This window comes from Actinomadura rugatobispora (genome assembly GCF_055379765.1).
The window spans coordinates 3,308,197-3,365,155 of record NZ_AP029191.1 but is presented as its reverse complement, the minus strand read 5'-3'; the positions used below and the strand labels follow the sequence as shown (position 1 = coordinate 3,365,155).

Genomic DNA, 56,959 nt, shown 5'->3' with positions numbered 1-56,959 from the left:
TGGCCGAGGTGCACCCCCCCGGATCTAGGGGGTTTCGTGGATGCCGCCTCCTAGGTCGAGGACGGTTTGGAGGGTGTCGGCTTCGGAGGCGGGCTTGTCTTCGCGGTAGCGGAGGACGCGGGCGAAGCGGAGGGCTATTCCGGCGGGGTAGCGGGGGCTGCGCTGGATGCCGTCGAAGGCGATCTCGACGACCAGTTCGGGCTTGACGTGGACGGTCCAGCCGTCGTCCTTGACGGCCAGGGCGCGCAGCTTCTCGGTCTGCCAGGCCAGGAGCTTGTCGGTGAGGCCCTTGAAGGTCTTGCCGAGCATGACGAACTCGCCGGTGCCGGGGTCGCGGGCGCCGAGGTGGAGGTTGGACAGGAGGCCGCGGCGGCGGCCGTGGCCCCATTCGACGGCCAGGACGACCAGGTCGAGGGTGTGGCGGGGCTTGACCTTGATCCAGCCGGCGCCGCGGCGGCCGGCGGTGTACGGGGTGCCGGGGGACTTGACCAGGACGCCCTCGTGGCCGCGGGCGACGGCGTCGGTGAAGAAGGCGGCGGCCTCGGCGGGGTCGGCGGTGACGATGCGGGGCATGCGCAGCTCTTCGGGGACGGCGCGGGCGAGGGCCGCGTGCCGTTCGGCGCCGGGACGGTCGAGGAGGTCCTCCCCGTCGAGGTGCAGGACGTCGAAGAGGAAGAGCGAGAGCGGGACGGTGTTTGTACGCGCCGTGCGGGTGGCGGTGCGGGCGGAGGTGACCTGGAAGGGGTGCGGGGAGCCGTCGAAGCGCAGGGCGATCAGCTCGCCGTCGAGGACGGCGTCGCGGACGGGAAGGCCGCGCAGGGCCTCGACGACCTCGGGGAGGCGGGCGGTGATGTCGTCGAGCGTGCGGGTGAACACCGAGATGCCCGAGGGGCGGATGTGGATCTGGGCGCGGATGCCGTCGAGCTTCCATTCCACGGCGGCCTCGCCGTCGAGTTTGGCGTACGCCTCGTCGATGGAGGGGGCGGAGGCGGCGAGCATCGGCTTGATCGGGCGGCCGACCTCGAGGGTGAAGGCGCTCAGGCCGGCGGCGCCGTCGGTGAGGGCGGCGGTGGCGACGGGGCCGAGGGAGCCGCGGAGCATGACGGCGCGGCGGACGTCGGCGGCGGGGACGCCGGCGGCCTTGGCGGTGGCCTCGGCCATGACGCCGTCGAGGGCGCCCTGCCGCAGTTCGCCGGACAGCAGGCGGATGAGGAAGTCCTGTTCGGCGTGGGTGGCGCGGGCCATGAGGGCGGTGAGGAGGTCGCGGCGGCGGGCGACGGAGCCCTTGCCGGACACGGCGCCGATCTCGCTGAACGCGGTGTGCACCTCGGGGACGGTGAGGGCGGGCTCGGCGGCGGGCGGGGGGAGGTCGCGGAAGGAGGCGTAGCCCACGCCGATCTGCCGCTGCGGGAGCTCGCCGGAGAGGTAGGCGACGACGATGGCGGCCTCGCCGGGGCCGGCGTCGCGGAGGCAGTCGGCGAGCAGGCCGGTCTTGGCCTTGCGGGACGTGGTCGCGGCCACCGCGGCCGAGGTGCGGGCGATCTCCGTGAGCAGCACAGTATCCATTGTGTTCCCCGGGTCGGACAGTTGATGTTCGCGGGCGGGGAAGTCAAGATCTCTGTCTTCGGGGATGACCTTTGATCCCCTTGGGGGCCCTGGCCAGGTGGCGCCCGGGCCGATTACCTTGCCTGTGGTAGTGGGCGAACAGGGGAGTCAGGAGTGGGCCTTCCGCGTGCGCCGGAACCCTTCCAGAGGGAGTATTCGGCTCCGGAGCCGCCGGCGCCGGTCCGCAGGCCGAGGGTGGTGGTGGCGGCGCTGGTGGCGGTGGTCGCGTTCGCGCTGGCCGCCGGTGCGGTGTTCCTGTTCTTCCCCGGTGGCGAGGGGGAGCGTACGCAGCGGGCCGCCGTCCCGCCGGCGGAGGAGCCGGAGCGGCCGGAGACGATCTCGACGCTGCCGCCGCCGTGCGGAGGCGTCCAGGCGGGGACGGTGCGGAGCCTGATTCCCGGGGCGCAGCGCCGGGAGAGTTCCAACCAGACCCTCACGAGCTGCACGTATACGGCGGGAGGCGGGTTCCGCTGGCTGAGGGTGGAGGCGCACCTGTACGCGCCGGCCAACACCTCGACCCCGGTGGAGGACGCCCAGCGCTACTTCGGGGCGCAGTGGACGCAGGCCCACAACTCGACGTTGGAGCGGACGGTGAGCCTGGCCCGGCATCCGGGGCTGGGCGACGAGGCGTACCGGTGGTTCACGGCCACCCGGGGCCAGCCGACGGTGGTGGGTCAGGTGACCGTGCGGGTGCGGAACGTGGTGGTCACCGTGAGCTACAGCGAGGAGACCCGCGGCGCCGCGGAGAAGCGCGAGCAGGACTGCCTCGGGCGGGCGACCCGGGTGGCGGGAGAAGTGTTGCGCGCCTTCCGCTAAAGCAATTCTGACCTGATTTGGCCGATCAGTACATGGTGGAAGTCAATCGATCCTAGGCTGTTTCGGTAAAGGGGAGGGACGCGCCGGTTCCCGGGTCGGGATCGTGATGGGGTCCGGCGTGTGCGTCAGGGGAGGAGGAGGTCGACGACGTGGCCGCACAGCCGGTAGGAGTGTCCTGGGTCTAGTGACTTCCGAGGTGAGGGCCGCGGGGTGGACTGCCATCCCGCGGCCTTTTCGTTGTCCGCGGGGGTCCATTGCCGGTTCTGTCGGGGTGTCCGATTCGATGTCCGAAGCCTCCTTAATTGGCGCGCCATTGGCGCTCGCCAGAATAATGCCGAACATGTCATCGGCTAATGTGACGGTCGGGGTCGTCGTCGAATGGAGCGAAAAGTGGAACCGGTTACCGTGTGGTGGGCCTCGCTCGGCCGGTGGGCGGCCCGGGACGCGGCGCGGGCGGGCCTCGCGGAACTGCTGGACCCGTCCGAACGCACCCGCCGCGCCCGGTATCTGCGGGACGCCGACCGCGACCGCTTCACCCTCGGGGTCGCGATCACCAGGGTGGTCGCCGGGCGGCGGTCCGGGCTGCCCCCGGAACGGGTTCCCATCACCCGCCGGTGCCGCGACTGCGACGAGCCGCACGGCCCGCCCGCCATCGCCGGGGGCCCGCACCTGTCGGTCTCGCACTCGGGCGACCTGGTCGCCGTCGCGGTGTCGCCGTACGGCCCGCTCGGCGTGGACGTGGAGGAGGACAGCGGCCGCATCGGCGACGACATCGCCCGCCACCTGCTCGCCGGCGACGAGCCGCGCGCCGCCGGCGGCGCCGGGCTCCTCGCCTACTGGACGCGCAAGGAGGCCCTCCTGAAGGCCACCGGGGACGGCCTGCGGGTGCCGCTCGCCGACCTGCACGTCTCCGCGCCGCACGAGCCGCCGAGCCTGCGCGCCTGGGACGGCCGCCCGGACCTCCCCGCCCGCATGGCCATGCGCGTTCTCGACGCCGCGCCCGGCCACGCCGCCTGCCTCGCGCTGCTCGACCACCCCGAAGGGGTGCCCGTGCGGGAGCGCGACGCCGACGAGATCCTCAGGCAGGCGGCGGACCGGATCTGATCGCTCCGGCCCGGCGTCAGCGCAGCGGGGCGGGGACCCGGGCGAGCAGCCGCAGCGAACCGGGGGAGATCCGCGACATCGCGTGGATCAGGTGGCCCTCGAGATTGACGGGAACGACCGGCTTGTTCTTGACGATGGCCGCGACGACGCGTTCGGCGACCTTCTCCGGCGGGTAGCGGCGGGCCTGGAGCGCCCGGTCGCCGCGCTCGCGCAGCCGCCGCGCCTCGTCCCCGGACACGCCGACGAGCGTGGCGTTCCGCACGATGGAGGTGCCGACGAACCCCGGGCAGACGGCGGTGACGCCGATCCGCGACCCGGCCAGCTCGGCGCGCAGGCACGCGCTGAGCATCACCACCGCCGCCTTGGTGGTGCTGTAGGCGGGCAGCTCGCGGGACGGGGCGAACCCGGCGGCCGAGGCGATGTTCACGATGTGCCCGCCGAAGTTGGGCTTGTCGGGCTTGGTGGGCAGGGCGCGCACCCGGTCGACCATCTGCTTCCCGAACAGCCGGGAGCCGTGCACGACGCCCCACAGGTTGACGCCGATGATGCGCTCCCAGTCCTCGACGCCGGTGTCGAGGAACGGTCCGGCGACGGCGATGCCCGCGTTGTTGACGACGATGTCGGGCACCCGGCGGGACTCGCGCACCTCGGCCGCGAAGGACTCCATCGCGGCGGCGTCGGACACGTCGACCTCGAAGGCGGCGGCGCCGTCCGAGCCCAGCGTCCTGGCGAGCTCGGCGGTGCGCTCGGCGGCGGGCAGGTCGATGTCGGCGGCGACGACGGTCGCGCCGCGCTCGGCCAGGGCCAGCGTGATGGCGCGGCCCAGCCCGCTGCCGGCTCCGGTGATGACGGCGAGCGCGCCGTCGAAGTGCGCGAGGGGCATGGCTGCCTCCGGGGGGACGGGGACGTCACGGGGGCGGCTCGGGCGAGCGTCCCCGGTCGGGCGTGCCTCCAGATCGTGGGGGGCGGGGGCGCCGCGCGTCAACGAGGCGCCCCGGTGCGGGCCGAGGCCCGCGGCCGGAACAGGACGCCCGCCGGGTCCCCTAGGCGGACGCGGTGCCGGCCTCGGCGGCGATGACCGCGTCCACCTCGGCCTTGCGCGCGGCCTCCTCGACCGCGAACCGCTCGGCGTCCAGCTTCTCGGCGATCTCCTCGTCCTGTCCCATCAGCGCGTCCAGGTCGCCCTTGGACGCCTCCAGCACGCCCATCTCGTCGAAGGTCGCGCGGATGCGGTCGCTCCACAGGCCGATGTCCTTGACGCACGGGACGATCCGGCTGAACAGCAGGCCCTGGAACATCCGCATGTAGGGGGAGTTCTCCACCATCTCGTCGACCTCGGCCGGGTCGATGCCGAAGTTGGTCCAGATCTCCCGGCCGCGGATGCGGTCGCGCATCAGGTGGCAGCCCTCGATGACGAACTCCTCGCGCTCCTTGAGTTCGGGCGCCGACAGCTGGGCGTAGTAGTCGCGCAGCGCCATCCGCCCGAACGCGACGTGCCTGGCCTCGTCCTGCATCACGTACGCCAGGATCTGCTTGGGCAGCGGCTTGGTGGTGATGTCGCGGATGACGCCGAACGCTGCCAGCGCCAGGCCCTCGATGAGGACCTGCATGCCGAGGTAGGGCATGTCCCAGCGGGTGTCGGAGAGCGTCTCGTTCAGCAGGTCCTGCAGCTTGGTGTTGATCGGGTAGACCATGCCGATCTTCTCCTGGAGGAACCTGGAGAACAGTTCGACGTGGCGGGCCTCGTCCATGGTCTGGGTGGCGGAGTAGAACTTGGCGTCCAGGTCGGGCACCGACTCCACGATCCGGGCGGCGGTGATCATGGCGCCCTGCTCGCCGTGCACGAACTGGGAGAACTGCCAGGAAGCGGAGTGCCGGCGCAGCTCGCCGCGCTCGCGGACGCTCATCCGGTCCCAGTGGCGGGTGCCGTAGACGGCGAGGGACTGGTCGGGGACGCCCAGCACGTCGTGCGGGTCCACCTCCAGGTCCCAGTCGATGCGCTTGGCCGAGTCCCACTGCCGGTCCTTGCCCTTCTGGTAGAGGGCCAGCAGCCGGTCGCGGCCGTCGTCGTACTCCCAGGTGAACCGGGCGTCCCCGGTCAGGGGGATGTCGTAGGTGGACGCGGGGACGGGCTCGGTGTAGAGGTCATGGGTCGACACGAGCACCCCTTCGGCGGGTCGACGTACGTTGTACGTCTTACGTACACTGTACGTACCGTGTCACGCGCCACTGATCGGTGTCAACGGTGTGAGGAAGGGGCCCGATGGCCGACGAGAAGCGCCCCGTCCCGGAGGTGCGCCCGGCCCTGACGCGCGACCGGATCGTGCAGGCGGCGGTCGGGCTCATCGAGCGCGACGGCGCCGACGCCCTGTCCATGCGGGCGGTCGCGGCCGGCCTGGGCGTGGCGGTGATGTCCCTCTACAACCACGTGCCCAACAAGGCGGCGCTGCTGGAGGGCGTGGCCGAGCACGTGGTCGCGGGCATGGACCTGGACGCCGGTCCCGGCGAGGACTGGCAGGCGTCCGCCCGGACGCTGGTGCGCGCCTTCCGCAAGGTCGCGCACGACTACCCGCGCTGCATGACGATCGTGCTCACCCACAAGATCGACACCCCGGTGGCGGTGCGGCCCGCCGAGCGGGCGCTGGCGCTGGCCGACGCCGCCGGGTTCGACGGCCCCACCGCGGTCCGGATCATGCGGGCGCTGCTGGCGTACGCGCTGGGCGCGCAGATGCGCGAGGTCGGCGCGGTGAAGCTGCTGGACCGGCTGTCGCAGGCGTCCGCCGACTACTACGCCGGGCTCGACCCGGAGCGGTTCCCGCGCGTGATCGCGCTGGCGCCGGAGCTGGCCCGGCTGGACCCGGAGGCCGACTTCGAGTTCGGCCTCGACCTGCTCATCCAGGCGCTGGACGGCCTTCCCCGTCGCCCGGCCCCGGATCCGGGGCCGGGGTGTGGGTCAGGTACGGGCTGAGGCCGCTCCAGCAGAAGTCGGTCATGTAGCGGGCCGCGTCCTCCACGGTCACGCCGGGCCGCCGGGTGCGCCACAGCGACAGCCGCTCGGACGCGCCGATGATGATCTCGGTGTGGGCCTCCAGCACGTCGGCCGGGACCCCGGCGGCGAACGTGGCGAGCACCCCGGCGATCAGCGTGCTCTGCTGCCGCCGGATGTCCTCGATCGCCTGGGCGGTCTCCGGCGGGCCGGCCACCGGCTCGCTCACCAGCATCGCGAACGAGCGGCTGTGGGAGTCGATGAAGGAGAAGTAGGCGACCATGCCGCGCCACAGCACGTCGCGCGGGTCGGTGGCCCCGGCGACCGCCTTCTGCGTGACCTCGTGCAACTCGGCCTGCGAGCGGGCGACGCACGCCAGCAGCAGGCCGTCCTTGGAGCCGAAGTACTCGTACAGCATCGGCTTGGAGACCCCGCAGCGCTCGGCGATCTCGTCCATGGACGTGGCGCGGTAGCCGCGCTCGCCGAAGACCTGCTCGGCCACGTCCAGCATCTGGCGCTCGCGCTCGGCGCGCGACATGCGGCGGCGGCGCGGTGTGGCGGCGCTCACAGGGGTTTCTCCCTTGTTGGACCTATCGTCAGTAGCCTACTGCTAGTAACTTACTACGAGTAGCTTACGTGGAAGGGACGCCATGAGCGAGAGTTCCCCCAGGATCGCCATCGTCGGCTCCGGCTTCGCCGGGCTGGGCATGGGCATCCAGCTGAAGCGCAACGGCTTCGACGACTTCGTCATCCTGGAGAAGAGCCAGGCCCTCGGCGGCACGTGGCACGACAACACCTACCCCGGGTGCGCGTGCGACGTCCCCTCCCACATGTACTCCTTCTCCTTCGAGCTCAACCCCGGCTGGACGCGGATGTTCGCCCCGCAGCCGGAGATCCGCGACTACCTGGAGCGCACCGCCGACAAGTACGGCGTCCGCGACCACATCCGCTTCGGCGCCGCCGTCGAGTCCATGGAGTACGACGAGGACGCGGCCGTGTGGGTCGTGACGCTGGCCGGCGGCGGCGTGCTGAGGCCCAGGGCCGTCGTCTCCGGGGTCGGCGCGCTGCACATCCCCTCCTACCCCGACCTGCCCGGCATTGAGCGCTTCCAGGGCACCGCCTTCCACTCGGCCGAGTGGGACCACTCCTACGACTTCACCGGCAAGCGCGTCGCCGTCATCGGCACCGGCGCGTCGGCGATCCAGTTCGTCCCGAAACTGGCCGACCAGGTCGACCGCATGGTGGTGTTCCAGCGCACCCCGCCGTGGATCCAGCCCAAGCCCGACGTCGCCATCCCCAAGGCGGTGCGCGGCACGTTCGCGAAGGTCCCGGGCACGACCCGCGCGTTCCGCGACCTCATCTACTGGGGCCTGGAGGCCCGCGCGGTCGGCTTCACCATCGACCCGCGCCTGTCCGGCCCCCAGGACAGGCTGGCCCGCGGGCACATCGCCCGGCAGATCAAGGACCCCGAGCTGCGCGCCAAGGTGACGCCCGACTACACCATCGGCTGCAAGCGCGTCCTGCTGTCCAACGACTACTACCCGGCCCTCGCCCGTCCCCACGTCGAGGTCGAGACCACCGGGATCACCGAGGTCCGCGAGCACTCCGTCGTCACCGCCGACGGCCGCGAGCACGAGGTCGACGCCATCGTCTACGGCACCGGCTTCAAGGTCGTCGACGCCATGGCCGACTGGCGGATCACCGGCCGCGGCGGCGTCAAGATCCAGGAGGCGTGGGCGGACGGCATCGAGGCCCACCACGGCACCACCCTGCCCGGCTTCCCGAACCTCTTCATGATGCTGGGCCCCAACACCGGGCTCGGCCACAACTCCGTCGTCTTCATGATCGAGATCCAGATCCAGCACGTGCTGAGCCTGCTCCGGCAGATGCAGCGGCGGAACGCGCGGACCGTCGAGCCCAGGCCGGAGGCGGTGCGCGCCTACAACGACCGGATGCACCGCAGGCTGCGCCGGGCGGTGTGGACCGAGGGCGGCTGCGACAGCTGGTACCTGGACGAGAACGGCGTCAACCGCAGCCTGTGGCCCGGCCACACCTTCGAGTTCTGGGCGGGCAGCCGCAAGGCCAGGCCCGGCGACTACATCTTCGCCTGACCGCTCCGCGGCACTAGGACTTGACCGGCGCGAACATCGGGCGGATGCCCGCGATCAGCTGCCGGATCACCGGCCGCTGCTCGGCCGGCGTGCGGCCCCGCAGGTTCAGCACCGGGTCGAGACCGTCGTAGTACGGCGCCAGCGCCAGGAACGGCAGCGTCACCAGCAGCAGCGTCGCCAGCACGTCCAGGTCGGCGTCCGCGCGGATGTCGCCGCGCTCCTGCCACAGCTGCAGCGACGGGTGGATGACCTGCAGGTAGTGCTGGTTCGCGGTGTCGCGCACCACCGACCGCACGTTGTTGTCGAGCTCGAAGTTCGTCGCCGCCGTCACCGCGCGCTCCAGCGGGTGCTCGGCCATGTACTCCGTCCACTCGCAGAACACGTCGAACAGCCAGCCCTCGAAGGACTGCTCGAAGTCCAGGACGGCGATCCGCCGCTCCATGTCCTCGCGGATCCGGCGCGAGGCCTCGTCGCAGACGAACGCGAAGAACTCCAGCTTGTCGCTGAAGTACTGGAACAGCGATCCCTTGGCGATGCCTGCCTCGCGGGCGATGGTGTTCAGGCTGCCGGTGGAGTAACCGTGCTCGCCGAACTCGCGCATCGCCACCTCGAGCACGCGCTCGCGCTTACCGACGTTGAGCCGGAACCACGTGGAGGTTGGCATGGGACGTCTGCTCTGCTTCCTATTCCTTGAGCATTGCTGCTCGGATCGGATATTTCGCTCTCCGCGCCGGGGCGCTGGAGTCCTGGACCGGCAGTCTGGTCCGGAGGCGATCACGTTCCTGGAGGAGTTCCCTGACCCGTTCGTACCGGGTGTGGAGGGTGATGGCGGGATCCCCGTCTCGTTCCAGGATGTTGACCGCAGCCGCATGGTCGGCGTGCCACACCTTCCCGCACTGGGGGCAGTGAAGCCGGTCCCCTTTGCGGTCACCAAGGACGGTGCAGCACGGGGCGACTTGTGAGGTGTAGGCCGCGTTGACCAGCGTCAGCGCAGAACCTCTGCGCTCCGCCACGCTCGACAGCGCCTCGGCCGTGACGCCCTTGGTCCAGGCGGCGAGGCGGCGATTGGTGTTCCTGCCCAGCTTCTTGCGGGACACGAAAGGCCGGGTGAGGTCTTCGGCCACCACGTGGTCGGCCTTGTCCACGACGGCGTGGACGGCGGTGAAGGTGACCGTGCGGACACGGGACTCGAACCGGCGGCGGCGCCTGTCCCGCTTGACCGTGCCGAGGTTGCCGGCCCAGATCCGGTCGGCCTTGGCGTGGTTTCCGGCCTTGCGGGCCTTGTCGGCGATGGCCCGGATCTGGGCCCGCCGGGCGTTGGTGACCTTGAGGTGGTCGGACTCGCCGCGCAGCAGGGCGCCCAGCTCGGCGCCGTGATGGGTGCCGTCGGAATCGGTGAGGGCTTCGGTGTAGCCCTTGTCCACCCCGACCTTGCCGGTCCCGCATGGGCGATCCTCGCGCAGGTCGGGGGCGTGGATGGCGTAATGCACCTCGACCAGGCCGCCGCGCAGGATCAGCCGCAGCGTGCCGGTGGGGGCGACCGAGGTGTTCAGCGGGATCGCGATCTTCTGACGGCGCTGCAGGCCGGGCACGTCGATCCACACGTTCCCGTCGGCCATGGTCCAGACGTTGTACTGGTCGGAGCGCACCACGATCTGGTTCGCGGTCCGGCTGACCCCGTGACGCACGTGCCGGCGCATCTGCCGGGCCAGGAATGCCTCGTCCTGCCAGCGGCCGTGCCTGAGGGCGGCGTATGCCTTCTTTCGGGTGGCTTCGTCCCGGTAGCGGCGGTGCACGGCCTTGCGGACCTTGACCTTCCCGGCCTCGCGGCAGGCGGCGATGTCGGCCATCGCGTCGCGGACGGTTTCCTTCCACGCGTTGGCCGGCACACCGAAACCGCTGGCGGTGCCGTCCCGCATCCACTCATCGCGGACCTCCCGGTCCTTGACCCCGTCACGCACCGGCGACCCGTACCGGGCCCACACCATCGCCCGCACACGACCCAGACGCCTGGCCTGCTCGACCAGGCGGGCGTATTTGGATGCGTTGAGGTTCCGGCTGTAGGCGATACGGGTGACCTTCATCGGCCACTGCCGGTCAGTTTCAGGGCGTCTCGGTCCATGGGTGTCGTCCGGGGTGTCAGGTGGGAGGTCAGAGACCTGCGGATCAACGGTCAGAGAGTAGCGGTAGCGGCGGCGGGCGGGGGCGGAATCAGCGGGCCAGGCGGATCAGGATGCGGCACACCTCGTCGATGATCTCATGCGCCCCGTCCGCGTCCGGGGCCAGTGCGATCTCCCGGCCCGCCTCGCCGATCACGGTGGTGAGCACCAGCGACAGCACCTCGGTCGCGCGCTCGCCGTCATGGCCGCGCAGCAGCCTGGTGTTCTGCCCGATCCACTGGCGCGCCCGGGTGCGGCGCATCAGCGAGAACCCGGACGGGCCCTCGCCGCCGTGGAACAGCCGCGCCGCCGTCCGGCGCTCCCAGCAGACCTCCAGGTACGCGCGCGCCCCCGCGATGAACAGCCCGATCGGCTCGCCCTCCCCTGCCTTGCGGGCGGCGGCGACCGCGCTGGCGGCCCGCGCCTCCTGCTCGTCGCTGAGTTCCTCCCACAGCGCCAGGTAGAGGCCCGCCTTGCCGCCGTAGTGGTGGTAGAGGCTGCCGACGCTGATCCCGGAGCGCTCGACGATCTCGGCGATGCCCGCGTCGCCGTACCCGCGGTCGGCGAAGACCTCCTGGGCCGCGCCCAGCAGCGCCTGCCGGGTCGCGTCCGCCCTCGCCCACTGGCGGCTGCCGCCCGCCTCTCCCACGCCGCCGGCCTGGCGGTCTCTGCTCGTTCGCACCCCAACATGGTGCCCGATCCCCGGCGGGGACGAGCCGACCGGCACGTCCCGTCGCGCCGGCCCTAGTACCAGTTGTGGGACTGCCAGAAGGCCCAGGCGCGGCACGGGTCCTTGTAGCGGGCCTTGATGTAGCTCAGCCCCCACGCGATCTGGGTCGGGGAACTGGTGCGCCAGTCCGACCCCGCGGTCGCCAGCTTGGACGCCGGCAGCGCCTGCGGAATGCCGTAGGCGCCACTGGAGGGGTTCTCGGCGCGCTCGTTCCAGTCGCTCTCGTGGTCCCACAGCGTCTCCAGGGACGGCCAGCAGCGGCCCCATCCCTTGAGCTCGTTCATCTTCTTGCCGTACGCCTTGTTCTGCTTGGCGGTGGGGTTGGACTTGGCGAGGCGCTCGCGCTCCTGCTCGGCCTTCAGCTTCGCCCGCGCCTGCGCGTCCCGCTCCGCCTTCTTCTTCAGCTCGGCGAGGTCGCGCTGGTGCTGCTCGTACGCCCGCTTCTTGGCGGCCGCGATCGCCCCGGCGGAGACGGCGTCCATGTCGGAGCCGCTCATCATCGCCAGCATGTCGTTGGCCGACAGACCCGCGGCGGCGCCGGGGGGCTCGCTCTTCTCCCCGGTCAGCTCCTCCAGGTCGATCAGCACCACACCGGCCATGATCACGCCGAGGGCGACCACGGTGATGGTGACGTTGCTGGTGAGGATCCGGCGCAGCCTGCGGGGACGGCGCTCGTCCCGCCGGGGCGGGGGCCCGGGGTCACGCGGCCGCCGGCCGCGGCGGGAATCCCCGTCGTCGCCGTACGGCTCGTACGGCTCGTCTAGGCCGTAGGGGTCGTCGTACGCCCCGTGGGTGTCTCGGGGGGACGGCGCGGGCCTGGGCGCGCGTCTGTCACGCCGACGTGAGCCGCCGCGCTTCTGCGACGCGGAGGACCTTCTGCGCGTGCCGTGACTCTGGGGCATGGAAGTAGAGTGCCTTATCACCGGTGAACTGTCGCCGTCCATCACGGTGTACGCGGGCGGGGTCACGCTCGGTTCAACAAACCCCCGGCGGCCCCGCCGCTCACAGGTCCATGTCGCCGGCCGCGTGGCGGGCGGGCTGCAGCGCCTCGAACACGTCCTGGTGGAACTCGGCGAACACCCCCATGGGCCCGTCGGGGGATTCCAGCGCCCGGTTGGTCTCGGCGGCGAGGTCCCGTCCCGCGTCGGTGATCTCCACCAGCGTGGCGCGGCGGTCGCGCGGGTGCGGGTGGCGGTGGACGAGACCGGCCGCCTCCAGCTGGTCGACGGTCAGCTTCACCGACGTGGGGTGCATCATCACCAGCCGGCTCAGCACGCTGAGCGGCGCGCGGCCGTCGCTCTTCAGCGCCAGCGTGGTCAGGAGGAAGTAGCCGGTCCTGGTGAGGCCGAGCCGTTTCAGCTCGGCGTCCAGGGCCTTCTTGAGGAGCTGGTCGAAGCGGCTGACCGCGCACAGGGTCATGAACGGCCACGGATTTCCGGGCAGCCCCCGGTCCTCCCAGCGGTCATGGACGCCGGCCACGAGCGGGTCTACGCAGTCACGCGCGGAAGTGGGCACGCACAAATCGTAACTTCGGACGAATCCCCATGTAAGTACTCGCTTCTTAGAGCTTTGTCCCATAGAGTGCTCCAGATCACAGGCGCTGCCGGGTGTTCGAGAGATCCGTGGCACCGCGTGTGGTCCCGGTCGCAGCCGGTACGCGGGTGCGCGACGTGAGACGCGCCACCGGAGCGGCGGCGGTGACCGGGGTATCGGATGAGCGCCGACGTCCGACTGTGAGGAGGCTGGAATGTCCCGTGCCCCCGCCCCAGGGGAGGGCTCCGGCTGATGGCCCTGAGCCTGACCAAGGCCCCGGACCTTGCCCTCCGGCGCATCGAGCGGACCCTCGACGAGACCGGTCTGCTGTGCGTCACCCTCCTCGAAGGACTGCGCCGCACCTGGGACCTGCGCCAGTGGTGGGGCGAGTTCATCGAGCAGTGCTGGTTCCTGGCCAGGGTGACCAGCGTCCCCGTCATGCTGATCGCCGTCCCGCTGGGCGCCACCATCTCGCTGCAGGTCGGCGACATCGCCCGCCAGCTCGGCGCGCAGTCCGGCACCGGCGCGCTGCTGGTCGCCGCGATGATCCAGCAGGTCGCCCCGCTGGCCGCGGCGCTGCTGGTCTCCGGCGTCGGCGGCTCGGCCATCACCTCCGACATGGGCGCCCGCAACATCCGCGACGAGCTCGCCGCGATGGAGGTCATGGGGATCAACCCCGTGCACCGCCTGGTGACCCCGCGGCTGTGGGCGGCCAGCACCGTCTCGATGCTGCTGTGCTCGGTGGTGATCCTCGCCGGAGTGGTCGGCGGCTACTACTTCAACGTCATCCAGCAGGGCGTCAGCCCGGGCGCCTTCTTCGACGGCGCCACCACCCTGCTGCAGCTGCCGGACCTGCTGATCACGCTGTTCAAGGCGTGGGTCTTCGGCTTCATCGCCGCCGCGGTCGCCTGCCACATGGGCATGAACTGCGACTACGGTCCGGTCGGCGTGGGCCGCGCGGTCAACCGCGCGGTGGTGGTCACCTCGATCGTGGTGTTCACGGCCAACTACGTGCTCACCATGATCTACCAGGTCCTCTTCCCCCCGAGGTTCTGATGGTCGCGATCTCCCCCGTACGCAGGCTCGGCCGCGCGGTCCAGGGCCGCACCGCGGACCTGTCCGCCTCGCTCAACCTGCCGGTCTTCCTCGGCCGCGTCCTCTACCACCTGCTGTTCGACATCGTCATCCGGCGCAAGTACGGGCGGACGCTGGCCAAGCAGGTCAGCGACATCACCGTCGGCGTCGGCGCGCTGGTGATCGGCGGCGGCATGATCTTCGTGATCTCCACCATGTCGCTGGCCACCGGCGCCATGGTCGGCCTCCAGGGCTACCCGGGGCTGGAACGGATCGGCGCGGAGGCCTTCACCGGCCTGGTCGCCAGCTACTCCAACGTCCGCGAGGTCACCCCGATCATCGCCGGGGTGGCGCTGGTGGCGCAGGTCGGCACCGGCTTCACCGCCGAGATCGGCGCGATGCGGATCTCCGAGGAGATCGACGCGCTGGAGGTCATGGGCATCAACTCGCTGGCCTACCTGGTGTGCACCCGGGTCGCGGCCGGCGTCATCGCGCTGGTGCCGCTCTACCTGGTGTCGCTGTTCATGGCGTTCTTCGCCACCCGGTTCATCACCATCGAGTACTTCGGGCTCTCGCCCGGCATCTACGACTACTACTTCCACCTCTACCTGCCGCCGATCGACGTGTTCTACAGCGTCGTCAAGGTGGCCGTGTTCGCCTTCATCGTGATGTTCATCCACTGCTACCGCGGCTACTACGCGGCGGGCGGGCCGGTGGGCGTGGGCGTCGCCGCGGGACGGGCGATCCGCGAGTCCACCATCCTCATGATCCTGATGAACCTGGTCCTGTCGTACATCTTCTGGGGCCACGGCAGCACGGTGAGGTTGACCGGATGAGCGACGAACCCCTGTCCCGGCGCTCCCGCGGCATGTTCGGCCTGGTGGGCGCGGGCGTCATCGCGGGCGCGGCCGTCCTGGTGGCGCTCGGCTCCACCCAGTCGCACGCCGGCTCGACCTACTACACCGCCTCGTTCGGCCGGGCCGGGCAGGGCCTGGACCCGGGCAAGTCGGACGTCAAGATCCGCGGCATCCAGGTCGGCACGGTCGACTCGGTGTCGCTGGAGCGCACCGGCCGGGTGGCGGTACGGCTGCGGGTGGACGAGGGCGTCCGGATCCCCCGCACCACGCAGGCCACGGTCGAACCGGTCTCGGTGTTCGGCCCCAAGGACCTCGCGCTCGACCTCGGCGCCGGGGAGCTGACCGGCCCGTACCTGGCCGACGGCGCCCGGATCGCCCAGACGAAGGACCCGCAGGACCTGTCCGAGACGGCCTGGCCCGCGTACCGGCTCACCCAGGCGATCAATCCCGACGAGGTCGGCGCGATCCTGCGCAGCCTCTCCGGCGGGCTGTCCGGGCAGGGCCAGGCGCTGCGCCGCACGGTGACCAACGGCTCCACGGTGATCGACGCGGCGCACGCCAACCGCGCCGTGATCCAGAGCCTGATCAACGATCTCACCGGCCTGTCGGGCACGCTCGGCGCGCGCGGCGGCACCATCAACGCCGCCGTGCGCGACCTCAACCGGCTCGCCCCGGTGATCGCCGACCGTCCCGACAAGGTGACGCGGCTGCTGGACGAGTCCGCCGCCCTGGCCGGCACGGTCGGCGACACCATGCGCGACCACGGCGCCGACCTCGGCTCGATCGTCGACGAGGGCGGCAAGGCGGTGTCCGTGCTGGCCGCGCAGCGGCGCAACATCCCGGTGCTGCTCGACAGCCTGAACGGGTTCTTCGCGCTGCTGTCGGACATCATCCGGATCCCGGGCCCGGAGGGCACGCTGATCGCCCAGGCCGTCGACACGCTCCCGCTCGACCTGTGCAAGACGTTCGTCGACGTGTGCCCGACCCCGCCGTCGCGGACCGCGTTCGGGTCGTCGGCGAGCCCGCGGATGGTGATGCAGCCGTGAGCCGCCGCACCGGACGCGGGCCCGACACCGCCACCACGCTCAAGTTCGTCGTGTTCGTGGTGCTGACGGGGCTGCTGACGTTCTTCATCGGGCAGCAGATCCTGGCCGCCAGCCCGTTCAGCGACCGCTACCGGCTCACCGCCACCTTCGACGACGTCACCGGGCTGCTGGAGGGCGACGTCGTCAAGGTGGCCGGGACGCCGGTCGGGCAGGTCAAGGCGATCGAGGTGCGCCGCGGCAAGGCCGTGGTCGGCATGGACGTCGACCGGGAGGTCCGCGTCCCCGAGGACTCCACCGCCTCCGTCCGCTGGCGCAACGTCATGGGCCAGCGGGTCATCTACCTGGAGCCGGGCCGCGGCGCGCGCAGGCTCGGCCACGGCGACCGGGTGCCGCACACGCGGTCGGTGGTCGACCTCGGCGCGATCGTCAACAGCCTCGGCCCGCTGACCCGCAACCTCGACCCGAACCAGCTCAACAAGATCCTGTTCGCGTTCACCCAGGCGCTGGACGGCAACGAGCAGAACATCGGCCTGCTCGTGCGGAACTTCGACGTGCTGCTGCAGACGTTCACCTCGCGGCGCGCCACCATCGAGAAGATGATCGACGACTACGAGACGGTCAGCGACGCGGTCGCCACCCGCGACAAGCAGATCGCCGCGAGCGTCGACAACCTCAAGGAGCTGACGCGGGTGTTCGCCGGCAACCACCGGCTGCTGGAGAACGCGGTCGTCGAGGTCGCCGGCGTCACCACCAACCTCAACCAGGTGCTGGGCGGCAACGACGCGCAGCTCGCCCGCATCATCGACAACCTCGGCAAGTTCAGCGAGACGTTCCGGCTGAACGTCGACCAGCTGGAGAAGATGGTGCAGAACCTCCCCCTCACGCTGCGGCAGCTGTTCGCCTCGGCCAACGGCGGGCATTACCTGCGCACCAACGCGCTGTGCCTCAACCTCGTCCAGGGGCCGTGCCCGTTCCCGATGGAGCTGCCGCGGTCGCCGCAGGCGCAGGGGCCGACGCAGGCCGAGCTGGACAAGCTCCGGTCGATGCTGCGGGGTGGTCGGTGATGGCGCTGAAGTCGCTGCGCGACGTCAACCACCGGATCGTCGCCGTCGTCACGCTGACCGTGCTCGGCGCCGCCTGCGTGTTCGCGTTCGCGACCGGGCAGCTGCGCCTGTTCGAGCGCGGGTACACGATGAGCGGGGTGTTCGCCGACACCGCGGGCCTCAAGAACGGCAACGACGTGCGGCTGGCCGGGGTGAAGGTCGGCCGGGTCACCTCCGTCGAGCCCGACTTCTCCTCCGGCACCATCGTGGTGACGTGGCACGTGAACGAGGGCATCGACCTCGGCCGCGACACCCGCGCCGAGATCCAGACGACGACGCTGCTCGGCGGCCGCTACCTGCGGCTGTCCGGCCCGGTCACCGGGACGTTCATGGCCGACCTGCCCGAGGAGCGGCGGCGCGTCCCGCTGCAGCGCACCTCGGTGCCGTTCACGGTGCCCGAGGCGCTGGACAGCGCGCAGAGCATCGTCGGCAAGCTCGACCAGCGCAGCATCGACACCCTCCTCACCCAGATCAACCGGATCGAGTCGCCGGGCGCGGCCAAGCTCCGCCGGATCCTGGTCAACCTGCGGCAGCTGTCGCAGACGCTGAACGACTCCTTCCCCGAGATCGAGAAGCTGATCGACAACGGCCGGACCATCACCGGCACGCTGGCGGCCAAGGACGAGGAGCTCCGGCAGATCATCAACGCCAGCCAGGTGCTGCTGCAGAGCCTGGTGCAGCGGCGCGACCAGCTGGCCGCCACCATCGGGCAGGGCAGCCGCACGGTCCGGACGCTGTCGAACGTGATCGACGGCAACCAGCGCGAACTGGACACGCTGCTGGACAACCTGCACCTGCTGACCACCCGGCTGGCGCCCAACATGGACGCCCTCAACACCGACTTCTCACTGCTCGGACCGACCTTCTCCCAGGTGGCCAACCTCAAGGGCAACGGGCCGTGGATCGAGGGCCTGCTCACCGGGCTCGGGCCGATCCAGCCGCCCGGACCGCACTCCACGAGGCGGCCCCCCGCGCAGCAGGGAGCGAACTGATGAGATCCCGGAGGTTCGCGGCGCTCGCGGCGGTGCTGTCCCTGGCGGCGGCGGCCGCGGCCGGCGGCTGCTCGGCGCTGACCGGCGAGTCCGGCGGCAAGCGCACGATGACCGTGGAGTTCACCAAGGCCCGCTCGTTCTACCCCGAGTCCAAGGTCAAGATCATGGGCGCGGACGTGGGGCTGGTGGACCGGGTCGAGACCGTCGGCGACCGGATCGAGGTCACCTTCCACGTGAAGGAGGACGTGCCGCTGCCGCGCGGCGTCCAGGCCTCGATCGTCCCGCTGAACCTGGTCGGCGAGCGCAACCTGGTGCTGCATCCGGCGTGGCGGCCGGGGCAGCCGAAGGAGACCGCGAACCGGATCCCGATCGAGCGCACGCACGTGCCGGTCGAGGTGGACGACGCGCTCAGCTCGTTCACCAACCTGGCCAACGCGCTCGACCCGACCAAGATGCGCACCGCGCTGGACCGCGCGGCCGGCTCGGTGAACGGCAACGGGCGCGAGTTCAACGCGACGCTGGAGCAGAGCGCCCGGCTGGTGGAGAACGTCGCGGGCCAGGACAAGGAGCTGGTCGAGGTCGCCCGCAACCTGCAGCGGCTGTCGGGCGTGGTGCGGGGCCGCGAGCAGGTGCTCGGCCGGCTGATCACCAACTTCGCCGAGGCGACCCGGGTGCTGAGCGCCGAGCGCGGCGAGCTGCAGGACCTCGTCCGGGGGGTCCTGGAGCTGTCGAAGAACGGCGACAAGCTGATCAAGAAGTACAAGGGCCAGCTGCCCTACGACCTGGCCGTGCTGACCCGCACGGCGCTGGTGCTGAAGGGCAACGCCAAGGAGATCGCGCAGCTGGTCAACGCGCTGCCGGGGATCAGCGAGGCCCTCATCGGCGGCTACAACCCCGAGAACAAGTCGCTGCAGATCCGGTTCGCGACGGACGCGTTCCTGCGGACCTGGCTCAAGGGCCTGCTGAACAGCGACGAGGTGGACTGCCCGCTTCCCCCGCCCAATTCCAACTGCCCCTGGATGCAGGGAGGTGGGAACTGATGCGCCTCCGCCGGAAACCCGACGCGCGGGACGCGGACCGGAAGAAGGACCGTCCGATGAGCGCGGCGGCGTTCGCCGCGCTGATCGCGACGCTGCTGGCCGCGATGACCGGCTGCTCCATCCGCACCGCGGGCGCCCCGCAGGGATCCCTCACCCTCAGGGCCACCTTCCAGGACGTGCAGGGGCTGGTGGCCGGGCACAGCGTGCAGATGTCCGACGTCAAGATCGGCACCGTGACCAAGGTGGAGCTGGACCCGCGCACCTACCGGTCCACCGCGACGCTGTCGATCGTGGACGGGCACCGCGTCCCGCAGGGCACCCGCGCCGAGATCAAGGTGACCTCGCTGCTGGGCGAGAACTACGTGGACCTGGTTCTGCCGCCGGGCGGCAGCATGGACCGCGGCCCGTTCCTGGCCAAGGGCGCGAGCATCACCGACACCAGCGTGCAGCCCGCGTTCGAGCAGGTGGTCGGGCAGGCGGGGCCGCTGCTGCAGGCGCTGGCGGGCAACGACCTGGCCACCATCGTCAACACCGGCGCGGCGGCGCTGGAGGGCAACGGGCAGCGGCTCAACGTCACCATCGCCAAGTCCGGCGACCTGCTGAAGCTGTTCACCGACCAGCGCAACCAGCTCGCGCAGGCGGTCGACCAGTTCGCCAAGCTGGGCAGTTCCCTCGCGCAGGGCGGGGCGGAGCTGAACCGGGCGCCGGTCGAGCTCGAACGCACCACCAAGCTGCTGAACGACAACAAGGACAGGATCCTGCGCACCGTCGAGCGGCTCACCCACATGGCCCGCGAGCTGAACGACAAGGTGCTGGAGGGCCGGGTGGCCCGGTTCCGCACCCTGCTGCGCGACCTGGACCCGGTGCTCGCCCAGCTCGGGAGCAACCGGGCCCGGCTGACGAACCTGGTCAACGGGCTGGTGACGTTCGAGAACAAGCTGCCGCGGGCCAGCTACGACGGCCAGCTGCTGCTCTACCCGATCCTGAGGATCGTGTGGCCGGACGGCACGCCGCTGCTGCCGGAGTCGGGCCAGGGCGGGAACGGCGCCGGGACGGCGAAGAACGGCCAGGGCGGCGGCACCGCGCCCAAGCAGCCCAAGCCGCCCGAGCCGCCCAAGCTGCCGGGCGACCTGCGCACCGCGCTGCCGGACCTGGACAAGCTGCTGAAGGGGGCGCGGCGATGAGCGGCCGAGTGACGATCAACCTGCTGGCCTTCGCCGTCCTCGCCGCGCTCATGGTGGTGTGGGCGTTCAACAACGTCATCCGGTTCGACTTCATCGACCGGCCGTACCACATCACGGTGGAGTTCCAGTCCTCGCCCGGCCTGCACCCCGGCTTCGAGGTCGACTACCTCGGCCTGCGCGTCGGCAAGATCGACTCGGTCCGGCTGGACCGGAACAAGGTCAGCGTCAAGCTGGACATCGAGAAGGGCTTCGAGATCCCGCGCGGCGTCACCGCCGCCGCGGCCCGCAAGTCGGCGGTCGGCGAGCCGGTCGTGGAGCTGACCCCGCCGCGCGGCGCCCGTCCCGGCGGCCCCCGGATGCGGCCGGGCGCGGTGATCCCGGTGTCGCAGACGACGGTGCCGCCCAAGTACGGCGACCTGTTCGGCGCGGTCATCCAGTCGATCCGGGCCATCGACCCCGAGGACGCCCGGGTCCTCACCCACGAGCTCTCGGAGGGCCTGTCCGGCCGCGAGGACTCGCTGCGCCAGATCATCAACGGCGGCGACCAGCTCACCGCCACCTTCGCGCAGAACAGCGAGCTGCTGGACGGCCTCACCAAGGACCTGGGCCGGATCACCCACGTGCTCAACCAGAACCGCGGGCAGCTCGGCGCCGGCATCGACAACCTGGCGGCGCTGACCGCCGCCCTGTCGCAGGTCCGCGGCGAGCTGCGGCAGCTGCGCGACACCGGCCCCGACCTGCTGGCCACGGTGAACGGGCTGCTGGAGAAGACCGGGCCCGACTTCGAGTGCACGCTGGAGTCGCTCGGAAACTGGGGCCTGACCCGCCACAACCCCGACCTCTACCGCGACCTGAGCGACACCCTGGCGTACGCGCCCGAGCTGCGGACCGTCCTGGAGAACGTGATCGGCCTGGACCAGGGCAAGCCGGTGCTGAACGTGGTCTTCCTGGTCACGCTGCAGACGCCGGCGGTCAGGGAGTACAAGTACCCGCTGGCGCAGCCCGCCGTGAACAAGCAGCCGGCCTGCCCCGACGGGCGCCGTCCCGCGGACGGGAAGCAGAAGCCGTACAAGGCCAAGAACCCCGGAGCGACCATCCCGACGCACGACCCGTCGATCCAGGGGGACACCCGGGCGCGGAAGGCGGCGAACCAGTCCGGGGCCTCTCCCGGCGGGCCGCCCGCTTGGCTAGTGTACGTTCCCCCGGTCCTGGCCCTGCTGGTGCTGATCCGGGTGATGGCGGGCTCGGTGCCCGTGATGTCCCGCCTGCGCCGGCGTAAGGACTGATCCCCCAACCACCGAGGAGTGCCTGAAGTGACTGGCAAGACCACCAAGGACGTCCCCGAGGGCGCCGAGGGCGTCGACGCCGTCGATACGGAGGACGACTCGGCCGCGGAGGTCGAGGAGCGGCCGGCGACCAGGCGGAGACGGCGGGTGCGGGTGATCGAGGTCCTCGACGACGAGGATCTGGACGAGGTCCTCGACGCGATCGACGCCGAGGAGCAAGAGGACGACCGGCCCGCCAGGCCGAAGCCCAAGGCGGCCGCCAAGCCGAAGCCCAAGGTCGTGGAGCCCGAGGCCGAGGAGGAGACGGCCGAGGACGAGGAGCGCTCCAAGCCCCAGCCGAAGCCCAAGGCCGCGCCGAAGCCCAAGCCGAAGGCCCCGGTGTCGCTGGACGAGGTCGCCCCCCGGACGTTCCTGGGCCTGCGCCGCAACCAGGCGATCGTGGTGGTGCTCCTGGTGGCGGTGCTGGCGAGCCTGGGCGTCTGGCAGTGGCGGGCGGCCAGTGGCCTGTCCGGCGAGCGGGACGACCGCGACGCGGTGTCGAAGGTCGCCTCCGCCTACGGCGACGTGGCCCTCAACTACAACGCGGGCAACTACCAGGCGCAGATGAAGAAGGCCGAGGGCCTCATGGGCGGCGACCTGCTGGAGAGCTTCAAGACCAACACGCTGCCCAACCTCGGCAACACCTTCAAGCAGAACCCGCAGCTGGTGCTGACGTCCAAGACCGACCAGGTGTTCGTGGGCACCGTCGACCAGCGGTTCGCCGCCGCGACGATCTCGGTGGACGTGACGGTCAAGACCTCCGAGGGCACCCACGAGTCGCCCGCCACCCTGATCCGGCTGGCCATGGCCAAGATCGACGGTGAGTGGAAGGTCACCAAGATGTACGCCTCGGGCGTCAACGACCAGACCCAGCAGAGCGGCGGGCTGCCGAACGTCCCGACCGGCCCGTCGCCCAGCTCCTCGCCCAAGAGCCAGGAGACGCCCAAGAACTAGCCCCGACGGCCTCGTTCGCGCCCCGCCCGGTGGAAGCCGGGCGGGGCGCGGTGCGTTCTGCCAAGAAGCGGGGGATCTGCCGAGAGGCGGGGGAGGAGAAGGACCCATGACGACGACGTACAAGGGGCCTGCCGGGGTGGAGCCGGATGTCGAGCCCGCCGCGGCCGTGCCGGGCGGCATCGTGCACGAGTTCGGCGCGCTGCTGGGCACCACCGCGCTGCTGGAGCGGATCGCGGCGCGCGAGCTGGAGCGCCGCTGCGGGATCCGGCACGCCATGTTCGAGGTGCTGCTGCGGCTGTCGCGGGCGGGGGCGGACCGGCCGACCATGGGCGCGCTGGCCGGGGAGCTGATCCTGACCAGCGGCGGCATGACCCGGCTGATCGACCGGATGGAGCGGGACGGCTACGTGCGGCGGCAGGCGGCGTCCGGCGACCGGCGCCGCCAGGTGGTGGGGCTCACCGAGAGCGGACGGCGCAAGCTGCGCGAGGCGCTGCGGGTGCACGCCGAGACCCTGGACCGGCATTTCGCCGGCCCGCTCACCGAGGAGTCGCGGGGGCAGCTGGTCGCGGCGCTGGCGACGCTGGGCGAGCACGCCCGCCGCGACCTGGGCAGCCTGGGCTGACCCTCTAGAGCCCGCTAGAGGTAGCGGGCGGCGGTGGCCTCGGCGGGGGCGTCGGCGCCGGTCACGCCGTCCACGCCCTTGGGGACGCCGTCGTCGATGCCGGCGGGGCAGTTGATGGTGACCCGGTGCATCTTGCGGCGCTGGGTGTAGTCGGCGACCGCGTAGTGCTGGGTGGGGCGGTTGTCCCAGAACGAGAGCGTGCCGACCCGCCACTTGAGCCGGACCTGGAACTGCGGGTCGCGGACGGCGTCGAACAGCAGCGGCAGGATCGCCTCGTTCTCGCGCCGGGACAGGCCGATGAGGCGGGTGACCGAGCTGCGGTTGACGTAGAGGGCCTTGCGGCCGGTCTCGGGGTGGACGCGGACGACGGGGTGGACGACCGGCGGGTTCTTCTCCTGCATCGCGCGCAGGTCCATCCGGTGGCCCTTGTCGATGGCCTTGGTCACCGACATGGTGAGGTCGTGCTCGGCGTACAGCTCGTCGCACAGGCGCTGGAGCCAGGGCGCGAGCGACTCGTAGGCCAGGTACATGTTGGCCCAGAGGGTGTCGCCGCCGACGTCCGGGAGGATCACCGCGCGCAGCAGCGATCCCATCGGCGGGACGCCCATGAACGTGTTGTCGCTGTGCCACTGGTCGCCGCCCTCGCCCTTGGGGTCGGTCTGGTCCAGGACGTGCACGGGGCTGCCCGAGGTGTCCATGGGCGGCATGTTGGCGGTGCCGAACTGCTTGGCGAACACCACGTGCTCCTCGTCGCTGATGTGCTGGTCCCGGAAGAACAGCACCAGGTGCCGGAGCAGGCCGTCGCGGATGTGCTGGATCTGCTCGCCGTCGAGGGGTTTGGCCAGGTCGACTCCGGTGACCTCGGCGCCGATGTTCCGGGTCAGGGGGTGGAATTCGATCATGTCCTGGGCCTCCATCGGGTGCGCCCCCGCTCACCTCAGGGGCCAAGCAATCGCTAGGTTGATGCTAACCGATGGGAGTGGACGCCTGTCCAGCCCTCCGACCCGGCCCGTCTCAGCGCGAGTAGTGCTCGACCACCAGCTGCTCGTCGCAGATGACCGGGATCTCGCGGCGCTCGGGCAGCCGGACCAGGCGGGCGGCCAGCGCGTCGTGCCGCACCTCCAGGTAGGGAGGTATCGGTTGATGGGGGTGGTGGGCCGGGTTTGAAGAGAATTGCAGCTTCTCGGGGGCGTGGGCGCCGGCCGCCGCCACCAGGAACGGCTCCATCGCGCGGCTGCGCTCGGCGATGGTGATCACGTCGCCGGGCCGGAGCCGGTACGACGGGCGGTCCACCCGGCGCCCGTTCACCAGCACGTGCCGGTGCACCACGAACTGGCGGGCCTGGTAGATCGTGCGGGCCAGGCCGGAGCGCAGGACGAGGGCGTCCAGCCGGCGCTCCAGGTCGATCAGCAGCACCTCGCCGGTCTTGCCCTCGACCTTGCTGGCCTTGTCGAAGGCGTTGCGCAGCTGGGCCTCGCGGATGTTGTACTGCGCGCGCAGCCGCTGCTTCTCGCGCAGCCGGATCTTGTAGTCGGACTCGTTCTTGCGGCCGCGGCCGTGCATTCCCGGCGGGTAGGGCCGCGCCTCGAAGTACTTGACGCTCTTGGGGGTCAGCGGGATTCCGAGGGCCCGGGAGAGACGGACCTTCGGACGGGGGTTGTTCATCGTCCTCCTTAGTGATTAGGTAACCCTTACTTAGGTAAGCCTAACCTACCTCGTCAAGGAGGTCCGATCATGAGCGAGGCGAGCGAGGCCGGACAGGACACGGAGCAACGCCCGGACGGGCGGCAGGTGGTCCGGCCGACGGCGGGCGAGCGGGCGCGGACCCTGGCCTACGGGGTGGCGGACGGCGTGCTGGCCGTCCCGGGCGTCCCGTACGCGCCCGTCCCGGCCCACGCCACCGACGAGCAGGGGCGGCCCCTGCTCCTGCTGCCGGCGCGGTCGGCCGCCGTCGCGGCGCTGCGCGGCGAGCCCGACCTGCCCGCGACCCTGCGGATCTCCGATGTCGCGCCGGTCCCGCTGGCCGACCGGGTGCGCGGCCGGGCCTGGCTGCACGGCTGGGTCACCGAGCCGGCCGGGGACGAGCGCCGCGCCGCCGCGCTGCGGCTGTCCCGCCTGCATCCGCGTCCCGAGCTCCTGGACATCGGGCCCGAACCGGCGCCGGGGCAGTCCTGGACGGTGCTGGCCCTGGAGATCGCCGAGGTGGAGATCCGGGACGCCTGGGGCGAGGCCACGCTCGACCCGGAGGAGTACGAGGCGGGCGTGCCCGACCCACTGGTGGCGATCGAGGCCGGTATCCTCTCCCACCTCGACGAGTGCCATCGGGCCGAGCTGGTCGTGATGCTGCGCCGGCTGAACGACCTGGCCGCCCGGGTCTCCGGCGGCGGCGTGCCGGGGGTGCCCGCGGCGCGGGAGCCCGTCGAGTCTGTGTGGGGGGACGACCCCCCACGCCCCCCGGCGAGAACGCACGACCGCCCTCCGGGCGCTCGGCCGGTCGAGTCTGTGTGGGGGGACGACCCCCCACGCCCCCCGGCAAGAACGCACGACCGCCCTCCGGGCGCTCGGCCGGTCGAGTCTGTGTGGGGGGACGACCCCCCACGCCCCCCGGCAAGAACGCACGACCGCCCTCCGGGCGCTCGGCCGGTCGTGCGGCCGCTCGGGCTCGACCGGTACGGCATGTGGCTGCGCTGCTTCACCGCGCCGCCCGAGGACGTCCAGGAGCGGCCGGACGGCGCCGAGTCCGTCGACCTTCGCGTGGTGTTCGGCGAGCCGGTCAGTGATATCCACGGCCTGCGCCGGGTGTACCGGCGGCTGTTCGCGGGCGTGCACTCGTAGGCGCCGCCCGGGGCGCCCCCGGGGAAACACGGGTAAATGCCCGTAATCTCCCGGATGTCCGGATGGGTGGGGCCGGGGGATAGTCGGGCTCGGCCGGGAGCGCTCGCACCGGGACCGCACCGAACCGCCCGGATCCCCCGCGGGGTGGGGACTCCGGGCGGTTGCTCACCGGCGCGGTCCGCGAGTGCGGGACGACCGGACGGGCCAGTGGCCCGGCGCCGCGAACGCGACAGGGGGGGCGCGGCCCGGGCCACTGGTTGGAATTGGACCTATTCCCCCGCGCGTCCGCGCCGCAGGCTGAAGCCATGACCCATGACGGCATCGACCACCACCGCGGGCACGGCGACCGGGCCGGCGCGCGCCCGCACCCCGAGACCCGGGCCGTGCACCCGAGCCTGACCCACCCCACCGGGAGCAGGCCGCTGGGCATGCCCATCTACCAGGCCCACACCTTCGCCTTCGACGGCGCCGAGGAGATGGCCGCCGCGTTCGAGGGGCCCCATTCGGCGTTCCTGTACGGGCGGTGGAGCAACCCCACCGTCCGCGCGCTCGAGGACGCCGTGAACGACCTGGAGGGCGGCGCCGGAGCGCTCGCCTCCGCCTCCGGCATGGGCACCATCAACGCGGTGCTCATGGCCCTGCTGCGCTCCGGCGACCACGTCATCGCCCAGTCCTGCCTGTACGGCGGGACGTACGCGGTGCTCAACGACCTGGCCGGGCGATGGGGCGTCGAGGTGACCCACGTCTCCGGCGACGACCCCGCCGAGGTGCGCGCCGCGCTGCGCCCGCGCACCCGCCTGCTGATCCTGGAGACCATCGCCAACCCGACCACCCAGGTCGCCGACCTGCCGGCGCTCGCCGCCGCGGCCCGGGAGGCCGGGGTGACGACGATGGTCGACAACACCTTCGCGCCGGTGCTGTGCCGCCCCCTGGACCACGGCGCCGACATCGTCGTGCACTCGGCCACCAAGTACATCGGCGGGCACGCCGACATCGTCGGGGGCGTCGCGGTGTTCGCCGACGAGGTGCTGCACCACCGGGTGTGGAAGCAGGCCACCGAGCTCGGCGCCACCCCGGACCCGTTCGCCGCCTGGCTCACCCTGCGCGGGTTCGCCACGCTGCCGCTGCGCATCGCCCGCGCCAGCGAGACCGCCCTCGACCTCGCCCGGCGGCTGGCCGCGCACCCGGCCGTCACGCACGTCGCCCACCCGGGACTGCCCGGCCACCCGCAGCACGAGCTCGCCCGGCGGCTCATGCCCGGCGGCGGTGGCGGGGTGCTGTCGTTCGAGCTCCAGGGCGGGCGCGAGGCGGGCCGCACGTTCACCGACGCGGTACAGGTGGCCAGGCTCGCCGCCTCCCTCGGGGACGTGTCCACGCTCGTCATGCACCCGGCCAGCACCTCGCACCGGCAGCTCGACGCCGCCGCCCTCACCGCCGCGGGCATCGGCGAGGGCACGGTACGGGTCGCCGTCGGCCTGGAGCACCCCGACGACCTCTGGGCCGACTTCGAGCAGGCCCTCGCCAAGGCGTCCTGAGCGCCGCCAGGGCCCCGGTACCGGCGCGGGCCTCTACAGGTAGAAGCCCGTGCCGGTGGAGGGCGCGCTCTCGGCCTCCGGGGCCTTCTCGCCCTTGCGCAGGGCCACCAGCTCCGCCAGCGTCGCGCCGTCCGCCCCGATCTCGCCCTCGACGCTCGTGTCGTCCAGCCAGGCCAGCGACTCGCTCCGGGTGAGCCGCCCCACCTCGATCTGCGCCAGGCAGCGGCCCGGCCGCACCACGGCGGGGTGCAGGCGGGCCAGGTCCTCGTTCGTGGTGATGGCCACCAGCACGTCGCGGCCCTGGCCCAGCATCCCGTCGGTGAGGTTGAGCAGCCGGGACAGGCCCTGCCCGGCCGACTGCTTGGCCTCGCCCCCGATCAGCTCGTCGCAGTCCTCCAGGATGAGCAGCCGCCAGCGGCGCTTGTCCGCGTCGTCGTCGTCCTCGTCGCCGACCGCCACCTCCATCAGGTAGCTGGGCGTGCCGAACAGCGCCTCCGGGTCGAGCACGCAGTCGGACTGGCACCACGGGTCCCAGGCGCGGGCCAGCGCCCGCAGCGCCGTGGTCTTGCCGGTGCCGGGCGGGCCGTGCAGCAGCAGGAGCCGCCCGGTCACCTCCTCGCGCGTGAGACTCATCACCCGGTCGAGCGCCTCGGCCACCGGCGCGGTGTAGTTGCGGCGGATGTCCTGCCAGGCGTCGGCGGAGATGGCCCGCCCCGTACGGACCGGGCCGCGCGAGCCCATGTGCCAGAAGCCCATCTCGACGTTGGCGTCGTCGGTCTTGGGCGGGTCGGTGGCGTCGCGCACGCACTCGTCCATGACGGACTGCGCCAGGTCCTCGGTCACGGCCGACACCGACACGTAGGCGATGCCGCTCTTCCACCGGCTGGTGAGCAGCGTCCAGCCCTCGCCCTCGGCCAGCACCGACTCCTTGCCGCGCTCGTTGGCGGCACGCACCGTCCGGGCCGCCGGCGGGCGCAGCGGCGCCTCCGGCTTCACGTGCTCCAGCCGGACGGACCGCGACCACGGCTGCTCGCCGGTCGCGAACGGCCGCAGCGACAGCACGTCCATCACCTCGGACGGCGAACTGGTCTCGTCGAGGTTGAGCACCACCGGCGGCGGCGCGTCGAGGGGAGCCTCCGGCGGCTCGACCAGATGCAGGATCTCCGGAACCCCCTGCGGCGTCTCCCGCGACATGGTCATGTCCTCGATGATCTGGGGCGGCGCGGGAGGCCGTCCACCGAATTAAGCGTCACGGTCGGACTTGCGCCGCTCCAGCTCCTTGAGGTCCAGCGCCTCGGCCTCCTCCGGGGTCGGCGCCGAGCCGCCGAGATAGGCGGGCTGCCACCACTCCTGCCCGGTCTTGGGCAGCTCGGGGTACTCGCGCTGCGCCTTCTCCAGCAGCTCCGACAGCTGCCCGCGCAGGTCGCGGGTGGCCTTGTCGTAGTCGTCGCCCCGCTTGGGGTACATCGGCTCGCCGACCAGGATGGTGACCGGGACGCCGCGCTGCAGCAGCTTGCGCGGGCGGCCCTTGGTCCACAGCCGCTGCGGCCCCCACAGCGTGAGGGGGATGAGCGGCACGTCGCCGGCCACCGCCATCCGCACGGCGCCGTTCTTGATGTCCTTGACCGTGAACGACCGGCTGATGGTGGCCTCGGCGAACACCCCGACGACCTCGCCGCCCTTCAGCGCGGTCAGCGCCGCCTTGAACGAGGCCGCCCCGGCCTGCCGGTCGACGGGGATGTGATGCATCCCGCGCATCAGCGGCCCGCCGATCCGGTGGTCGAAGATCTCCTTCTTGGCCATGAACCGCACCAGCCGGCCGGACGGGTGCGCCGCCAGCCCCGCGAAGATGAAGTCGAGGTAGCTGATGTGGTTGCTGACCAGCACCGCGCCACCGGTGCGCGGGATCCGCTCGGTCCCCTCGAGGCGGAACTTGATGTCGAGGGCCTTGAACACGCCCTGGGCCGCCTTGATCACCGGTGGATACACGATTTCGGACATGGGTGCACGCTACTTGAGCGCGGGGTGAAGGGCGACCCCGCGAACGATCGCGCGGCGGGCCGTAACTCTGAGATGGTGGAGCCGGGCGCCCGGTCTTCCGGGAGCCCGGCCCGGCGACGCGCGAAGATGCTATGAAGTGATCTTGAGTGTTACCGAGTGGATCCGGTGAAGGGGGATGAGCATGGAACCGCTGGACGCGGCCGCTGACGTGCACGAGCTCATCCGGGACCTGCTGCCGGTGGTGGCGCCGAGCGCCTGGTTCGACTCCGGCACCTCCGAGGTCGTGCTCCCGGTCGGCCGTTCGGAGGCGCGCGCCTCCACCTGGACGGTGCTGGAGCGCTGCGCCCGCGAACCGCGGGCGACCTGGTCCCGGGTGGTCGACGAGTGGCTCCGCGAGGTCGGCCACCGCGCCTTCCTCGCGGTGGGCGAGATGGAGCTGTTCGGCGACGTCCGCAAGCTGCTGCGGCTGCGCATCGTGCCCAAGCTGGCGCCGCGCGACCGCGAGGGCCTGGTGGTGGTCCCGGCGGGCGACCACTTCGACGCGATGGTGATGATCGAGCATCCGCGGTACGGCGGCCCGCTGACGAAGGCGCGGGCGGGCCTGCTCGGCCTGCGCAAGCTCGGTTATGTCATGACCAATACCCATGACCGTGAGCTCGCGGACGTGTCGGTGCGTGATCAGCCGCTGCTGCCCGGCCGCGATGTGCGGGTGGTGACCAAGCCCGGGAGCCGGTACGTGTCCGCGCTGCTCAGCGAGGTCGAGCAGTTCCTGCCGAGCCCCAACGAGCACGGCGCGCTGGTCGGCGTCCCGTGCCACAGCACGCTGCTGCTCTACCCGATCACCTCGACCGCGGTGCTGGAAGTGCTGCCGGTCTTCGCCGACGTCGTCGCGGAGATGCACGCCGACGCCGACGACCCGTGCGCGCCCGGCGTCTACTGGAGCCACGGGGAGCGCCGGCTGACGCCGCTGCCCGGCGCCGCTCCGGGGCCGTCCACGCCGGACGAGTTCGCCTCCCTGCTGCGCCGCCTCCCCGACATCCCCTGAGCGCCCTCTGAACGCTCCCTGAGCGGCCCCTGAGCGGGCCGCAGCCGCGGTCGGTCAGAGGACGTCCCGGCGGGCCAGGGCTAGGGGAGCCGCCAGTCGACGGGCGCGGCGCCCTGCTGCTGGAGGAGCTGGTTGGCGCGGCTGAACGGGCGCGAGCCGAAGAACCCCCGGTCGGCCGACATGGGGCTGGGGTGCGCCGACTCGATGCAGGGGACGCCGGGCATCATCGGCTTGAGGTCGCGGGCGTTGCGCCCCCACAGGATCGCCACCATCGGGCGGCCGCGCGCCGCCAGCGCCTGGATGGCCTGCGCGGTGACCTCCTCCCAGCCCTTGCCGCGGTGCGAGTTGGGCGCGCCGGGCGTCACCGTGAGCGCCCTGTTGAGCAGCAGCACGCCCTGCCGGGTCCAGGGCGACAGGTCGCCGTTGGACGGCTGGGGGTGGCCGAGGTCCTCGCAGTACTCGCGGTAGATGTTGACGAGGCTGCCGGGCAGCGGCCGCACGTCCGGCGCGACCGAGAAGCTGAGCCCGACCGGGTGGCCCGGTCTCGGGTACGGGTCCTGTCCGACGATCAGCACCCGCACGTCGTCGAAGGGCTGGGTGAAGGCGCGCAGGATGCGGTCGCCGGCGGGCAGGTAGCGGCGGCCGGCGGCGACCTCGGCGCGCAGGAAGTCGCCCATGGCCGCGATCCGTCCCGCCACCGGGTCGAGGGCCTTGGCCCAGCCGGCCTCGACGCTTTCCGCGAGTGGTCGTCCCGTCATGACCGGAAAGCCTAACGTCGTGATCATCACACCGGTTGCGGAACGAAGCTTGATCATACCTGTGAAGTTCTCTGACCAGTCGGGGTCGGATCGGCGGGAAAGTTCCCCGAGTCGCTGGATCGTGCCTGGTGAACGGGGCGAAACGTCCTGTTAAGTCGGCGTTACTTTATGTCTGACCGCATTGACCTACGAGCCGGTATCCCCGACTCCTAGAGATGTAGGGCAGCGCACCAGACCAGCAGGCGGCACTCCGCACATGACGTAGACGGGACGAGCATGAGCCAGCTGAACACCGTTGACGCGACCTTCCTCAACGCCGAGACGACCACCACGCACGCCCACATCGCCGGCCTCGCCGTCGTCGACGCCGCCACCCGCCCCGGCGGGCGGCTCACCGTCGCCGACGTCTGCGACCTCATACGGGAACGCGCCCACCTGGCCGCCCTGCCGCTGCGGCGGCGGCTCGTCCAGGTCCCGCTCGGGCTCGACCACCCCTACTGGGAGGACGATCCCGACTTCGCTCCCGAACGGCACATCTTCGAGATCGGGCTGCCGTCCCCCGGCACCCCCGACCAGCTCGCCGACGCCGTGGGGAGGCTGCACGAGCGCCCGCTCGACCGCGACCGGCCCCTGTGGGAGCTGGTCCTCATCCACGGCCTCCAGGACGGCCTCACCGGCGTGTACGTCAAGGCGCACCACGCCGCCATCGACGGCGTCATGGCCGCCGAGACCCTGGCCGCGCTGCTCGACCTGTCGCCCGAGCCGCGCGAGCTGCCCGCCGACGACGCCGAGCCGGCCCGCGCGCCCGGCACGTTCGGCATGCTCGGCACGGGCCTGCTCAAGGCCGCGCTGCACCCCGTGCGCAGCGCGATGTCGGTGGCCCGCACCGCGCCGTACCTCGACGAGATCCCCGTGCTGGCGCAGATCCCCGGGGTCGGCCGGATGGCGCGGATGGTGCAGGGCGCGCTCGGCCGCGACGGCGCGCCGCGCCCGCCCCGCCTCAGCGTCCCGCCGACCCCGTTCAACGCGTCCATCGGACGGCACCGCACGGTCGCCTACGGCGAGCTGGAGCTGGCCGAGATCAAGGAGATCCGCCGCGCCCTCGGCGGCAGCGTGAACGACGTGGTGATGGCGCTGTGCGCGACCGCGCTGCGGCAGTGGCTGGACAAGCGAGGCGGCCTGCCCGACCGGCCGCTGGTGGTGGGCGTTCCCGTGTCGCTGCGCAGGGGCGCGGGCCGGGGGACCGGGAACGGCCGGGAGGGCGATCCCGGCAACCAGGTCACGATCATGACCACGCCGCTGGCCACCCACCTCGCCGACCCGGCCGAGCGCTACGAGGCCGTACGGCGCGACATGGACATGGGCAAGCGGCGGTTCGTGGCGTCCACGGGCACCTGGGTGCAGGAGGTGAGCGGGCTCCTGCCGGCGCCGTTCGCCCTCCCCCTCACCCGGCTGGCGATGCAGGCGCTGCCGGCCGTCCGCCCGCTGAACCTGATCATCTCCAACGTGCCGGGCCCGCAGTTCCCGCTGTACCTGTGCGGGTCGCGGGTGCTGGGCTACTACCCGCTGTCGGTGGTCACCGATCTCAGCGGCGGCGTCAACATCACCGTGTTCTCCTACGACGGGAAGCTGGACATCGGGGTGGTCGCGTGCCGCGACCTGATCCCCGACCCGTCGGAGTTCATCGACCACCTCACCGACGCCCTGGACGAGCTCAAGGCCCTCGCCCGCGCGTGAGCCGGTCAGGGGCGGAGCGCCGGTCAGGGCAGGAGGCCCGGTCAGCGCCAGAGGGCCGGGCGGTGCCGCCACGCCAGCCTCAGCGCGGCGGCGCCGGCCGGCTGCATCGGGGCGGGGACCGTCCCGTCGAACCGGGCGCGTGCGACGCGGCCCTCGGCGTTGACCGCGACGAGCCCTTCGAAGAGGTCGTCGAACGTCGCGTCGTCGAAGACCGCGACCGTGAGGACGTCCAGGGCGAGCGTCAGGGGGTCCACGCCCAGCCCAAGGCAGTGGACTGCGATCCGGCCCTCCGCGCGGGCCGTGCTGAGGGCCCGGTGGAACGGCCACGACTCCTGGTCGAAGCCGGGGCCGTAGTCCTCGCCGGTGCCGAGCAGCTCCTCGCTGAACTCCCGGACCATGCAGCGCCATAGGTCGAGGTCCGCGCGCTCGTCCGCCAAGGGCTGGAACACGCCGACGGGCATCACCTGGTAGAGGCCGCCCGCGTGCACGACCTTCGCCGGGTCGCGCCAGTGCAGCACGTACGAGCCGGACTCGGTGACGGTGACCGTGGTGATGGCCGGCAGCGCGGTGCGGCGGGAGAGGTCGCAGGGGTCGCCCACACGCCTCCGCAGGGGGAGCGTCTTCGCGCGGGCCGCGTCGGCCGCGTCGACCGCGCTCGCGTCGGAGGCGGCGGCGAGTTCGTGCGCGACGGCCTCGCCCACGTTCAGCCCGGCGAAGTAGTGGGACGGGCCAAGGGTGAGCGTGGGCGTCCCCCCGGTGAGGGCCGCGTCGAGCAGCCGGTAGCTGGGACGGTCCTCGAACACCCTGGGCGGTGCCAGGGCCCGCATCGCCTCGGCGTACGTCCGGTAACCGGCGGGCAGCCCTTCGCCGGGGTCAGCCACGGCGGGCGGCTCCGGGGCCGGCTCCCAGTGGAGCCGGACGGACTCCAGGGGGAGCGGCGTGGCGGGGAGCCACTCGGGCCGGGACAACAGCGGCGTCCCTTCCACGCGGAGCGCGTCCGGGTACAGCGCGCCCGCCACCTCGCCGAGCGCGTGCCGGTTCCCGTTGAGGAACGCGCGGATCTCGCCCCAGTCCATGCCACGACCGTACCGGGGGCCGCCGCGGGGGCGGGGGAACGGTCCAAAGAGCACCTCGCATATCGTCAATACACGTGCATGACGATCCGCCGCCCTCGGACCCCTCCCCCAGAACACCCCCGGAACCGCCACCAACGCCCGCCACGACCCCGCGGCTCGCCTGGATCCTGTGGGGCGTCGGGGTCCTGGCCTACGTCGTCGCCATCCTGCACCGCACATCCTTCGGCGTCGCCGGGCTGGACGCCTCCGACCGCTTCGGCGCCTCCGGCGGCATGCTCGCCTCCTTCACCGTGCTCCAGCTCCTGGTGTACGCCGGCCTCCAGATCCCGGTCGGGCTGCTCCTGGACCGGGTCGGACCGCGCTGGATGATCGCGGGCGGCGCGCTGCTCATGGCCGCGGGCCAGGGCCTGCTCGCCCTCTCCTCCGGCCTCGGCACCGCCGTCGCCGCCCGCGTCCTGGTCGGCGCGGGCGACGCGATGACGTTCATCAGCGTGCTCGGCGTGGTGACACGCTGGTTCCCGGCCCGCCGCGTCCCCCTGGTCACCCAGCTCACCGGGCTGCTCGGCCAGCTCGGCCAGGTGCTCAGCGCGGTGCCGCTGGTCGTCCTGCTCCACGGCCCCGGCTGGACGGCCGCGTTCGGCTCCGCCGCCTCGCTCGGCGTGCTGGTCGGCGTGCTCGCGCTGGCCGTGCTCCGGAACGGTCCACCCGGCGGCGGCAAGGACGGCAAGGCCGGCGGCGGCAAGGGCGGCAAGGCCGGCGCGGGCGACCGCGCCGCCGCCCCGACCCTGGCCGAGGTGGGCCGCAACCTCGCCGACTCCTGGCGGCACCCCGGCACCCGGCTCGGCCTGTGGTCGCACTTCACCACGCAGTTCTCGGCCAACACCTTCACGCTGATGTGGGGTTTCCCGTACCTGGTGTCCGGGCACGGCCTGGACCCGGCCGCCGCCAGCGCGCTGCTCACCGTGCTCGTGCTCGCCACCATGGTCTCCGGGCCGCTGATCGGCGCGCTGGTCGCCCGCTACCCGCTGCGCCGCTCCCTGCTGGTGCTCGGCATCGTCGGCCTCATGGTCACCGCCTGGACGGTCACCCTGGCGGTGCCGCCGCCCGCCCCCACCTGGCTGCTGGTCGTGCTGGTGCTGTGCGTCGCGCTGGGCGGCCCCGGCTCGATGATCGGCTTCGACTTCGCCCGCACCTTCAACCCGCCCGGCCGGCAGGGCACCGCGACCGGGATCGTGAATGCCGGCGGCTTCGTCGCCGCCCTCGTCGCGATCCTGCTCATCGGCGTGGTGCTGGACGTGATGTCGCCGGGCCGCGAGTTCACCCCCGAGGCGTTCCGCGCGGCCTGGACCGTCCAGGTGCTGTTCTGGGGCGCCGGGCTCGTCGGCGTGCTGCGCACCCGGGCCCTGGCCCGCCGCCGCATGGCCGAGGAGGGCGTCCGGGTGCCGCCGCTACGAGAGTCCCTGCGCCGCCGCGCCGAGGCCCGTGCTGAGGCCCGTGCCGAGGCCCGCGGCAAGGTCGGGTGCCGCTGAGGCGCGCAGTTCGAGGGTGCAGCACTTGGGGCCGCCGCCCGCCTTGCGCAGCTCGGACAGGTCCACGGGGACCGGCTCATAGCCGCGCCGCCGCAGCGTGCCGATGAGGCCGGCGGCCTCGGCGTTGATGACGACGTTGCGGCCGTCGCACACCGCGTTCAGGCCGAGCACCTCGGCGTCGCGCGCCCCGGCGAGCACCGCGTCCGGGAACAGCCGCTCCAGCACGGCGCGGCTGCCCGGCGAGAACGCCCCCGGGTAGTACGCCACGTTGCCGCCGCCCAGCGGGAATAGCGCCGTGTCGAGGTGGTAGAAGCGCGGGTCCACCAGCCGCAGCGTCACCACCGGGCGGCCGAGGAACTCCTGCGCCTCCTGGTGCGCGGCCAGGTCGGTGCGGAAGCCCGTCCCGGCCAGGATCACCTCGTCCAGCACCAGGAAGTCGCCCTCGCCCTCGTTGGTGTGCGCCGCCTCCAGGACGTCGGGGAACCCGTTGCGCCGCAGCCAGTCCGCGTACGCCGGGCCCTCGGCGGCGCGCTCGGGATGGGCGAACCGCGCCCCGTACACCCTGCCGCCGACCACCAGCGCGCCGTTGGCCGCGAACACCATGTCGGGCAGCCCCTCGACCGGGTCGATCAGGCTCACCCGGTGCCCCAGCGCCAGGTACGCGGCGCGCAGCGCCTCCCACTGCGCCGCGGCCCGCGCGGCGTCCGCGCCCGCGGCGGGGTCCATCCACGGGTTGATCGCGTACGTGACGGCGAAATGCTCCGGGCGGCACATCAGGTAGTGGCGCCGCAGCGCGACCCGCTCGGCCCGTACCGCCTCGGGGGCCGCCCCGGGCAGGAGCCGCCCGTCCGGAACGGTGCTGCCCGGTTCCATCGCCGACGACACGGTCATGGCGCCTCCTGATCCTTCGGGTCGATGACAGGCCTCTCGACCGAAAGCCTAAGAAGCGCCGAGCCACGATCCAATGCGCCGAGATTGCGCCGACCTGGCGTTTCGTTGCTTATCAAGGGACGCGGACGGCGATTCGTTGTGCCCCGCGCCCGTATCCCCGGAACGCGCACGGCGGCCTGGACCACCGGGGTCCGGGCCGCCGTGGACGGTCGGTCGTGCGCGCGAGGGGAGCCGCGCGCCGCGCGCCGCGTCAGAAGTTGATCATGTGGCCGGCCAGGCCGTGCACGGCCTCCTTCATGGCCTCGCCCAGCGTCGGGTGGGCGTGCACGTTGCGGGCCACCTCGTGCACGGTCAGGTCCCACTGCTGGGCCAGGGTCAGTTGCGGCAGCAGCTCGGTCACCTCGGGGCCGATCATGTGCGCGCCGAGGATCTCCCCGTACTTCGCGTCGCTGATCACCTTGACGAAGCCGTCGCCCTCGCCCATGCCCAGCGCCTTGCCGTTGGCGCTGTAGGGGAACTTGGCGGTCTTCACGTCGAAGCCCCGCTCCTTCGCCTGCGCCTCGGTCCAGCCGAAGCTGGCGACCTGCGGCTGGCAGTACGTGGCGCGCGGGATCATCACGTAGTCGAGCTCCATCGTCTCGGCGTCGGCGATGGTCTCGGCCGCCACGATGCCCATCGCCTCGGCCGCGTGCGCCAGCATCAGCTTGGCCGTCACGTCGCCGATCGCGAAGATGTGCGGCACGGAGGTGCGGCAGCGGCCGTCGACGTCGATCGCGCCCCGGTCGGTCAGCCGGACCCCGGTCTTCTCCAGCCCGTACCCCTCGACGTTGGGCTGGAAGCCGATCGCCTGCAGGACCTTGTCGGCCTCCAGGACCTTCTGCGCCCCGTCCTTGCCGGTGACGGTGACCTTGACCTTCTCGCCCGAGTCGTCGATCGCGTCCACCCGGGTGGAGGTCAGCACGTCCACGCCCAGCTTGCGGTACCGCTTGGCCAGCTCCTTGGAGACGTCGGCGTCCTCGTTGGGGACCATGCGGTCGAGGAACTCCACGATCGTCACCTTGACGCCGTAGTTGTGCAGCACGTACGCGAACTCGACGCCGATCGCGCCCGCGCCCGCGATCACGATGCTCTCCGGCAGCTCGGAGCTGAGGATCTGCTCCTCGTAGGTCACCACCCGCTCCGACAGGGAGGTGCCCGGCAGCAGCTTGGTGTGCGCCCCGGCGGCGATGATGCAGTGGTCGAAGGTGACGGTGTCGGTGCCGCCCTCGGCCGTCGCCACCTGCAGCGTGTTGGGGTCGGTGAAGGTGCCCCGCCCGTTGAAGGAGGTGATCTTGTTCTTCTTCATGAGGAACTGGACGCCCTTGACGAGCTTCTCCGAGACCTCACGACTGCGCTGGAACGCCGTGCCGTAGTCGAACGTGACCGGCCCGTCGGCCTTGATCCCGTACTTCTCCGCCTCCTGGGTGAAGATGTGGGCCAGCTCGGCGTTGCGCAGCAGCGCCTTGGACGGGATGCAGCCCACGTTCAGGCAGACCCCGCCCCAGTACCGCTCCTCGATGATCGCCGTCTTCAACCCGAGCTGTGCCGACCGGATCGCGGCGACATATCCACCCGGGCCCGAGCCCAGGACCACGACGTCGAAATGATTGCTCATTCTTGTGACGATATTCGGCTCCGGCAGGTGCTCGCATCCCGACGCGGCGACGTCACAGCCGCTCAGCGACCTCGGGCGCGATCGGGGCCGCGCCGGACACGGGCCGTGATCGGATGGGCTCCGTTCGAAGTCCTTCGTCACGTGCTGTTAGTGTTTTCCGCGTCCTCACGATGCGGTGTGTGGCGCGGAACTCAGCCGATCGTGGAACACCCGCGCCCTGCCGTGTCGTTCATGCGAAGTCGGGCGGTGGACCCGGCTCCGGCCCGGGTCAGGCCGCGAGCGGGAGCGGGCCGCGCCGGCGCCGGACGCGGATCCGGCCGGGTTCCCGCGGGCCGGATCCAACCACGTCCGGGCGGCCGCCGAGCGCACGTGCCGGGCCCCACCCCGTCGGCCCAGACGAAACGGAGGAGAGCCGAGTGAGGATCCCCAAGCCCGTCAACACCGTCCTGGACTGGGCGGAGGGACACGCCGGCGCGCTCGGCACGGTGATCGCCCTGGGGGGCGCCGCCCTGGCCGCGATGTGGGTGCCCGTGCTGGCCGGATTCATCCTCGGGCTCGCCGTCGGCGGCTTCGTCGTCCACCTGCGCATGAGCAAGCGGATCGCCCGCGCCCGCCGGGAGGTCGACGACCTGCTGCGGGAGAACGGCGCGCTGCGCCACCGCAACACCGTCCTGGCCAGCGGCGTCATCACCCGCGAGGCGCAGATGACCCAGGCCCTGGTGGCCATCCCGGAGGACGAGCCCCTGGAGGACCCGCAGCGCACGCGCCAGCTGCCCACGCTCGACGACGAGCTGCTGGGCGTGGTGGCGTCCGCCGCCGCCCCGGCGGACGACCTCAAGGACGATGACGGTCCTGAGGAGGAGGCGCCCGAGCCGGAGGAGAAGGACGCGAAGGCCCGGAAGAGCCACCGCCCGGTGCAGGACGCGAGGGCGGGGAACACCGGCGGCGACCCGGCCGGGGAGATCACCGACCTCACCGACTTCGTGGGCCCCTGGCGCCCCTCCGACTCGCGCCGCTCCTGAACGCACGCCCCGGGCCGCTCACGGCGTGCCGGAAACGGGCCCGTTAACCGTCCTGATCTGGGGGGACAGGTACCGCGGGGGGTGCCATGCCGGTGACGGACGAGCGGACCGGGCCCGCCGGCGAGCCAGGCGAGGAGCCGGAACCGGCGGCGGCCGACCACGTCGCGGTGCGCAAGGCCGTGATCGCCTCGGCGATGGGCAACTGCATCGAGTGGTTCGACTTCGGGGTGTTCAGCGCCGGAGTGATCACCTCGATCATCGGCACCGTCTTCTTCCCGCCGGGCGAGGGCGGCAGCGCCACCCTCCGCTCGTTCGGGCTGATCGCCGCGGCGTTCCTGGCCCGCCCGTTCGGCGGCATGTTCTTCGGCCCGCTCGGCGACCGGCTGGGCCGCAAGAAGGTGCTGGCCACCACGATCATTCTGATGTCGGGGTCCACCTTCGTCATCGGCGTGCTGCCCGGCTACGCCCAGATCGGCGTGGCCGCCCCGCTCCTGCTGCTGGCGGTGCGGCTCGTCCAGGGCTTCTCCACCGGCGGCGAGTACGGCGGCGCCGCCACCATGATCGCCGAGTACGCGCCGACGAGGCGGCGCGGCTTCTACGGCAGCTTCCTGGAACTGGGCACGCTGTCGGGATACGTCCTGGGCGCCGGGCTGGTGCTGGGCATGCACGTGCTGCTCGGGAACGAGCACATGCACGCCTGGGGCTGGCGCGTCCCGTTCCTGGTCGCCCTGCCGCTCGGCCTGGTCGGCCTGTACGTGCGGACCCGGATCGAGGACACGCCCGCGTTCAAACGGATGGAGGCGGCCGGGACGAAGGCCAGGTCGCCGCTGCGGGAGACGATCCTGCACAACTGGCCGATGATCCTGAAGCTGATCTGCATCGTCTTCCTGCTGAACATCGCCGACTACACGCTGCTGACGTTCATGCCGTCCTACCTGACCGACAACCTGCGGATCCCCGCGGTCACCGCGCAGCTCATCACGATCGGGGTGGAACTGGCGATGATCGTGGTGATCGTCCCGCTGGGGGCGCTGTCGGACCGGATCGGGCGGAAACCGCTGCTGCTCACCGCCGCGGCCGGGTACCTGCTGCTGAGCTGGCCCGCGTTCGCCGCGATGCAGACCGAGCGGCCGCTGGGGGTGGCGGCGGGCTACGCCATGATCGGCGGGCTGCTGGTGCTGATGCTGGCGGTGATCGGGGCGACGTTCCCGGCGATGTTCCCGACCAGGGTGCGGTACGGCGCGTTCGCGATCGGCTACAACATCTCCACGTCGCTGTTCGGCGGGACGTGCGCGGTGCTGGTCGGGTCGCTGATCGAGGTCACCGGGAGCAACTTCGTCCCGGCGTACTACCTGATGCTCGCGGCGCTGGTGGCGCTGGGCCCGCTGATCGTGATCCCGGAGACGGCCGGCGTGCCGATCGACCGGGCCGGGGACGAGTACGCCCCGGAACCCGTGGGCTCCGGGGCGCGTGCCTCGTGACGCCGGGAAGAAAACGGGATCCCGCGAAACAGGTCAAGAAACCGCAACACGCAGCGTTGTGTTCCCGTAACGTGCGGTGCGGTGAGTCGCGCTCACCACACCGGCCACAGCCGGAACAGCACAACTGAACGGGTACCGGAGGTCGTCCGGGATCCCGCCCCTGGGGCGAATGCCTGTGGAGGAAACGTAAGACCACTCTGGTTCGTCAGGGAGGCGGTGTCCTGTGAAGCAGGAACCCTTGCCCGTGAGGGCAAGAATCCCCGTGTTTCGGCATGGGGAGAAGTCAATCCGGGTCCTCCCCTCGCGCCCAACATGCGCGATGCCGCCGGGACTTCCCGGGCGAGCGCCCGCAGCGGCCGTGACCTTGGTCACGGCCGCACCGGCGCTCCACCCTCGGTCGGCCGGTCAGTCGGGGTTGCGGTCCAGATGCTCCTCAAGAGAGTCGAGGCGGGCCGACCAGACCCTGCGGTACGGGGCGAGCCAGGCGTCCATCTCGGCCAGCGGCTCCATCCGCAGCTCGTACACGCGGCGCTGCGCGTCCTGCCGGGCCCGGACCAGGCCCGCCTCGCGCAGCACCCGCAGGTGCTTGGACGTCCCCGGCTGGGACATGCCGAGCCGCTCGACCAGTTCGTTCACCGGCCTGGGCCGTTCCAGCAGGAGGTCCAGGATGCGGCGGCGGGCGGGTTCGGCCAGGACCGCGAACGCTGAAGACATGCCCCTAGTATAATCGCTTGTTTATATTCAGTAAGAGGCATGTAGCGACGGCTCAGCGCAGCGCGCGGAAGAACACGCGGATGTCGCCGGTCAGGAGCTCCGGCACCTCCAACGCCGAGAAGTGGCCGCCCTTCTCCAGCCTCGTCCAGTGCACGACGTTGTGGTCGCGCTCGGCGAACGCCCGGATCGACGACTCGGTCGGCGCCACCGCCACGCCCACCGGCACCGGTGACCGCTCGGGCGCCGCGCCCCAGGCGTCACCGCCCTCCTTGTAGATGCGGAACGCCGAACCCGCCGTCCCGGTCAGCCAGTAGATCGACGCGTTGGTGAGGACGTCGTCCCGGTCCAGCGCCCCCACGGCGTCGCCGTGACCGGCGTACCAGTCCCCGTACCAGGCGAGCTGCCCCACCGGCGAGTCCGCCATCGCGTACGCCAGGGTCTGCGGCCGCGTCGACTGGATCACCGCGTACCCCGACACCTCCTCCCACGCCTCCATCCCCGCCAGCCCGGCCTGGTCCTCGGGCGAGAGCCCCTCGAACTCCGCCGGGTCGCCGGACGGGAACGTGACCAGGGAGTTGACGTGCACGCCCACCACGCGCTCCGGGTCGATCCGGCCCAGGTAGGGCGAGAGCAGCGCGCCCGTATCGGCGCCCTGCGCGCCGTACCGGTCGTACCCGAGCCGCCGCATCAGCTCCCGCCACGCCGCCGCGATCCGCCCGATGCTCCAGCCCTTCTCCGCGGTCGGCCCGGAGAACCCGAAGCCCGGGATGGACGGCACCACCACGTGGAACGCGTCCGCCGGGTCGCCGCCGTGCGCGCGCGGGTCGGTCAGCGGCCCCACCATGTGCCGGAAGTCGGCGAACGTGCTGGGCCAGCCGTGCGTGAGGATCAGCGGCAGCGCGTCCGGCTCCGGCGACCGGACATGCCAGAAGTGCACGTTCTGGCCGTCGATCTCCGTGGTGAACTGCGGGTACGCGTTGAGCTCGGCCTCGTGGCGGCGCCAGTCGTATCCGGTGCGCCAGTACTCGGCCAGCCCGCGCACGTAACCGGGCTCGGTGCCGTACGACCAGCCCGCCCCGGGCAGCGCGTCGGGCCAGCGGGTCCGGGCCAGCCGGTCGCGGAGATCGTCCAGGTCGGACCGCGGAACGTCGATACGGAACGGCCTGATGCCGCTTTCTGTGTCGGTCATGACCCGACCGTAGAAACAGTCGAGGTCACCGCCTGACCGCGACTGTCACCTGTACCCAAGGTAATAGAAATCTCTCATTGTTACCAGGTAATCACGTTGGGTAGCGTGGCCGACGGCGCGGGCGGCGATCAGCACCTGGCGGTCGACGACGGCGACCCGCGCGGCAAGCGGCAATGACGACGCGCGACAGACGGATGGGTGGATCGTGACCGAACAGCAGATCGACCAGCAGGCGGCCGACCAGCAGCTCAGCCTCGGCACGGCGGCGGCGCGCAACCTCGCGACGACGACCAAGTCCGTACCCCAGATGCAGGGCATCTCCACCCGGTGGCTGCTGAAGCTGCTGCCCTGGGTGCGGGCCGCCGGCGGCGCCTACCGCGTCAACCGCCGGGTCAGCTACACCGTCGGCGACGGCCGCATCACGTTCATGAACGGCGGCGCCGACCTCCAGGTCGTCCCGCGCGAGCTGGGCGAGCTCGCACCGCTGCGCGGCTTCGACGACGAGCCCGTGCTGGAGGCGCTGTCCGGCCGGTTCGTCCGCGAGGAGTACGCGGCGGGCGACGTCATCGTGGAGGCCGGCGGCCCGGTCGACCGCGTGGTGCTCATCGCGCACGGCAAGGCGGGCAAGATCGGCACCGGCGAGTACGGCGACGAGGCCACCCTGGGCGTGGTCGCCGACGGCGGCTTCTTCGGCGACCGGGCCCTGGTCGGCGACGAGACCACCTGGGAGTTCTCGGTCAAGGCGCTGACCGCCTGCACCGTGCTGATCCTGACCCGCGAGCAGTTCCACCAGGTCCTGGCCCTCTCGGACGACCTGCGCACGCACGTCGAGGACTTCGAGCGCGGCCCGGGACGCTCCCTCAACCCGAGCGGCGAGGCCGCCATCGAGCTCGCCTCCGGGCACACCGGCGAACCCGTGCTGCCCGGCACGTTCGTCGACTACGAGCTCAAGCCGCGCGAATACGAACTGAGCGTCGCGCAGACCGTCCTGCGCGTGCACTCCCGGGTCGCCGACCTCTACAACGAGCCGATGGACCAGGTCGAGCAGCAGCTGCGCCTGACCATCGAGGCGCTGCGCGAGCGCCAGGAGAACGAGCTCGTCAACAACCGCGACTTCGGCCTGCTGCACAACGTCGAGCCCGCCCAGCGCATCCCCACCCGCTCCGGCCCGCCCACCCCCGACGACCTGGACGAACTGATCACCCTGGTCTGGAAGGACCCGGCCTTCTTCCTCGCCAACCCGAAGACGATCGCGGCGTTCGGGCGCGAGTGCAGCAAGCGCGGCATCTACCCCGACAGCGTGGACGTCAACGGCCACCGCGTCCCGGGCTGGCGCGGCATCCCGATCTTCCCGTGCAACAAGATCCCGATCAGCCGGACCAGCACCAGCCCCGTCCTGCTGATGCGCACCGGCGAAGCCGCCCAGGGCGTCATCGGCCTCCACCAGACCGGGCTCCCCGACGAGGTCCAGCCGGGCCTGTCGGTGCGCTTCATGGGCGTCGACGAGAAGGCCATCATCTCCTACCTGGTCAGCGCCTACTACTCGGCGGCCGTCCTGGTCCCCGACGCACTGGCCGTCCTGGAGAACGCCGAGATCGCACACGGTGGTGCCGGTGCCCCCGCGTGACCCACCGGAACCACCCCCAGCCCGACACGCCCAGCCGCACCAACGCCCCCACCCACCAGCAACCCTCCGCCCCCTGGCAACCCCCCGCCCGCCGGCAACCCCCCACCCACTCGCGCCCGTCCGCCCGCCGGCAACCCCCCGCCCGCACGCGCCCGTCCGCCCGCCGGCAACCGTCCGTCCGCTCGCAACCCCCGACCCGCTGGCGACTGTTCGCCCGTTTGCAACGCACCGCCCGCTGGCAACCGTGCGCCCGTTGGCGATCGTCTGCCCGTTCGCAACCTCCCGTCCGCTGGCAACCCCCTGTCCGCAGGCGACTGGCCGCCCGTTCGCGACCTCCCGCCCGCTGGCAACCGTCCGTCGGCTGGCGACCGTCCGCCCGTTGGCAACCGTGCGCCGGTTGGCGACCGTCCGCTCGTTCGCGATCGTGCGCCGGTTGGCGACCGTCGGCCCGTTCGCAACCCCCTACCCGCTGGCAGCCGTCCGCCCGCCGGAAATCCCCCGCCCGCTCGCGACCGTCCGACCGCCCGTGACCCTCCCCGGGCTAGCAGCCGTGCGCCCGCTGGCAGCCCCCGGCCCGCTCGCGACCGTTCGCCCGCCGGCGACCCCCCATCCGCTCGCAACCCCCTCCCCGCTGGTGACCGTTCGCCCGTTCGCAACCCATCGACCGTTCGCAACCGTCCGCCCGCTGCCGTCCTCCCGCCCGCACTCCAGTTCTGGCCCGCACTCCACCTCCCACGCGGTCTCTGACTCCTGCCCGCATGCCACCTTCCGTCCCGAACCCGGCTCCCGCCCTCACCCCACCGGCTCCCACCACGTCAACCTCCGCCATCTCCCTTCCAACCGTCCCCGACACCGACGTGCCCGCCCCGGCGCCCCTGCCCGGCGCCCGCCCATCCGCCCCTTGACCCCAGGAGGGTGTAGCCCATGACCCAAGAGCAGCTGAGCCTGAGCACGGCTGCGGCACGGAACCTGGCGACCACGACCAAGTCCGTTCCGCAGATGCAGGGCATCACCCCCCGATGGCTGCTGCGGCTGCTGCCGTGGGTGGAGGTCACGGCCGGCACGTACCGGGTCAACCGCCGCCTCACCTACCAGCTGGGTGACGGGCTGGTGAGCTTCGTCAACATCGGCAGCGCGATCAGCGTCGTCCCGCCGGAGCTGGCCGAGCTGCCGCCGCTGCGCGGGTTCGACGACACCACCGCGCTGGAGGCGGTCGCGCAGCGCTTCACCCAGCACGAGTACGCCCCGGGCGAGACCATCGTGACCGAGGGCGAGCCGGTCGAGCAGGTCATCCTGATCGCGCACGGCAAGGTCAGCAGGATCGGCTCCGGCGCGTACGGCGCCCGCACCGAGCTGGGCGTGCTGGCCGACGGCCGGTTCCTCGGCGACCGCGCGCTCCTCGGCGAGGCCGGCACCTGGGAGTACTCGGTCCGGGCGGTCACCCCGACGACGGTGCTCATCCTGTCGGCCACCGACATCGCACAGCTCACCGGCCTGTCCGACCCGCTGCGCACCCATCTGGAGGCGTGCGCCGCCGCGCCCGAGCCGCCTCGCAACCGTTCCGGCGAGGCCGCGATCGACCTGGCCGCCGGGCACTTCGGCGAGCCGGTGCTGCCCGGCACGTTCGTCGACTACGAGCTCAAGCCGCGCGAGTACGAGCTGAGCGTCGCGCAGACCAGGCTGCGCGTCCACACCCGGGTCGCCGACCTCTACAGCGAGCCGATGAACCAGATCGAGCAGCAGATCCGGCTGACCGTCGAGGCGCTGCTCGAACGGCAGGAGCACGACCTGCTCAACAACGCCGAGTACGGGCTGCTGCACAACGCCGACCTGCGGCAGCGGATCTCCACCCGATCCGGCCCGCCCACGCCCGACGACATGGACGATCTGGTCGCCCGGCGCCGCAAGTCGCGGTTCTTCCTGGCCCACCCCAAGGCGATCGCCGCGTTCGGCCGCGAATGCACCCGCCGCGGCGTCTACCCGGAGGGAACCGTCCACGACGGGGTCCGGGTGCAGGCCTGGCGCGGTGTGCCGATCTTCCCCTGCGACAAGATCCCGATCAGCTCGTCGGGGACCACCTCGATCCTGTGCATGCGGACCGGCGAGTCCGACGAGGGCGTGGTCGGCCTGCGCCGCACGGGGCTGCCCGACGAGGTCCGGCCGGGCCTGTCGGTGCGGTTCATGGGCGTGGACGACAAGGCGATCGTGTCGTACCTGGCCAGCACCTACCACTCGGCGGCCGTACTCGTCCCGGACGCGCTCGGCGTACTGGAGAACGTCGAGGTCGCCCGGTGACAGGCGAGACCGTCACAGGCGACACCGAGGCGGGTGAGACGGCGGGCCGGACCGCGGGCGAGGTGCTGGAGTGGAGCAGGGGGCTGCTCGACCCGGCGCTGCGCGAGGCCACCGTCCACCTGTCCGACTCGATGCGCAGGGTGGCCGCCTACCACTTCGGCTGGCGGGACGCGCGGGACCGTCCCACCGAAGCCGGCGGGGGCAAGGCGATCCGCCCGGCGCTGGTGCTGCTGACCGCCGTGGCGTCCGGCGGCACCGCCACGGCGGCCCTCCCGGCCGCCGTGGCGGTCGAGCTCGCGCACAACTTCTCGCTGCTGCACGACGACGTGATGGACGGCGACCTCACCCGCCGGCACCGTCCGACGGCCTGGAGCGTGTTCGGCGAGCCCGCCGCGATCCTGGCCGGCGACGCCATGCTGGCCTGCGCGTTCGAGGTGCTCGCCGACGGCCGCCATCCGGCGGCGCTAGAGGCGGGGCGGATGCTGGCGCGGGCGGTGATCGACCTGGTCGAGGGGCAGAGCGCCGACATGGCGTTCGAGCTGCGCGAGGACGTCGACCTGGACGAGAGCCTGGCGATGGCGGCGAACAAGACCGCCGCCCTGCTCGGCGGCGCCTGCGCCATCGGCGCCGCGCACGGCACCGGCCCGCCCGACCTGATCGACCACTACCGGCGGTTCGGCGAGCTGCTCGGCCTGGCCTTCCAGCTCGTGGACGACCTGCTGGGCATCTGGGGCGATCCCGTCGTGACCGGCAAGCCCGTGCACTCCGATCTGCGCAGCCGCAAGAAGTCGCTCCCGGTCGTGGCCGCGCTGTCGTCCGACGGGGCCGCGGGCGAGGAACTGGCCGCCCTCTACCGGACCGACCGCTCCCTCACCGACGCCGAGTCCGTCCACGCCGCGGAACTCGTCGAGGCGGCGGGCGGCCGCGCCTGGGCCGAGAGCCGCGCCGCGTACTACCTGGAAGAGTCCCTCGGCCACCTCGACCTGGCCCGACCCCGATCGCCCGCCTCCGACGAACTCCGCTCCCTGGCCCGCCTGGTCATCACCCGCGACCGCTGACGCTCCCCCCGGCGGCCCAACGAACCGCAGGTCGAGTGGGCCGCCGGGCCTGGACGTGGTCGATCATATGTTCGATTAGAGTGGGGGTGTGCAGCAGAGCCCGGAGCATGTGCCGTTCGTGTGCCCGCGAGGGCATCGGCTGGGGCCGGGGCGGGTCATCGTCGGATGGTCGCCCTGCGTCTGCCCGCCCTGCGCCGAACGCGGCCGCGGCCTGCGCGGTCATCGCACCTACCTGTGCCTGACCTGCAAGGACGAGCATGTGACCACGATTGCTACCTCCCGTACCACGTCGCCGGCACGGGCGCAGGCTACCGCTGGCCCTGACCGCCCCACCCCCCACCACCATCAACGCACCAGACACGGGGGCCGCCCCGGCCAGGGCGCAACGGCCCCGGCCAGGACGCGGCGATGACGGGCGCGGCGCGACGGTCACCTAGCGGGCTCGGCGGCCTCGGTCAGGGTGCGGCGGCCCGGGCGAGGACGTGGCGGTCACGCGCTCGGCGTGGCTGGCCCGGCTGGGCACGGTGGTCCCGGTCGGGACGCGGTGGTGCGGGGGTGTTTAGTGGGTGCGGCCTGTGGCTGAGGCCATGCCTAGCCAGGTGTGCGGGTTGCCTGCCCAGCACCAGCCGAGCTTGGGTGCGTTCTGGCTGATCCAGATCGCCGGGACGCGGCGGTCGCCGCAGCGCGATCCGCCCAGTGAGAAGCACTTGTTCTTCGCCAGGACGGCGGGGAACTGGGTGACCAGTGCGATGCCCTCCTCGATGGTCAGCAGGGTGCGGCCGCGGGCGGCGATGGCGTCCATGGCGTCGTTGGGCACGGCGCCGCAGAACTCCTCGCCGCGTTCGATGCCGTGGAGGAGGTAGGCGCGGGCGTCGGGCAGTTCGACCTCCTTGGTGGGGACGAACTTCACGATGTCGTCGTCGGCGTAGTTGCGGTCGATGACTCCGGGCTTCTTCTTGCCGTGCAGGGTCGTCCGCGCGATGGCCTCCTCGACCGGGACCACCTCGCGGGTGAGGACCAGGACGAACGGGGCGCGGCCTTCGCCCGGCGATGTCGTGGCGTGTTCGAGTGCGGCGGGGCGCAGCGGGGCCAGCAGGGCGGCGAACTCCTCCTCGCCGAGCCCGGCGGCCCGGTGGTGGTCACGGTCGATCAGGGTGCGGACCTGGCGGTCGAACTCGCCGGCCGCGTCGAAGGGGTGGAGGGTCACGTCCTGCCTCTCTGTCGGTTGTAACTCCGTACAACATACAAAGTTTCGGGTTCATTCCCGGCGGTCCGCAAGCGGTCAATCTCCGACAAAGCGGGCAAAGGGTGCGATGGTGTGGGGACGACGGGCTCACCCCAGGGGACGCCATGGCGACCTTCGACTTCCCGCGCGCCGATCACCCGGCCGCCGCCCGGGTGCTGATCGAGCACTCCGACGGCGACACCCCGGTCGTCGAGCAGCCGATCCGCATGGTCTCCGTGGACACCCCGGAGAAGGCGCAGTACGCCGGGAAGGCGTCCACCGCCCAGCCCAAGCTGGACCGCTGCCGCGAGCGGCTCACCGACGGCACGTTCGGGACGCTGATCCCCGATGGCCTCCGCGACCATCTGCTCGCGCGGCTCACCCCCGACGCCGCGGCACGGCACATCGCCGCCGCCGAGCGCGCCACCGCCCACTTCCAGACGCTGCGCGAGCGCCGGCTCACCCGTCCCAATGGCAGTGTCCGGCGGGTCGCGGTCGTGCCCACCGGGGAAATCGTCGACCGGTACGGGCGCCTGCTGGCCTACCTGGCGCCCTGGTTCGCCGGGGCCGACCGCGGCGACCCGCGGCCGCCCCGCGACCACCCCGACCGGCGCACGTTCAACCTCGACATGGTGGCGGACGGCTGGGGCGCGATGTTCCTCGTCCACCCGTCCATCCCGCGCGACCCCGACCTGCGGGTGCTGCTGGACGCGGCGGACGCCGCCTGGACGGGACGCCGCGGCATGTGGGAGGCGTTCGGGGAGGACCTGCTGCTCGCCTACGAGTACCGGGCCTGCGTCAAGCTCGGCGCGCGCGACCTGGGCGATCCGGAGGCCGCGGTGGAGAACGCCTACCAGCGCGTCTGCGTCGACCTCGACGGCCTGCGGACGCTCGGCCCGTTCGGCTACCACCTGGCGCCGCCGTCCCGGCGCCTGTGGATCTGGAAGGACCGGTTCGACCAGGCCCGCGACGACCTGCGACTGCCCCGCTGACGGCCGCGGAGCCCCGGGCGGCGTCCAGTAATCTCGCGGGGTGGCGCGTACACGGAGCAGGCTCGCCGACGGGCGCGAGATCGTCTACTTCGACCGGGAGCCTGGGCGGACGCCGGTGCCCGATCCCCGCGACCTCCCGGCGGCCGAGCCGCTGTGCGAGACCCGGCGCGATCCGCTGACCGGCGACCGGGTGACCGTCACCGCGCACCGCAACACGCGCACGTTCCTGCCGCCGCCCGACCAGTGCCCGCTGTGCCCGGGCGGTCCCGCCTCGGAGATACCCGACGCGGGGTACGAGGTCGTGTCGTTCGAGAACCGCTTCCCGTCCTTCTCCTCGCGCACGCCGGACGTGCCGGCCACGGTCGACGGGCAGGAGATCTTCGCGCGGGCGCCGGGCGGCGGCCGGTGCGAGGTCGTCTGCTTCACCGACGACCACGGCGCGACCCTCGCCCGGCTCCCGATCGAGCGCGTCCGGCTGGTGATCGACGCGTGGGCGGACCGCACGGCCGAACTGTCGGACATGCCGGGCATCGCGCAGGTGTTCGTCTTCGAGAACCGCGGCGTGGAGATCGGGGTGACACTGCACCATCCGCACGGCCAGATCTACGGCTACCCGTTCGTGACGCCCCGGACCGAGCGGATGCTCGCCATGGCGTCCGCGCACCGCGCGTCCACCGGCCGCGACCTGTTCGAGGACGTCCTGGACGCCGAGCGCGTGGCGGGCACGCGGATCGTCGCCTCGGGGGAGCACTGGACGGTGTTCGTCCCGGCCGCGGCACGCTGGCCGGTGGAGGCGCACGTGATGCCGCACCGCCACGTCCCCGACCTCGCCGCGCTGACCGGGCCCGAGCGCGACGAACTCGCCGTCCTCTACCGCGACCTGCTCCGCCGCGGCGACACGCTGTACGGGACGCCGCTGCCGTACGTGGCGGGCTGGCACCAGGCGCCGACGGGCGAGGGCCGCGACCTGCTGCGGCTGCACCTCCAACTGTTCTCGATCCGGCGCGCACCCGACAAGCTCAAGTTCCTGGCGGGGTCGGAGTCGGGCATGGCCGCCTGGATCAACGACGTCCCGCCCGAGCGCATCGCCGCCCGCCTCCGCGAGGCCGCCGTGGGTGCGGAGGCGTGAGCGCGTGGGGAACAGGTTCACCGTCCACGGCACCCGGGCCGACGAAGACTGCCTCTACCTCACCAACGGCGGCACGGACGTCTTCTTCGACGTCCTGACGCTGGCAGGCAGCGCGATCGCCGAGTCCGACTGGGAACGGAACCTCGTCCTGCACTTCGCCGACGGGCACCGCCACTCGCGCGGGTTCGACGGGTTCGACCTGAGCGCGCTCCCCTGGACGGCGGACTGGCCCGCGGAGAAGGCGTTCCTCCTCGCGCTGCTCGGCAAGGCGATGACCCGCCACGGCTGGCACCTGCTGACCTACGACCCCCCTTACGCGCCGGACTCCCTGCGCCGTTACCGGGCGATGGCGGACGGGCTGGCCGCGCCCGTTCCCGTCCGGCGGCGGCCGCGGCGGTGGGGCGACTGGCGCGTCCCGCCGCCCGCGGAGTTCCTCGAACGCTGCCCCGCCCACGGCATTTACCAAGGTGAGCTCGGGTGCCGTCTCTGCGACCCGGAAATCCAGCCGCCGCCCTGGCGGGCCGGGCGGGATGCTCGCAAGACCTGATCAGCTGGGCGGTTTCTCATTTCCCTTACCACTGATCACGCTGCGTTGTTATGTCCAGGGATTGTCGAGATGCGGCAAAATCGTGAACAATAGGGCTCCTGTTCATGATCAGACCATGACGGCCGACCACGACCATGCCGGGGGACGGCGGAGGGGGCCAGGTGCGCGCGGAGTGGCAGGCGCATATCGATGAGCTGCTCAAGGAGTACAAGAAGCAGCACGAGCAGCTGAAGAAGCTGCAGGACCGGCTCACCGCGCTCGAAGCCGAGGGCGAGGGCGGGGACGGGGCCGTCAAGGCCAGGGTCGACCGGCAGGGGCGGCTCACCTCACTCGAGTTCGACCCGCGCCGCTACCGCAAGCTCGGGTCGGAGGAACTGGCCGAAGCCGTCCTCGAAGCCGCCCGGAACGCCGCCGACCAGGTCTCCGGCAAGGCCCGCGAGGCCATGGAGGGCCTGGTGCCCGAGGGCGCCGAGCAGTCGGACTTCGACTTCACCAAGCTGGTCGGCGACACCCCGGGCGACTTCGACGCCGTACGCGAACGTTACGGACTGCTGGACCGATGACCAACGAGCTGCGCGTCGACACCGGCGCACTCAAGCGCTCCGCCGGCGGGTTCCAGCGCGGGGCCGGTTCCCTCAAGAGGATCCACACCGCCCTGGAGTCCGCCCTCTCCGCCGAGGGCAAGTGCTGGGGCGGCGACAAGACCGGCCAGGAGTTCGAGAAGAACTACCTGAAGCCGAGCCAGGACGTGCTGAAACTGTTCGGGCAGCTCGCCGAGGGGCTCGGACAGGTCCGCGAAGGCGTCGAGCAGATGGCCAAGCAGTACAGCGCGGCCGAGGACGCCGCGACGATCCGGAAGACTTGACATCCTCCCCTCCCCTAGAGCCGTAGGGAGGGGATTCCGGCGGCTCGCGCCGCCGGTGGTTTCTGTTTCACAGCCGAGTGCGGAAGGGAGGGCCCTTGCCGTCTGACATCAGCTCCGCAGACATCGCCGGGGCTCGCCCCGGCTGCGACCAGACCGGCCGCAAGGATGTTCTCGGCCGCGTTGATCTCCCGGTCGTGCCGGGTGCGGCAGCCCGGGCACGTCCAGTGCCGGGTCGAGAGGCTCAGCTCGGCGAGCAGGTGCCCGCAGGCCGAGCAGGTCTTGGACGAGGGGTGCCAGCGGTCGATGACCACCAGCCGCCGCCCGGCACGCTCCGCCTTGTACTCCAGTTGGCGCCGGAACTCACCCCACCCGCAGTCGGAGATGGCGCGGGCGAGGCTGCGGTTGCGCACCATGTTGGCGACCGCGAGGTCTTCGATCACGATGGTGTCGGCCTTGCGCACAAGATGTGTGGAGGTGCGGTGCAGGAAGTCGGCGCGGGCGTTGCGGACTTTGCGGTGGGCGCGGGCGACCTTGCCCTTGGCCTTGCGGCGGTTGGCCGACCCGCGCAGGCAGCGGGCCATGCGGCGCTGGTAGCGGGCGAGGTTGCGGGCCTTTCGCTCCAGATGCCTGGGGTTGGCGATGCGCTCCCCATCGGAGGTCACCGCGAATTCCTTGACGCCCAGGTCGATCCCGATGGCGTGTCCGGTCTCGGCGAGGGGCCGGGGGGCGTCGGTGTCGACGGCGAAGGTCACATACCAGCGTCCGTCCCCTTCACGCGAGATCACGCCCATGGTCGGATGCAGCGTGGTCAGGTCCACGTCGTCGAAGGACCACACGAACGCCAGCGGCGTGCTCGTCTTCGCCACGTGCAGCTCGCCGTTCCTCATGCGGAACGCCGAGCGCGTGTAGTGCGCGGCCTGGCGACCGTTGCGGTTCTTGAACCGCGGGTGGCGGGCGCGCCTGGCGAAGTAGTTCGCGAACGCGGTGTGCTGGTGCCGCAGCGTCTGCTGGAGCGGCACGCAGGAGACCTCCGACAGGAACGCGAGGTCTTGGGTCTTCTTCCAGCGGGTCAGCGCGGCGTCGGTCTGCTTGTAGGAGGTCTTCTCGCCTCGCTCGCGGTAGGCCGCGACGCGTTCGGCGAGCGTCTTGTTCCACACCAGGCGCACACACCCGAACGTGCGGCCGAAGACGGCCGCCTGCTCGGAGTCCGGGTAGGCCCGGCACTTGTACGCCGTCCGCATGGCACCGGAACCTACCGACCGCCACCGACATTCTCACTCCACGTACCCGACCGGCCACCCGCACCACACAACGTCAGGGGAGGCCGACATGATCGGATACGCACATACCGGGGGACGACCCATCGCCTGACGGCGGTTGCTCTTTCCCTGCCCCGCTCCGCGGGCGGCCAGATTCCTCCCCAGCCTGACGGCCGGGGCACCCTCCAGGAAAGCCGGTGATCCGTGGGGCTTGAGATCCCCGACTCGGTCAAATGGCTGTCCTGGATCGTGGGCTCCGACTGGCCGGAGGGCGACGAGACCGCCATGCGGCGTGCCGCCGAGGGCTGGACGGACGCCGGCGGTGAGGTCCGGGAGCTGATCGGGGAACTGCAGGGCGTCGCGGCCGAGGTGCTGGGCTCGCTGCAGGGCTACGCCGCCGAAGAGTTCCGGATGCACTGGGAGACCTGGGTCTCCGTGGATCCGCAGCGGCTGACCAAACTCGCCGAGGCCTGCGACAACCTCGCCAAGGTGCTCAACGACGGCGCGACGGACATCGAGTACGCGAAGTACATGTTCATCGCCCTGCTGATCATCACGGCGATCGAGATCATCCTCCTGATCAAGGCCGCCTTCGCGACGTTCGGCGCGTCCACCGCGGCGATCCCGGCCGTCCAGGCCGCCGGGCAGGTCAGCGCGCGGATCATCTTCCAGCGGCTGCTGTCCTGGCTGGCCCGCAACGCCATCATCCACGGCGCGGTCATGGGCGCGCTGGAGGGCGGCGGACTCGACCTGCTGATCCAGGGCATCCAGGTCGCCCAGGGCAACCGGGACGGGATCAACTGGGACCAGACGCTGCGGTCCACCGTGGACGGCGCGATCGGCGGCGCCATCTCCGGCGGCATCGCGGGCGGCATGGGCAAGATCCCCGGCGTCGAGGGCGCCGCGGACACCGCCGCCGGCAGCCTCCTCAAGGGCGCGTTGCGCGAGGGCACCTCCGAGGCCCTCGGCGGCGCCGCCGGAACGATCGCCTCGGCCGCCATCCACGGCGAGTCCCTCAGCCTGGAGGACATCGCCAAGGGCGCCACCTCCGGCGCGGCCGGCGGCGCGATCGGCGGCGCCCGCGGCGGCCTGACCGACTTCAGCGCGGGCACCGGCAGCGGCAGCGGCTCCGGTGACGGCGGCTCGGGTGACGGCTCAGGCTCGGGCGACGGCGGATCTGGCTCGGGGTCTGGTTCCGGCTCCGGTTCGGGTTCGGGGACGGGCTCAGGCAGTGGCTCGGGCTCAGGCGGCGGCGACGGTGGCTCGGGTTCCGGCACAGGTTCCGGCGGCGGCGACGGCGGCTCGGGTACGGGCAGCGGCTCCGGCTCGGGTACGGGCTCCGGTACGGGTTCTGGTGGCGGCGACGGCGGCTCCGGTTCGGGCTCGGGCTCCGGCACGGGTTCCGGGACGGGCTCGGGTGGCGGCGACGGCGGCGGTTCCGGCAGCGGGACCGGCTCTGGAACGGGCTCGGGTTCGGGGACCGGTTCGGGCGGCGACGGCGGCTCGGGCACCGGCACCGGCAGTGGCTCCGGCACCGGCAGCGGTTCAGGCGACTCGGGTTCCGGCGGATCGACCGGCTCGGGGCCGAGCGTTTCCAGCACGGGCGACGGTTCGTCCAGTGGCGGTGGGTCGCCTTCCCCGGGCGGGCCGTCCACCGGAGGCGGTTCGGACGGCTCCGGCGGCTCTCCGCAGACGCCCAGCGGCCCCTCGACCGACACGTCCAGCAGCGGCTCCCCGCAGGCGACGCCCGTCGGAAGCACGGACACCGGGGGCGGGTCGTCCCCGGGCGGTTCGCCGCAGGTGTCGTCGGCGAACGGCGACGGAGGTTCCCCGAGCGGAACCGGTTCAGGGTCCTCCGACGGCGGCTCCGGTGGAGGGAACCGTGTCGCCAGCCTGCTCGCAGGCGACACCGGCGGTGGTGGCCCGGCCCCGGGCACGATCCCCGGTGCCACGCTCGCGTCGATGCCCAGCGATCCGGGTGCGTCCGCAGGGCCTTCGTCCGCGGCGCCGTCCTCGGGTACGCCCGCCGCGTCCGGTACTCCGGCAGCCGCGGGCGCCCCGGCTCCGGGTGCGATGCCCGTCGGCGGAGCCCCCGCAATGGGCGGCGGAGGCGGGTCGTCGCCGGGTGGAGGCTCGCCTGGGACGGCCCGCCCGTCCACGACGCCGTCCGCCGATCCGGCGTCGAACCGCCCGCCGTCCACGGACAACCGCCCGTCGACACCGAACCGGCCCGAGGGACAACCCCCGAGCCCACGCCGTCCGGGCGACGACACCTCTGGCGCCCCGCCTCGTACGACGAACGAGACCTCCACGCCGCCCGGTACGGCCAACGACAACACCGGCACGTCGCCTAGTACGACGGGCGAAGGCTCCACGCCGCCGCGCGCGACCGATGACGGCTCTGGCGTGCCGCCCCGTGCAACAAACGAGAATTCCGCCCCGCCGCGTAGCACCGACGAGGCCACCGGCACGTCGCCTCGCACCACGAGCGAGGGCTCCACGCCGCCGCGTGCGACGCACGACAGCACGGGCACGCCGCCTAGTACGACGGGCGAGGGCTCTACACCATCGCGTGCGACGGACGACAGTTCTGGCGCGCCGCCTCGTACCGCCGACGAGGCCAGCGGTACGCCGCCGCGTACGACGGGTGAGGGCTCCACGCCGCCGCGTGTGAGCGATGACAGTTCTGGCGCGCCGCCTCGTACGAGCGAGACCTCCACGCCGCCGCGTGCGACGGACGACACCACCGGCACGCCGCCTCGTACCACCAACGAGGGCTCCACGCCGCCGCGTGCGGCCGACGACAGTTCTGGCGCGCCGCCTCGTACGAGCGAGACCTCCACCCCGCCGCGTGCGACGGACGACACCACCGGCGCCCCGCCTCGTACCACCAACGAGGGCTCCACGCCGCCTCGTACGAGTGACGACAGCACCAGCACTCCGCGCCGTCCGACCGAGGAGGGGCCGGGAACGCCTAACCAGCGTCCCGAGCGGCCCGATGGGGCTACGACGCCGCCCAGGGACGGTGTCCCCGGCCAGCCCCGCACCCCGGAAACGCCCGCGACGCAGCGGAACGAGCAGCCGGCGACCCCGGCGCGGCCGAACGACCCGTCCACCCAGACGACGCCGCCCGGCAGCACGCTGAGCAGCCAGCCGAGCCCGGTCGGCAGGCCCGACGCCACCGGCGCCGGTGCGCCGCCGCGCGCCAACGACCCCGGCACCCAGCAGCCGACGCCGGTCGGAACGCCGCCGCC

At 72.1% G+C, this 56,959-nt stretch carries 51 protein-coding genes (1 of these 51 cut by a window edge); 30 read left to right on the top strand and 21 right to left on the bottom strand.

Annotated features, from left to right (window positions below):
• Window positions 1–24: 24 nt before the first annotated feature.
• Entirely contained in the window at window positions 25–1,557 is a 1,533-nt protein-coding gene (locus ACZ466_RS14180; protein WP_378280726.1) for an ATP-dependent DNA ligase, read from the bottom strand.
• Window positions 1,558–1,806: 249 nt separating this feature from the next.
• On the opposite strand from ACZ466_RS14180, the gene ACZ466_RS14175 reads away from it, so the two are divergent.
• Both ACZ466_RS14175 and ACZ466_RS14170 read left to right on the top strand, forming a co-directional pair.
• Window positions 1,807–2,421: a hypothetical protein gene (locus ACZ466_RS14175; protein ID WP_378280727.1), complete on the top strand. Its 615-nt coding sequence runs from the start codon at window positions 1,807–1,809 to the stop codon at window positions 2,419–2,421.
• A 390-nt stretch (window positions 2,422–2,811) separates the two neighbouring features.
• Window positions 2,812–3,525: a 4'-phosphopantetheinyl transferase family protein gene (locus tag ACZ466_RS14170; RefSeq protein WP_378280728.1), complete on the top strand. Its 714-nt coding sequence runs from the start codon at window positions 2,812–2,814 to the stop codon at window positions 3,523–3,525.
• A gap of 16 nt (window positions 3,526–3,541) precedes the next feature.
• Here the strand turns inward: ACZ466_RS14170 and ACZ466_RS14165 are convergent, their stop codons facing one another.
• Together ACZ466_RS14165 and ACZ466_RS14160 are read right to left on the bottom strand one after the other, a co-directional pair.
• The gene (locus ACZ466_RS14165; protein ID WP_378280729.1) at window positions 3,542–4,408 is read right to left on the bottom strand and encodes an SDR family NAD(P)-dependent oxidoreductase; all 867 of its coding nucleotides are present in this window, start codon (window positions 4,406–4,408) and stop codon (window positions 3,542–3,544) included.
• Window positions 4,409–4,568: 160 nt separating this feature from the next.
• On the bottom strand, window positions 4,569–5,684 hold the full coding sequence (locus tag ACZ466_RS14160; protein ID WP_378280730.1) for a ferritin-like domain-containing protein: 1,116 nt from the start codon (window positions 5,682–5,684) through the stop codon (window positions 4,569–4,571).
• 104 nt (window positions 5,685–5,788) lie between these two features.
• On the opposite strand from ACZ466_RS14160, the gene ACZ466_RS14155 reads away from it, so the two are divergent.
• Entirely contained in the window at window positions 5,789–6,493 is a 705-nt protein-coding gene (locus ACZ466_RS14155; protein WP_378280731.1) for a TetR/AcrR family transcriptional regulator, read from the top strand.
• Here ACZ466_RS14155 and ACZ466_RS14150 read toward each other — a convergent pair.
• A complete protein-coding gene (locus ACZ466_RS14150) occupies window positions 6,417–7,079 on the bottom strand; it encodes a TetR/AcrR family transcriptional regulator (protein WP_378280732.1) in 663 nt (220 codons plus the stop codon). The two genes, ACZ466_RS14155 and ACZ466_RS14150, sit on opposite strands and share 77 nt — an antisense overlap.
• A gap of 82 nt (window positions 7,080–7,161) precedes the next feature.
• Between ACZ466_RS14150 and ACZ466_RS14145 the strand changes: the two genes are divergently transcribed.
• The gene (locus tag ACZ466_RS14145) at window positions 7,162–8,622 is read left to right on the top strand and encodes a flavin-containing monooxygenase (RefSeq protein ID WP_378280733.1); all 1,461 of its coding nucleotides are present in this window, start codon (window positions 7,162–7,164) and stop codon (window positions 8,620–8,622) included.
• Window positions 8,623–8,635: 13 nt separating this feature from the next.
• On the opposite strand, the gene ACZ466_RS14140 is transcribed toward ACZ466_RS14145, so the two are convergent.
• The 5 genes from ACZ466_RS14140 to ACZ466_RS14120 all read right to left on the bottom strand — a co-directional run bounded on the left by ACZ466_RS14140 (window position 8,636) and on the right by ACZ466_RS14120 (window position 13,026).
• A complete protein-coding gene (locus ACZ466_RS14140) occupies window positions 8,636–9,286 on the bottom strand; it encodes a TetR/AcrR family transcriptional regulator (protein ID WP_378280734.1) in 651 nt (216 codons plus the stop codon).
• 19 nt (window positions 9,287–9,305) lie between these two features.
• A complete protein-coding gene (locus ACZ466_RS14135) occupies window positions 9,306–10,706 on the bottom strand; it encodes a zinc ribbon domain-containing protein (RefSeq protein ID WP_378280735.1) in 1,401 nt (466 codons plus the stop codon).
• Between the two features lie 127 nt (window positions 10,707–10,833).
• A complete protein-coding gene (locus ACZ466_RS14130) occupies window positions 10,834–11,463 on the bottom strand; it encodes a TetR/AcrR family transcriptional regulator (RefSeq protein ID WP_378280736.1) in 630 nt (209 codons plus the stop codon).
• Between the two features lie 62 nt (window positions 11,464–11,525).
• The gene (locus tag ACZ466_RS14125; protein WP_378280737.1) at window positions 11,526–12,413 is read right to left on the bottom strand and encodes a cell envelope integrity TolA family protein; all 888 of its coding nucleotides are present in this window, start codon (window positions 12,411–12,413) and stop codon (window positions 11,526–11,528) included.
• A gap of 100 nt (window positions 12,414–12,513) precedes the next feature.
• The gene (locus tag ACZ466_RS14120) at window positions 12,514–13,026 is read right to left on the bottom strand and encodes a MarR family winged helix-turn-helix transcriptional regulator (protein WP_378280738.1); all 513 of its coding nucleotides are present in this window, start codon (window positions 13,024–13,026) and stop codon (window positions 12,514–12,516) included.
• A 270-nt stretch (window positions 13,027–13,296) separates the two neighbouring features.
• Here ACZ466_RS14120 and ACZ466_RS14115 point away from each other — a divergent pair, with 270 nt between their 5' ends.
• The 10 genes from ACZ466_RS14115 (at window position 13,297) to ACZ466_RS14070 (ending at window position 23,241) form a co-directional block, all read left to right on the top strand.
• Window positions 13,297–14,100: an MlaE family ABC transporter permease gene (locus tag ACZ466_RS14115; RefSeq protein WP_378280739.1), complete on the top strand. Its 804-nt coding sequence runs from the start codon at window positions 13,297–13,299 to the stop codon at window positions 14,098–14,100.
• Entirely contained in the window at window positions 14,100–14,954 is an 855-nt protein-coding gene (locus tag ACZ466_RS14110; RefSeq protein WP_378280740.1) for an ABC transporter permease, read from the top strand. Before ACZ466_RS14115 ends, ACZ466_RS14110 begins: the two co-directional genes overlap by 1 nt.
• Window positions 14,951–16,021 carry an MCE family protein gene (locus tag ACZ466_RS14105; protein WP_378280741.1) on the top strand — a complete coding sequence of 357 codons (1,071 nt, stop codon included), beginning with the start codon at window positions 14,951–14,953 and terminating at the stop codon, window positions 16,019–16,021. Before ACZ466_RS14110 ends, ACZ466_RS14105 begins: the two co-directional genes overlap by 4 nt.
• A complete protein-coding gene (locus ACZ466_RS14100; RefSeq protein ID WP_378280742.1) occupies window positions 16,018–17,085 on the top strand; it encodes an MlaD family protein in 1,068 nt (355 codons plus the stop codon). The genes ACZ466_RS14105 and ACZ466_RS14100 overlap by 4 nt, the downstream gene beginning before the upstream one ends.
• Window positions 17,085–18,116 (top strand): MlaD family protein, encoded by a 1,032-nt coding sequence (locus ACZ466_RS14095; protein WP_378280743.1) that lies wholly within the window; start codon window positions 17,085–17,087, stop codon window positions 18,114–18,116. The genes ACZ466_RS14100 and ACZ466_RS14095 overlap by 1 nt, the downstream gene beginning before the upstream one ends.
• Window positions 18,116–19,156, top strand: coding sequence for an MCE family protein (locus ACZ466_RS14090; RefSeq protein ID WP_378280744.1), 1,041 nt, complete (start codon window positions 18,116–18,118; stop codon window positions 19,154–19,156). The genes ACZ466_RS14095 and ACZ466_RS14090 overlap by 1 nt, the downstream gene beginning before the upstream one ends.
• Window positions 19,156–20,340, top strand: coding sequence for an MlaD family protein (locus ACZ466_RS14085; RefSeq protein WP_378280745.1), 1,185 nt, complete (start codon window positions 19,156–19,158; stop codon window positions 20,338–20,340). The genes ACZ466_RS14090 and ACZ466_RS14085 overlap by 1 nt, the downstream gene beginning before the upstream one ends.
• Window positions 20,337–21,626 (top strand): MCE family protein, encoded by a 1,290-nt coding sequence (locus tag ACZ466_RS14080; protein ID WP_378280746.1) that lies wholly within the window; start codon window positions 20,337–20,339, stop codon window positions 21,624–21,626. The genes ACZ466_RS14085 and ACZ466_RS14080 overlap by 4 nt, the downstream gene beginning before the upstream one ends.
• A 27-nt stretch (window positions 21,627–21,653) precedes the next feature.
• Complete coding sequence (locus ACZ466_RS14075) at window positions 21,654–22,619, top strand: hypothetical protein (RefSeq protein ID WP_378280747.1); 966 nt, start codon at window positions 21,654–21,656, stop codon at window positions 22,617–22,619.
• 106 nt (window positions 22,620–22,725) lie between these two features.
• A complete protein-coding gene (locus tag ACZ466_RS14070; RefSeq protein ID WP_378280748.1) occupies window positions 22,726–23,241 on the top strand; it encodes a MarR family winged helix-turn-helix transcriptional regulator in 516 nt (171 codons plus the stop codon).
• Between the two features lie 14 nt (window positions 23,242–23,255).
• On the opposite strand, the gene ACZ466_RS14065 is transcribed toward ACZ466_RS14070, so the two are convergent.
• The gene (locus ACZ466_RS14065; RefSeq protein WP_378280749.1) at window positions 23,256–24,143 is read right to left on the bottom strand and encodes a TauD/TfdA dioxygenase family protein; all 888 of its coding nucleotides are present in this window, start codon (window positions 24,141–24,143) and stop codon (window positions 23,256–23,258) included.
• Between the two features lie 112 nt (window positions 24,144–24,255).
• Entirely contained in the window at window positions 24,256–24,906 is a 651-nt protein-coding gene (gene rpsD, locus ACZ466_RS14060; protein ID WP_378280750.1) for a 30S ribosomal protein S4, read from the bottom strand.
• Between the two features lie 69 nt (window positions 24,907–24,975).
• Between rpsD and ACZ466_RS14055 the strand changes: the two genes are divergently transcribed.
• Window positions 24,976–26,076: a hypothetical protein gene (locus ACZ466_RS14055; RefSeq protein WP_464043619.1), complete on the top strand. Its 1,101-nt coding sequence runs from the start codon at window positions 24,976–24,978 to the stop codon at window positions 26,074–26,076.
• A 305-nt stretch (window positions 26,077–26,381) separates the two neighbouring features.
• On the top strand, window positions 26,382–27,611 hold the full coding sequence (locus ACZ466_RS14050; RefSeq protein ID WP_378280752.1) for a trans-sulfuration enzyme family protein: 1,230 nt from the start codon (window positions 26,382–26,384) through the stop codon (window positions 27,609–27,611).
• 33 nt (window positions 27,612–27,644) lie between these two features.
• Here the strand turns inward: ACZ466_RS14050 and ACZ466_RS14045 are convergent, their stop codons facing one another.
• Together ACZ466_RS14045 and ACZ466_RS14040 are read right to left on the bottom strand one after the other, a co-directional pair.
• A complete protein-coding gene (locus ACZ466_RS14045) occupies window positions 27,645–28,811 on the bottom strand; it encodes a DUF5925 domain-containing protein (protein ID WP_378280753.1) in 1,167 nt (388 codons plus the stop codon).
• Between the two features lie 42 nt (window positions 28,812–28,853).
• Window positions 28,854–29,612 (bottom strand): lysophospholipid acyltransferase family protein, encoded by a 759-nt coding sequence (locus ACZ466_RS14040; protein ID WP_378280754.1) that lies wholly within the window; start codon window positions 29,610–29,612, stop codon window positions 28,854–28,856.
• Window positions 29,613–29,793: 181 nt separating this feature from the next.
• Between ACZ466_RS14040 and ACZ466_RS14035 the strand changes: the two genes are divergently transcribed.
• Window positions 29,794–30,657 (top strand): hypothetical protein, encoded by an 864-nt coding sequence (locus tag ACZ466_RS14035; RefSeq protein WP_378280755.1) that lies wholly within the window; start codon window positions 29,794–29,796, stop codon window positions 30,655–30,657.
• A gap of 80 nt (window positions 30,658–30,737) precedes the next feature.
• Here the strand turns inward: ACZ466_RS14035 and ACZ466_RS14030 are convergent, their stop codons facing one another.
• Window positions 30,738–31,415 carry a uracil-DNA glycosylase gene (locus ACZ466_RS14030; RefSeq protein ID WP_378280756.1) on the bottom strand — a complete coding sequence of 226 codons (678 nt, stop codon included), beginning with the start codon at window positions 31,413–31,415 and terminating at the stop codon, window positions 30,738–30,740.
• 276 nt (window positions 31,416–31,691) lie between these two features.
• On the opposite strand from ACZ466_RS14030, the gene ACZ466_RS14025 reads away from it, so the two are divergent.
• On the top strand, window positions 31,692–33,152 hold the full coding sequence (locus ACZ466_RS14025) for a WS/DGAT/MGAT family O-acyltransferase (protein ID WP_378280757.1): 1,461 nt from the start codon (window positions 31,692–31,694) through the stop codon (window positions 33,150–33,152).
• A 41-nt stretch (window positions 33,153–33,193) separates the two neighbouring features.
• Here the strand turns inward: ACZ466_RS14025 and ACZ466_RS14020 are convergent, their stop codons facing one another.
• Window positions 33,194–34,228, bottom strand: a complete 1,035-nt coding sequence (locus tag ACZ466_RS14020; protein ID WP_378280758.1) for a hypothetical protein — start codon at window positions 34,226–34,228, stop codon at window positions 33,194–33,196.
• 74 nt (window positions 34,229–34,302) lie between these two features.
• On the opposite strand from ACZ466_RS14020, the gene ACZ466_RS14015 reads away from it, so the two are divergent.
• Window positions 34,303–35,757 (top strand): MFS transporter, encoded by a 1,455-nt coding sequence (locus ACZ466_RS14015; RefSeq protein ID WP_378280759.1) that lies wholly within the window; start codon window positions 34,303–34,305, stop codon window positions 35,755–35,757.
• Here ACZ466_RS14015 and ddaH read toward each other — a convergent pair.
• Complete coding sequence (ddaH, locus tag ACZ466_RS14010) at window positions 35,677–36,648, bottom strand: dimethylargininase (protein WP_378280760.1); 972 nt, start codon at window positions 36,646–36,648, stop codon at window positions 35,677–35,679. The genes ACZ466_RS14015 and ddaH overlap by 81 nt on opposite strands.
• Before the next feature lie 250 nt (window positions 36,649–36,898).
• Window positions 36,899–38,302 (bottom strand): dihydrolipoyl dehydrogenase, encoded by a 1,404-nt coding sequence (gene lpdA, locus ACZ466_RS14005; protein ID WP_378280761.1) that lies wholly within the window; start codon window positions 38,300–38,302, stop codon window positions 36,899–36,901.
• A 416-nt stretch (window positions 38,303–38,718) separates the two neighbouring features.
• On the opposite strand from lpdA, the gene ACZ466_RS14000 reads away from it, so the two are divergent.
• On the top strand, window positions 38,719–39,324 hold the full coding sequence (locus ACZ466_RS14000; protein ID WP_378280762.1) for a hypothetical protein: 606 nt from the start codon (window positions 38,719–38,721) through the stop codon (window positions 39,322–39,324).
• Between the two features lie 92 nt (window positions 39,325–39,416).
• Complete coding sequence (locus ACZ466_RS13995) at window positions 39,417–40,805, top strand: MFS transporter (RefSeq protein ID WP_378280763.1); 1,389 nt, start codon at window positions 39,417–39,419, stop codon at window positions 40,803–40,805.
• Window positions 40,806–41,210: 405 nt separating this feature from the next.
• Here ACZ466_RS13995 and ACZ466_RS13990 read toward each other — a convergent pair whose 3' ends face one another.
• Both ACZ466_RS13990 and ACZ466_RS13985 read right to left on the bottom strand, forming a co-directional pair.
• Complete coding sequence (locus ACZ466_RS13990) at window positions 41,211–41,519, bottom strand: ArsR/SmtB family transcription factor (protein ID WP_378280764.1); 309 nt, start codon at window positions 41,517–41,519, stop codon at window positions 41,211–41,213.
• Window positions 41,520–41,571: 52 nt separating this feature from the next.
• Window positions 41,572–42,708, bottom strand: a complete 1,137-nt coding sequence (locus tag ACZ466_RS13985) for an epoxide hydrolase family protein (RefSeq protein ID WP_378280765.1) — start codon at window positions 42,706–42,708, stop codon at window positions 41,572–41,574.
• A gap of 205 nt (window positions 42,709–42,913) precedes the next feature.
• On the opposite strand from ACZ466_RS13985, the gene ACZ466_RS13980 reads away from it, so the two are divergent.
• From ACZ466_RS13980 to ACZ466_RS13970, 3 genes are all read left to right on the top strand, one after another.
• Window positions 42,914–44,335 carry a family 2B encapsulin nanocompartment shell protein gene (locus tag ACZ466_RS13980; RefSeq protein ID WP_378280766.1) on the top strand — a complete coding sequence of 474 codons (1,422 nt, stop codon included), beginning with the start codon at window positions 42,914–42,916 and terminating at the stop codon, window positions 44,333–44,335.
• Between the two features lie 924 nt (window positions 44,336–45,259).
• Window positions 45,260–46,630 carry a family 2B encapsulin nanocompartment shell protein gene (locus ACZ466_RS13975; protein WP_378280767.1) on the top strand — a complete coding sequence of 457 codons (1,371 nt, stop codon included), beginning with the start codon at window positions 45,260–45,262 and terminating at the stop codon, window positions 46,628–46,630.
• Entirely contained in the window at window positions 46,627–47,688 is a 1,062-nt protein-coding gene (locus ACZ466_RS13970; protein WP_378280768.1) for a family 2 encapsulin nanocompartment cargo protein polyprenyl transferase, read from the top strand. The genes ACZ466_RS13975 and ACZ466_RS13970 overlap by 4 nt, the downstream gene beginning before the upstream one ends.
• 559 nt (window positions 47,689–48,247) lie before the next feature.
• Here the strand turns inward: ACZ466_RS13970 and ACZ466_RS13965 are convergent.
• Entirely contained in the window at window positions 48,248–48,895 is a 648-nt protein-coding gene (locus tag ACZ466_RS13965; RefSeq protein WP_378280769.1) for a DUF5701 family protein, read from the bottom strand.
• 143 nt (window positions 48,896–49,038) lie between these two features.
• On the opposite strand from ACZ466_RS13965, the gene ACZ466_RS13960 reads away from it, so the two are divergent.
• The 5 genes from ACZ466_RS13960 to ACZ466_RS13940 all read left to right on the top strand — a co-directional run bounded on the left by ACZ466_RS13960 (window position 49,039) and on the right by ACZ466_RS13940 (window position 52,446).
• Complete coding sequence (locus tag ACZ466_RS13960) at window positions 49,039–49,905, top strand: hypothetical protein (protein WP_378280770.1); 867 nt, start codon at window positions 49,039–49,041, stop codon at window positions 49,903–49,905.
• Between the two features lie 40 nt (window positions 49,906–49,945).
• Window positions 49,946–51,034, top strand: a complete 1,089-nt coding sequence (gene galT / locus ACZ466_RS13955) for a galactose-1-phosphate uridylyltransferase (protein WP_378280771.1) — start codon at window positions 49,946–49,948, stop codon at window positions 51,032–51,034.
• A 4-nt stretch (window positions 51,035–51,038) separates the two neighbouring features.
• On the top strand, window positions 51,039–51,581 hold the full coding sequence (locus tag ACZ466_RS13950; protein ID WP_378280772.1) for a hypothetical protein: 543 nt from the start codon (window positions 51,039–51,041) through the stop codon (window positions 51,579–51,581).
• Window positions 51,582–51,742: 161 nt separating this feature from the next.
• Window positions 51,743–52,144: a YbaB/EbfC family nucleoid-associated protein gene (locus ACZ466_RS13945; RefSeq protein ID WP_378280773.1), complete on the top strand. Its 402-nt coding sequence runs from the start codon at window positions 51,743–51,745 to the stop codon at window positions 52,142–52,144.
• Window positions 52,141–52,446: a WXG100 family type VII secretion target gene (locus ACZ466_RS13940; protein WP_378280774.1), complete on the top strand. Its 306-nt coding sequence runs from the start codon at window positions 52,141–52,143 to the stop codon at window positions 52,444–52,446. The genes ACZ466_RS13945 and ACZ466_RS13940 overlap by 4 nt, the downstream gene beginning before the upstream one ends.
• Before the next feature lie 14 nt (window positions 52,447–52,460).
• On the opposite strand, the gene ACZ466_RS13935 is transcribed toward ACZ466_RS13940, so the two are convergent.
• The gene (locus ACZ466_RS13935) at window positions 52,461–53,687 is read right to left on the bottom strand and encodes an RNA-guided endonuclease InsQ/TnpB family protein (RefSeq protein ID WP_378280775.1); all 1,227 of its coding nucleotides are present in this window, start codon (window positions 53,685–53,687) and stop codon (window positions 52,461–52,463) included.
• Between the two features lie 222 nt (window positions 53,688–53,909).
• Between ACZ466_RS13935 and ACZ466_RS13930 the strand changes: the two genes are divergently transcribed.
• A protein-coding gene (locus ACZ466_RS13930; protein ID WP_378280776.1) for a WXG100-like domain-containing protein crosses the window boundary here: on the top strand, window positions 53,910–56,959 show its start. It continues 8,677 nt past the right edge of the window; the window shows 3,050 of its 11,727 coding nt (coding positions 1–3,050); its start codon is at window positions 53,910–53,912; its stop codon lies beyond the right edge, outside the window.

Bases quoted from the DNA above. Each gene is read 5' to 3' on its own strand.
- ACZ466_RS14165 (WP_378280729.1), bottom strand. From the start codon at position 4,408: ATGCCCCTCGCGCACTTCGACGGCGCGCTCGCCGTCATCACCGGAGCC.
- ACZ466_RS14155 (WP_378280731.1), top strand. From the start codon at position 5,789: ATGGCCGACGAGAAGCGCCCCGTCCCGGAGGTGCGCCCGGCCCTGACG.
- ACZ466_RS14145 (WP_378280733.1), top strand. From the start codon at position 7,162: ATGAGCGAGAGTTCCCCCAGGATCGCCATCGTCGGCTCCGGCTTCGCC.
- ACZ466_RS14140 (WP_378280734.1), bottom strand. From the start codon at position 9,286: ATGCCAACCTCCACGTGGTTCCGGCTCAACGTCGGTAAGCGCGAGCGC.
- ACZ466_RS14135 (WP_378280735.1), bottom strand. From the start codon at position 10,706: ATGAAGGTCACCCGTATCGCCTACAGCCGGAACCTCAACGCATCCAAA.
- ACZ466_RS14125 (WP_378280737.1), bottom strand. From the start codon at position 12,413: ATGCCCCAGAGTCACGGCACGCGCAGAAGGTCCTCCGCGTCGCAGAAG.
- ACZ466_RS14115 (WP_378280739.1), top strand. From the start codon at position 13,297: ATGGCCCTGAGCCTGACCAAGGCCCCGGACCTTGCCCTCCGGCGCATC.
- ACZ466_RS14110 (WP_378280740.1), top strand. From the start codon at position 14,100: ATGGTCGCGATCTCCCCCGTACGCAGGCTCGGCCGCGCGGTCCAGGGC.
- ACZ466_RS14105 (WP_378280741.1), top strand. From the start codon at position 14,951: ATGAGCGACGAACCCCTGTCCCGGCGCTCCCGCGGCATGTTCGGCCTG.
- ACZ466_RS14095 (WP_378280743.1), top strand. From the start codon at position 17,085: ATGGCGCTGAAGTCGCTGCGCGACGTCAACCACCGGATCGTCGCCGTC.
- ACZ466_RS14090 (WP_378280744.1), top strand. From the start codon at position 18,116: ATGAGATCCCGGAGGTTCGCGGCGCTCGCGGCGGTGCTGTCCCTGGCG.
- ACZ466_RS14085 (WP_378280745.1), top strand. From the start codon at position 19,156: ATGCGCCTCCGCCGGAAACCCGACGCGCGGGACGCGGACCGGAAGAAG.
- ACZ466_RS14080 (WP_378280746.1), top strand. From the start codon at position 20,337: ATGAGCGGCCGAGTGACGATCAACCTGCTGGCCTTCGCCGTCCTCGCC.
- ACZ466_RS14070 (WP_378280748.1), top strand. From the start codon at position 22,726: ATGACGACGACGTACAAGGGGCCTGCCGGGGTGGAGCCGGATGTCGAG.
- ACZ466_RS14065 (WP_378280749.1), bottom strand. From the start codon at position 24,143: ATGATCGAATTCCACCCCCTGACCCGGAACATCGGCGCCGAGGTCACC.
- rpsD (WP_378280750.1), bottom strand. From the start codon at position 24,906: ATGAACAACCCCCGTCCGAAGGTCCGTCTCTCCCGGGCCCTCGGAATC.
- ACZ466_RS14055 (WP_464043619.1), top strand. From the start codon at position 24,976: ATGAGCGAGGCGAGCGAGGCCGGACAGGACACGGAGCAACGCCCGGAC.
- ACZ466_RS14050 (WP_378280752.1), top strand. From the start codon at position 26,382: ATGACCCATGACGGCATCGACCACCACCGCGGGCACGGCGACCGGGCC.
- ACZ466_RS14045 (WP_378280753.1), bottom strand. From the start codon at position 28,811: ATGACCATGTCGCGGGAGACGCCGCAGGGGGTTCCGGAGATCCTGCAT.
- ACZ466_RS14040 (WP_378280754.1), bottom strand. From the start codon at position 29,612: ATGTCCGAAATCGTGTATCCACCGGTGATCAAGGCGGCCCAGGGCGTG.
- ACZ466_RS14035 (WP_378280755.1), top strand. From the start codon at position 29,794: ATGGAACCGCTGGACGCGGCCGCTGACGTGCACGAGCTCATCCGGGAC.
- ACZ466_RS14030 (WP_378280756.1), bottom strand. From the start codon at position 31,415: ATGACGGGACGACCACTCGCGGAAAGCGTCGAGGCCGGCTGGGCCAAG.
- ACZ466_RS14025 (WP_378280757.1), top strand. From the start codon at position 31,692: ATGAGCCAGCTGAACACCGTTGACGCGACCTTCCTCAACGCCGAGACG.
- ACZ466_RS14020 (WP_378280758.1), bottom strand. From the start codon at position 34,228: ATGGACTGGGGCGAGATCCGCGCGTTCCTCAACGGGAACCGGCACGCG.
- ddaH (WP_378280760.1), bottom strand. From the start codon at position 36,648: ATGACCGTGTCGTCGGCGATGGAACCGGGCAGCACCGTTCCGGACGGG.
- lpdA (WP_378280761.1), bottom strand. From the start codon at position 38,302: ATGAGCAATCATTTCGACGTCGTGGTCCTGGGCTCGGGCCCGGGTGGA.
- ACZ466_RS13990 (WP_378280764.1), bottom strand. From the start codon at position 41,519: ATGTCTTCAGCGTTCGCGGTCCTGGCCGAACCCGCCCGCCGCCGCATC.
- ACZ466_RS13985 (WP_378280765.1), bottom strand. From the start codon at position 42,708: ATGACCGACACAGAAAGCGGCATCAGGCCGTTCCGTATCGACGTTCCG.
- ACZ466_RS13975 (WP_378280767.1), top strand. From the start codon at position 45,260: ATGACCCAAGAGCAGCTGAGCCTGAGCACGGCTGCGGCACGGAACCTG.
- ACZ466_RS13960 (WP_378280770.1), top strand. From the start codon at position 49,039: ATGGCGACCTTCGACTTCCCGCGCGCCGATCACCCGGCCGCCGCCCGG.
- ACZ466_RS13940 (WP_378280774.1), top strand. From the start codon at position 52,141: ATGACCAACGAGCTGCGCGTCGACACCGGCGCACTCAAGCGCTCCGCC.
- ACZ466_RS13935 (WP_378280775.1), bottom strand. From the start codon at position 53,687: ATGCGGACGGCGTACAAGTGCCGGGCCTACCCGGACTCCGAGCAGGCG.